Here is a 55,721-nt window from a genome sequence, read left to right as displayed (position 1 = left end):
AGTCACCCACGACACGGCGATGGTGGCGGCGAGCATGACGACGATCGCCACGGTTCCCGTCCAGCCGGCGCCAAAGCCGGTCGCGGGCTCGCCACGCAGTAGGATGTCGCCAACCAGGCCGAGGCCGAGTTTGCGCTCGACCAGCCCGGCGACATTGATCAGGCGCGCCTGAACGAAGATGTGGACCATGTAGATCGAATAGGACAGCGCGCCGAGCGTCAGCATGAACGGCGTCCTCAGCAACGCGCTGATCCAGCCGCCTTCATGGGCGAAGAGAAACAGTGCCAAGGCGAACACCAGGGGCGCGGCAATGCCGGCGTTATTGTCGCCCGCCAGCGAGACAAAGAGAGCGATGACGGCCACCATGACGATTTCGGCAACAGTCCAGCTCATCCGCGGGCGGTTCGCGGCCAGAACCTGTCGCGCCCTTGCAATGGAATCATGCTGAAACCAGGCCAGCAGGGCGCCGAGCGAGAAGCCGTAGAGGCAGCGGATGAAGCCGAAATCATAGGACACATCCATATGATGCGTGGAGAAGCCGAGCAGGAACAGCGGCGCGGTAATGGCGGCGGCGACGAACCATATCCAGGCGCGTGCGCCAGCGACGAAGACCACGCCGGCAAACAGCAGATAGGCAAAGAATTCGGCCGAGATGCTCCAGCTCGGGGCGTTCCAGGTCAACCTATCCTCGAAGCCGACACCTTGCAGCAAAAGGAGATTGGCGGCCAAGCTCTTGAGGTCGAAGCCGCCGGTGAAGGGAGCAGCCCCCGTGCCATGCAGCCGGGGCAGCACCAGCCGCAACAGCTCGAAGGCGGCAAAGGCGGCAAGCATGACCAGATGCAGCGGATAGATGCGGCCGAAACGGACCAGCGCGAAGCGGCAGACCTCCTCCGTCCGGCCGAGCCGATCGGCATAGCTGGAGGCGATGACGAAGCCGGAGAGGACGAAGAAGAAGTCGACGAAGAGATAGGACGAACCGATAAAGCTGCTCTGCGAGACCGTCGAGGCGGTCGGGAAATGAAACAGCGCGACCAGCAACGCGCAGATGCCGCGCCACGAGTCGAGAACTCGAAACCGATCGCCGGCGATCGTACCGGTGTGGGTCGACACCACGGCATCCGACGGATTAAGAAACGCGGTCTGCGTCATGATGATACAAGTCCTGTCTTGCCGTGGCACCCGGGCGGCGCGGTTTCGTCTCCCCAAGCCGTGACTGGCATCTTCCATGCCGGTTCTGTAGTTGTTGCACCCCGATGAAAACGAGGACCCGTAATGGCGACCAACACCATCGACCATGCCTTCACCGCCCGCTCCAAAACGGGTGGCGCCCTCGAGCCGACCTACTCCGGCGCGCTGTCTTTCATGCGGCGCAAATACACCAAGGACGTGAAGGGCGCCGATGCGGTGGTGTGGGGCATTCCGTTTGACGCCGCCGTCACCAACCGGCCTGGCGCCCGGTTCGGACCGCAGGCGATCCGCCGCGCCTCCGCGATCCTCGACAACGACCCGCAATACCCGTTCTCGCGCGATCTGTTCGAACACCTTGCCGTGGTCGATTATGGCGATTGCCTGCTCGATTCGGGCAACCACCAGAAGACGCCAGGCACGATCGAGCGCGAAGCGGCCAAAATCCTGAAATCGGGCGCCTTCCTGCTGACGCTCGGCGGAGACCATTTCATCACTTGGCCGCTGCTCAAGGCGCACGCCGCCATCCACGGACCGCTGGCCCTCGTGCAGTTCGACGCCCATCAGGACACATGGCCCGATGACGGCAAGCGCATCGACCATGGTTCCTTCGTCGGCCGCGCGGTCAAGGAAGGCATCGTCGATCCCGATCGCTCGATCCAGATCGGCATTCGCACCCATGCGCCCGACACGTTCGGCATCAAGATTCTCCATGGCCATGAAATCGAGGAAATGCGCGCCTCCGACATCGCCTACGCCATCGTCGATCGCACCGGTGGCAAGAAGACGTATCTGACCTTCGACATCGACTGCCTCGATCCGGCCTATGCGCCGGGAACCGGCACGCCGGTTTCGGGCGGCCCGTCGTCGGCGAAGATCCTGTCGACGCTGCGCCAGCTCAACCAGGTCGATATCGTCGGGGCCGATGTCGTGGAGGTTGCGCCGGCCTATGATCACGCCGATATAACGGCGATCGCCGGCTCGATGGTGGCCATGCAATATCTTGGCCTGCTAGCCGAGCGAAAGGCCCGGATCGAGGAGCTGAACAACGGCAACCACAATGGCGCCGCGGTCAATCATGGCAACGGCATATAGTTTTGAAATATCAGGGAATTTGATCAGGCAATGAAACCGAAAATCTTCATCGACGGCGAGCACGGCACTACCGGCCTCCAGATCCGGGCGCTGCTTGCCGAGCGCGGCGATCTTGAGATCATTTCCATCCCGGTCGAGCGCCGCAAGGAAACGGCCGCGCGCGCCGAATTCCTCAACGCCGCCGATATCGCGATCCTGTGCCTGCCCGACGATGCGGCCAAGGAAAGCGTCTCGCTGATCGCCAACGAAACCACCAAGGTCATCGATGCGTCGACCGCGCATCGAGTGGCCGAAGGCTGGGAATATGGCTTCGCCGAACTGGACAAGGAGCAGGCGAAAAAGATCGCCACGGCCAAGCGCGTCGCCAATCCCGGCTGCTGGCCGCAGGGGCCGATCGCGACGCTCAGGCCACTGGTCACCGCGGGCCTATTGCCGGCGAGTTTCCCGGTCGCGGTCAACGGCATTACGGGGTATTCGGGCGGCGGGCGCCCGATGATCGAGGACTACGTCGCCAAGGGCGAGGACGCCTCGGAATTCCTGCCCTATGGCCTGACCCTGCAGCACAAGCACGTGCCGGAATTGAAAGCCTATGCGAAGCTATCGCATGATCCGATCATGCAGCCGGCGGTGGGCAATTTCGCGCAAGGCATGATCACGGTGGTGCCGCTGCAGCTCGGTGGCCTCGACCGCGTGCCGACGGGCGCCGAACTTCACACCGCCATTTCGGACCATTTCGCCGCGATTAAGGGCGGTGTGGTCGAGGTGGCGCCCTATGCGCATCTGGAACGCGTGCCTGACATCGATCCGGAGATCTACAACGGCACCAACCGCATGAAGCTCTATGTCTTTGCCAACGACAGCAGAGCCCAGGCGCTGCTGCTGGCGGTCTATGACAATCTCGGCAAGGGCGCTTCGGGTGCGGCCGTCCAGAACATGGACCTGATGCTCGGTCTCTGATGGACGCACCAGCCTTTCCAGCGCGCTGGAAGGTCAGCGAACCGGAACTCGTGGCCGAGACCTTTTCGAGCCGCATCTGGAAGGTGCGGCTTGAGGACGGGTCACCTGCCATCGTGAAGGCACTGAAGCCGTTCGACGACGTTGCAGACGAGTTGCGCGGCGAGCATTTCCTTGCCTGGCGGCGCGGCGAAGGAGCGGTGCGGCTTCTCGGCCGCGACGGGCAGCGATACTGGACCACGCCCTCGCCTATGGCTGCCTGTCCGCGGCCTGGCACCATGAGGACGGCAATGCGATCGAGGAGAACCGCGAACTGTCGGTCGCCACGGCGATCCGGACGGTGCGGACCCGTTTCTGAATCACGGAAGACCAGGCGGCCAAGGCCGGCCAGGACAAATCGGCACCATCCGCCGCCGCCCTGCGTCAGGCCGAATTCGACGGCGAGAAGAAGACGAAGTCGAACGAATTCTGGATGTGATCGGCGGCACTCAACGTCCGACGGCAATCTCGTTGGGCAAGGGATAGGCGCCCTTGGTGCCGCGCCAATGCGCTGCGGCAAAGCCCAGCACGACGAGCGCAAAAGCCTGATGGGTCAGCGCCATGTGCAAGGGCACCTGCATCAGCAGCGTACAAATACCGATCGAAGCCTGCACCAGCACCAGAACGAACAACAGTGTCGCGCGTCGCGCGTGCGTCGAGCCGGGCAGCCGCCGACGCGTGGCGATCAGGTGCCAGAGCGCGACGGCAAACACCGTATAGGCGCCAAGCCGGTGGATGAACTGCACCGTTTTCGGGCTTTCGAAGAAATTGCGCCACGCCGGCTCGAGGATGAGCAGATCGCCGGGGATGATCCGGCCGTCCATCAGCGGCCACGTGTTGTAGCTCATGCCGGCGTCGAGACCGGCGACCAGACCGCCGAGATAGATCTGGACCAGCGCCAAAAGCACGATGAAACCGGCCAGACGCTGCGTCGAGCGATCGGCCGCGGGTTCGGAATGCGGCGCCAGGCCACGCGCGACGACCATGGTCGCGGTGAAGATCAGTGCCGCCAGCGTGAGATGCGTCGCCAGCCTGTACTGGCTCACCGAGACGCGGTCGGCCAGTCCGGATGCCACCATCCACCAGCCGATGGCCCCCTGAAGGCCGCCGAGAAGCAGAATGCCGACCAGTTTCGGCCCAAGGCCGCGCTCGATGCGACGCGTCGCCCAGAAGACCAGCAGCGGCAAGGCAAAGACCAGACCGACGCTGCGCGCCAGCAGGCGATGCGCCCATTCCCACCAGAAGATCGACTTGAACGCCTCGACGCTCATGCCCTTGTTGAGTTCGGTGTATTGCGGGATCTGTTGATAGCGCTGGAATTCCTCCTGCCACTCGGCGTCGTTGAGCGGCGGGATGACGCCGTGGATCGGCTGCCATTCGGTGATCGAAAGGCCGGATTGGGTCAACCGCGTGGCGCCGCCAACCAGCACCAGCGCGAACAGCACCAGGAGCACGACGTAAAGCCAGCCGCGCACGAGTGCCCGGTTGTGCAGATCGCGATCGCGGGCCTGATAGGGCGCGGCGGCAGTGATGGCGGCCATGGGTATGTCCCGGCAGGTTGAATGTCGCGGATTGGTGAACCATCGCACCCCGGCTGGCAAGGCCGCGCAGCGCGGCACGCCGTCGCGCCCGGTGTCGTGGGTTGCGCGTGCCCCGCGTTCGGCCTAAGCGGTAGCCATCAACGAGGCCAAGACATGCCCATTCGCCTGAAAAAACTGATCGGAATGTTCCTGCTGTTGGCGCTGGTCATCATCTACGCGCTGGTCGCCTCGATCTTCGCCGTCGCCCGCCTGTCGGAATCGGGCGCGCTGGTGCAATTCCTGTTTTTCCTCGTCAGCGGCCTGCTTTGGGTGCTGCCGGCGATGGGCATCATCAAATGGCTGATGCTGGAGCCGCGGACTAAGCGCTGAGCCCTGCCCGGCCAGGCCGTACGTCAGACGGTAACAAGCATCTTGCCGGCATTGGCGAGCGGGGTCGTCACGCCCGACAGCATGGTGCGGATGTGGGCGAGGCTCTGGTAGCGGCCATTGACCGAGATGCGCGGCAAGGCATGCAGGAAGCCGGCATGTTCGGCGCGCAGCACGCCGTGGCGGGTGGTCACCGCGGAGGCATAGCCGGCGTCGCGCGCAAAGCCCACTTCGCGGCAGCCGACGGCGCTGGCATAGCCATAGGGATAGGCAAAATGGCTCGGCTCCTCGCCAAGCCCGGTCCGCAGCATGTGCTTGACGGCGCCGATCTCGCGCCGCGCATCAGCCTCGGAAAGCCGCTTCAGATTGCTGTGGTTGATCGTGTGGGCGCCTATCGTCACCAGCGGGTGCGCGGCGACGGCGCGGATCTCATCCCAGGTCATCAGCGTGCGCAGGCGCGGGGCGTCGGCGTCGACGCCATGCGACGCGGCGAGACCGCGCAGCACGGTCCGCAGGTCTTCCTCGCGAACCTCGGTGGTGAAATAGGCATGCAGGCGGGCGATGGCCTGATGTTTCCTGGCGGGGGTCGCGCAATCGATCACCGCAGGGCCGTTCGGTGTGGCCAAGGTCAGCCGGTCGCATGCCTTGACGATGTCCTCCACCACATCCCACCAAAGGTGGGCGGAGCCATCGATCAGCCCGGGCGCCACATAGATGGTGAGCGGCGCGCCATGCTTTTCCAGCACCGGCAGGGCCTCGGTCATGTTGTCGCGATAGGCATCGTCGGCGGTGATGGTGGCGAACCGGCCGCCCTTGCCGCCCGCCTTGATACGCTCCACCGCTTCATCCATCGAAACGAAGGCATAGCCGCCCGCTTTCATGTCGGCGATCACCGCATCGAGAAAACTGGGCGCGATGTTGAGGTGCCGGTTGACGCTGTCGGGCTTTTCGGGCGTCGCCGTCACGCGATGCAGCATCAGGATGGCGCCGATGCCGCCGACAAACGGCCTGGCCAGCGGTGCGAGGCCGGTATAACGGGCGACGTTGAGCGCCAGTTTCCGGATTGCCTCCCCACCGTCGATCATTCATTCACCTTTTGCGCCTAGGCTAACCAAGCACGGAATACGCCCGAGCGCCCCCCAAATCGGGATCAATACGCCTTAAGGATTGAGGTATGGTTGACGCGACCGCGTCATTTGATGGCAAGCGGCTCGCGTCGAGCCACGCCTCGCCACGCACACTGCCCAGAAATGCCGCGGGGCCGTCGGTTTCCATTGCCGCCGCCGAGGGGCTCGCGGCATATGCGACGTTCTGTCGTTCGGCGCTCTGTGCTCCGGCGCAAACTGGGGCATGGGTGTTGAACTGGGCCGCCGAGGTCAAGCCCGATCTGCTCATTGCCACGCTGGAACTGGAGGGCAAGCCGGCCTTCGCACTGGCGCTGGAGGTGGTCAAGCGCGGCCCGTTGCGGGTCGCCCAGTTCATGGGCGGCCGCCACGCCAACGGCAATTTCTGCGCCGTCGAACCGCAATGGCTGGCCAGCGGCGACCTCACGGCCATCCGGTCGATGTTCGCGACGATCGCCAAATTCCGGCCCGACATAGATCTCATCGCGCTGGAAAGATTGCTCCCCGATCTTGACGGCATCGCCAATCCGCTGGCATCGCTCGATCACTTCGCCAGCCCCAATCTTTCGCTGGCCGTCGACCTCAGCGGCGGGTTCGATGCGCTGCTGCTGCGCGCCAGCGGCAAGCGCAAACGCAAGAAGCATCGCTCGCAAACGCGCAAGTTCGAGGCTGTCGGTAGCTACCGGCGCATCGAGGCGAGCAGCGCCGACGACGTGGAGAGGCTGCTCGACGCGTTCTTCGAGATGAAGGAACAGCGCTTCCGCAAGATGGGCATCGCCAACGTCTTCGGTGACGACCGGACACGCGCCTTCTTCCAGGGCCTGTTCAAGCAAGCACTTGCCGACGACAAGCCCTGCTTCGTGCTGCACGGGCTGGAAGTCGCCGGCAAGCTGCGCGCCGTCACCGGAACGAGCCGCTCGGGCAGCAGGCTGATCTGCGAGTTCGGAGCGATCGCCGAGGATGATCTTGCCCACACCAGCCCGGGCGACTTCCTGTTCTTCGACAACATCCAGGATGCCTGCCGGAGCGGGTTCGCGGTTTATGATTTCTCCGTCGGAGACGAACCTTACAAACGGTTATGGTGCGATATCGAAACCCGGCATTTCGAGGTCCTCGTCCCGCTGACGCTCAAGGGCCGTGCGCTGGGACAGGCACTTCGCCAAGGCGCGCGGCTGAAGGCTGTCGTCAAGAACAGCCCGACAATCTGGAAGCTCGCCAAGCTTCTGCGCCGCAAGGCAGCCGGCCAGGCGCCACTGGCCGCCGGCGACGACGACAACTAGGCCTGCCGCGGCTTGCGGCCAGGCGTGCCTTTGAACGGCGGCTCTTTCAGGCAGCCGAACGCCGCCCCGGCACCGGATTGCCTGGCGGCTCATGGCCGAGCGGCGTCACCAGCGTCAGGTCGGGATAGCCGCTCTCGATCAGCTTGACCGCGGCCTGCGTCACCTCGTCGTCGGCCTCCAGCATGGACAAGAACACCTCGGTGGCCTCGCCGCCCAGACGGCTGATGCCTTGTGCATCGGCCGGCCCGCACTCGACCACCACCAGATCGTAGGCTGTTGTCAGCGACTGCATGATGATCGGCAGCCGATCGGCGGCACGCATGGCACGGACCGGGTCGGCGGTACCGACGGGGATGACATGGCAGTCGGAATAGAGGTCGCCATGGATCACTTCGCTGAACTGCGCCTGCGAGGCCAGCAGATTGGTGATACCGGGGAAAAGCCCGCTGTCCAGCATCGGGCGCGAGGCAGCCCCCGAGGCAGTCAGGTCGAGCAGCAGGACGCGCAGTCCGGCGTCGGAAACCTCGCGCGCCACCAGGACCGCCGACGCCGCCGCTTCATCGCCCTCGGGGGAAACGAAGATGGCGCGCGCGGCCCCGCTGGCGATCAGCTTCTCGGCTGCCTTCTCGACGTCGATCTCACCGAGCACGGAGCGCGGCCGCCGAACCTCCACGGGTTCCGGCTCAGCCATGGGCTCAGGCTCTGCCACGGGTTCAGATTTGGTCAAGGGTTCGGATTTGGCCAAGGGTTCAGGCTCGGCGACAGGCTCCGCTGTGGCGACGGGCTCGAACTCGGCGGCAGGCCGCGGCCGTGCCGGTGTTTCGGTGACCGTTCCGGGCCATGATACGTCGGCGGTGCGATTGGCGCGCTCAGTGGCGACAGCCGTTTCGAGGCGGGTGGACGGCTCCTGATAAGCGGCCGGCGGCATCATCACCTCGTCGATCGGTTCAAACCGCGCGCCCCTGGCCGGGCGCATGGCACGGCCCGAGAAAAGCTCCCGCAGCAGCGTGAACACGGCCGCCAGCAGAAGGGAAGCCGCGGCGGCAGCGCCAACGATCGGCCCGACCTTGGGGAAGTACGGCTCGGCAGGGACCGAAGCCGGTGAGGCGATGCGGGCGTCGACCGGGATATAGTTGCGATCCTGACGCGACGCCGCCTCACGATAATTGGTCAGGTAAAGTTCGAGCTGCTGGCGCTTGGCGGCGGCATCGCGCTGCAGCGCGTCGAGACCGACTTGCTGTTCGCCGGCCTGCGCCGAAGCGGCCTTGAGCGTGTTGACGTCGGCGACCAGCTGGCTTTCGCGCGCCTTTGCGGCGTCGGCCTGCATCGCCAGGCCCTTCATGATCTTTTGGGCTTCGCTGCGGATCTGCGCATCGAGATCGGCCAGTTGCGATTTGGCCGCGCGAATACGCGGATGATTGTCGAGCAGCGTCGTCGACAGATCGGCGATGTTGGCGCGCAGCTCGACCTGGCGCTCCCGCAAGCGCTGGATCAGATCGGAAGACAGCACTTCCGGCAACGAATCCAGCGATCCGCCATTCTGCAGCGCCTTGCGCACGCTCTCGGCAGTGCCTTCGGCCGCGGCCCGGTTGGCCCGCACCCGCGACAACTCGGTCGACAGCTCGGCCAGTTGCTGGGTGGCCAGGGTGGAATTGTTGCCGCCCATCAGGAGGTCGGACTGGGAGCGGTAAGCCGCGACCTTGGCTTCGGCATCCCTGACCTGCTTGGACAGGTCGGCGATCTCGGGCGCCAGAAAGTCGGCGGCGGCGGTGTTCGATTCGCTCTTGGCCGCGCCCTGCCCCGCAATGTAAGCGGCGGCAATGGCATCGGGGATGGCGGCCGCGAGCTTCGGATCTTCCGAGGAGAACTCGATGGCAATGATGCGAGTCTTTTCAACGCCGTACACGTTGAGCTTCTCGCGCATCTTCTTCAGGACACGTTCATCGGCCGGAACATCCATCGGGTCGTTCTTCAGGCCAAGCAGGATCAGCACGCGGCTCAGCGACGACATGTCGATCGTCTCGTCGAACTCGGGCAGTCGCGACAGGCCGAGCTTCTGGGCGACCTGCTTGAGGATCTCGTTGGACGAAATTATCTGGACCTGGGTGGCAACGCCTTGCTCGTCGAGGATCGGCTTGTCGGTGTCCGGATTGCTGCTGGCGGGCCGCGTGTAGACCGATTCTCGCGGGGCGATCTCCACCTGCGTCTGGGCCTTGTAATGGCGGGTCGCGAACGACGCAGCTACGAATGCAAGCCCCGTCACCACCACAACGAAGACCAGAATCCGCAGCCAGTTGCGTCCCAGGCTGGCGAAGAGCTGCCTAAGATCAACGTCGACGTCTGCGGCCGCGGATTGAACGGACATGCATCCCTACTCCGAAACTGGATCAGGGTGCACCGTAAACAACTATGGTAACCCAGCCGTTAAGATCACGGTAAGCTTCCGTTAGGATTTGCTGGGGCAGACAAAAAAATCGATAAAATAGCGAAACCTTGCCTGCTAAAACGCTATTGGGGCGCTCCTTTACCGGCCATTAACCCTAACAGGATGATAACGGACCCGATCCCAGATGTTTGCTGCGACATCGCAGCGGCCAGTCGAAGGTACCTGTCCGGTCATGAAAAGCACTGCTTCCCTCTTTCGCGCACTGCTTGCCATTTCGATGCTCGCCGGCTGTTCCAGCTACCGGCCGACGCCGGCCGCCTTCCACGAGGTCCTCGAACAGCCGTATCGCCTCGGCGCAGGCGACCGGGTCCGCGTCACAGTGTTCGAACAGGACGGCCTGACCAACAGCTACAGCGTCGACCAGTCCGGTTACATCTCCTTCCCGCTCGTCGGCGCCATACCGGCACGAGGCCATACCGCGCAGCAGATGGAAAAAGAGATCGCCGACAAATTGCGGCAGGGCTATCTGCGCGACCCCGACGTCTCGGTCGAGATCGATCGTTACCGGCCGATCTTCGTCATGGGCGAAGTGGGCGCCGCCGGCCAGTATTCCTACGTGCCCGGCCTGACGGTCCAGAAAGCCATCGCCATTGCCGGGGGCTTCACGCCACGCGCCAACCAGGAGAGCGTCGACATCACCCGCGATATCAACGGCAAGGTGATAACCGGCCGTGTGGTCACCTCCGATCCCCTGCTGCCGGGAGATACCGTCTACGTCCGCGAACGCCTGTTCTGACAGACACCTCGTGGCGGACAAGCTCAGGATCGTCCACTGCTTTCGCTCACCCGTGGGAGGAATTTTCCGGCACGTGCGCGACCTGGCGGAAGCGCAGGTCGCCGCCGGCCACATGGTCGGCATCGTCTGCGACTCGACCACGGGCGGTGAATTCGAGGAGCGTCTTTTCGGGCAGATGAAGGAGATGCTGGCGCTCGGCATCCATCGTACGCCAATGCAGCGCCATGTCGGGCCGGGCGACCTCGCCTCGGCCCGGCGCACCTACAGGATCATCAGGGAATTGCGGCCGGACGTGCTGCATGGGCACGGCGCCAAGGGTGGCGCCTATGCCCGTCTGTTCGGCTCATTGTTGCGGGTATCAAGGTCTCGCGTAGCCCGCCTCTATTCGCCGCATGGCGGCTCTCTCCACTATGACGAGAGCACAGCCACCGGAAAGCTGTTCTTCGCGCTCGAGCATCTCATGGCGCGCTTCACCGATTGCCTGCTGTTCGTCTCCGACTACGAGCGGCGGACCTACCGCAGGAAGGTGGGCGAACCGCCGATTCCGAACACGCTGGTCTACAATGGACTTCGCACCACCGAATTCGAGCCGGTAGCCACCAGGGCCGATGCGGCAGATCTGCTCTATATTGGCATGATGCGGGACCTCAAGGGCCCGGATATCTTCATCGATGCCCTGGCCGCCGCCGCTCCCCGGCTCGGCCGCGCACCGAGTGCCGTAATGGTCGGCGACGGCGACGACCTGCCCCGCTACCACGCGCAGGTGAAACGCCTCGGGCTTGAAGGCAATGTCCGCTTTCTGCCGCCAATGCCGGCCCGGGAGGCCTTCGTGCTGGGGGCGGTCGTCGTCGTTCCTTCGCGCGCGGAAGCCATGCCCTATACCGTGCTGGAGGCACTTGCCGCGGCAAGACCTGTCATCGCGACCTCGGTTGGCGGCATACCGGAGATTTTCGGTTCAGGCTCCCCCGCCCTGATTAGGCCGGATCCGGCCGAGCTCGCCGACAAAATGAGCCAGGCGCTGGGCAACCTTGCCGCCTATCGCGAATTGATGCCTGACGAATCCACGCTCAGGGCCCGCTTCGGCGCCGACGTCATGGCCGCCGCAATCGAGAAGGCCTACTTCGCCGCGCTCGAAAGTTAGCTCGGGCCCGTCCAAAGCCACAGGTTGTTTCAAGGGTTTCTTAGCTCTCTTTTGCTAATCACCCTGGGGAAGCTTGCGGACTGTTCCATGAACGAGATCGACCCCGCGCACCGCTTTTCATCAGAAGCGGTGCGTCACTTCGACGGCCCTGCCGATGGCGACAAGCCCGGCGGCATGAACGATGTTGCCCGGCAGGTCGCGTCGCAATACCGGCGCGATACGATGTCGCCGATCATGGTCAGCGGCGTGCTGCGCATGGTCGAATTCGCGGTGCTGCTGGTCTCGGGGCTCGGCGTCTATTTCTACTATGTCGGGTTCTTCAATTATCTCGCCTGGCAATATCCCCTGACGATCGCCGCCGCATCGTTCCTCGCCGTGGTGCTGCTCGATGTCACCGACTGCTACCAGGTGGTGTCCCTGATGCGGCCGATCGCCAATTTTGGGCGCATCCTGCTGGTCTGGGCCGGCACCTTCGCCCTGATGGCGCTGACGGCATTCGCCATGAAGATGTCGCAAGATTATTCGCGCCTGCTGTTCGGCACCTGGTTCGTCGTCGCCTTCGTCTGCCTCTTCGGCCTCAGGCTGGTGATGTCGAGGCTGATCCGGCGCTGGGCGCGCGATGGCAGCATGGAACGGCGCGCCGTCATCGTTGGCGGCGGCAAGGCGGCGGAAGTGCTCATCCGCTCGGTGGAAAAGCAGCCTTACAACGACATCCGCATCTGCGGTATCTTCGATGATCGCAACGACAAGCGTTCGCCATCCCTCGTCGCAGGCTATCCCAAGCTCGGCACCATTTCGGAACTGATCGAATTCGCCCGCATCGCCCGCATCGACATGCTGATCGTGTCGTTGCCGCTGACCGCCGAATCGCGCGTGCTGCAGTTGCTGAAGAAACTTTGGGTGCTGCCGGTCGATATCCGGCTGTCGGCGCATTCCAATGCGCTGCAATTCCGTCCGCGCGCCTATTCCTACATCGGTTCAGTGCCGATGCTCGACATCTTCGACAAGCCGATCAACGATTGGGATTCAGTCGCCAAGCGCGCCTTCGACATCATCTTCAGCCTCATCGGCATCGTCGTGTTCTCGCCTGTGATGCTGGCCGCCGCGATCGCCATCAAGCTCGACAGCAAGGGACCGGTGCTGTTCAAGCAGAAGCGGCATGGCTTCAACAACGAGATCATCGAGGTCTACAAGTTCCGCTCCATGTACACCGACCGGTCGGATCCGACCGCCAAGCAGACGGTGACCAAGAACGATCCGCGCGTCACCCCTGTCGGCCGCTTCATCCGCAAGACCTCTATCGACGAACTGCCGCAGTTCTTCAACTCGCTGCTGGGCTCGCTGTCGCTCATCGGTCCGCGCCCGCACGCCATTGCCGCCCAGTCGCACAACCTGCTCTACAACGAGGTGGTGGACGGCTATTTCGCGCGCCATAAGGTCAAGCCGGGGGTCACCGGCTGGGCGCAGATCAATGGCTGGCGCGGCGAGATGGACACCAATGAAAAGATCCGCATGCGGACGGAATACGACCTCTACTACATCGAGAACTGGTCGCTGCTTTTCGACCTGCGCATCCTGTTCCTGACGCCGGTCCGGCTCTTGAACACGGAAAACGCCTATTGAGCGCGATCAGCCATGATCTGCCGCGCGCGGCGGTCAACGCCAAGCTGATCACGCTGATCTCCTCGAGCGCGGTCGTGCTCGGCATTCTTTTGTCGGGCTTCGTCATCAGCGAGCCGGCGCCTTACGAAATCTACATGTCCGCGCTGATCGCCATCTGGGCGCTGTTCGGCCTGAGGATATCGCGCGCGGCCATGCCGCTTCTGGTTCTTCTGGTGACGATGAACATCGGCGGCATGATTTCCATGACGCAGATGGCGGATCTCGCCAACACCCCGCTTTATCTTGCCGTGTCGCTGTTTCTCGCTTTCAGCGCGGTGTTTTTCGCATCTGTTACGGCCACGCAGCCGAACCTCTACCGGTTGATCTTCAATGCCTATGTCGTTTCGGCGGTGGCGACGTCGCTGCTTGGCATAGCGGGCTATTTCCATGCCTTCCCCGATGCCGAAATCTTCACCAAATACGACCGCGCCGCCGGCGCCTTCCAGGACCCGAATGTGTTCGGGCCGTTCCTGGTGCTGCCCGGCATCTATCTGCTCTATTTGCTGCTGACGGGCCCGGTCACGCGCATGCCGCTGCTGGCTGTGCCGCTGCTGATCATCAGCGCCGGCATTTTCTTCTCCTTCTCGCGTGGTGCCTGGGGCATGTTCGCGGTCTCGGCCATCCTGCTCACCGGCTGCCTGTTCCTGCAGAGCGCCAGCGGCATGTTCCGGCTCCGCGTGGTGATCATGACGCTCGCCGCGCTGTCGCTGCTGGCCATCGCCGTCATCGTCATCTTGCAACTGCCCGGTGTGTCGGACATGTTCTCCAACCGCGCGCATCTGGAACAGAGCTACGACACCGCACGCCTGGGCCGCTTCGCCCGCTACACGCTCGGTTTCCAGATGGCGATGGAGCACCCGTTCGGCATCGGGCCGCTGGTCTTCGGCACGATCTTCGGCGAGGACACACACGACATCTGGCTGAAGATGCTGATGGACTATGGTTGGCTCGGCTTCGTCTCGTTCCTGACGCTGGTCATCTGGACGATTTCAGCCGGATTCCGCATCCTGCTGCGCGATCGGCCGTGGCAGCCTTATCTCCTATGCGCCTACGTCGCCTTCATCGGCAATGTCGGGCTCGGCACCTTCATCGACATCGACCACTGGCGCCATGTGTATCTGCTGCTCGGCTTGATCTGGGGTGCCATAGCGCTCGAATACCGCCATCAGCGGCTATTGCGGCCGGTATTGCCGGGTCCACCAGCCATCACATCCGCACCGGCGCGATTAACGCCGAATTTCGGTTGACCCGAGCCGGGTTATCACGATACATCGCGACCGGTCCGGAGTGTAGCGCAGCCCGGTAGCGCACTTGACTGGGGGTCAAGGGGTCGTCGGTTCGAATCCGGCCACTCCGACCATTTCGAAGCTGGACTTGCCCCCAAAAGTCCGCCCTGCCGCATCACCCAATTTTCGAATCGCGCGTTCCTTTGCCCGCCGGCCTGGATCGGATCCAGCACTAGGCTTGGCACACATCGACCCACTCGGCGCCAGTCAAATCAACCATGCGCTGCGGTGGGATGCGCACAGCGGCGTTGGTGGCGCCGGCGGCGGGGACGACCTCGGCGAATTCGCGCAGCGAGACGTCGCAATAGACCGGCAGCGGCGACGGCAGGCCGAATGGGCAGACGCCGCCGACCGGATGGCTGGTGGCAGCGACAACCTCTTGCGCGTCCAGCATGCGCGGCTTGCCGCTGAACCGGTCCTTGAATTTGCGGTTGTCCAGCCTGGCGATGCCGCTGGTCACGACAAGCATGGTGCGGTCACCGACGCGAAGGCAGATCGTCTTGGCGATCTGTGCCGGCAATACACCATGCGCCTCCGCCGCCAGGGCCACCGTCGCCGAACTTGATTGTGTGACGACAACCTCGATATCAGGCGCGCGAGCCGCGAAGAAGGCACTGACGGAACCCAGGCTCATATCGAAAAACTCACGGTTCAGACCCGCTGCACGGCAGATGCGATTTGGCGCGGATTTGGGGGCCGCACGCATAAACGCGTGCGATCTCCAAATCGGCAAGCTCGGCAAATCGGCAAGCTCTGCAAATCGGCAAGCCCGGCCTGCCGGCGAGCGTCATGTGTCCACAAGAAACCCGCCAAACGAACCTTGGCGGGTTTTTGGCGCATGCCTGGCGCCATTCTATGCCTGCGGCCGGCCTTGTGCGGCCGGCGTCGGCACGGCGGAAGCAATCGGAGCGTCGTGAGGCAGACGAAGCGCGGACGCAATACGACGCAGCTTCGCCGGGTCGGCCGCCCGGCCGCTCTCGATGTCCTCGATCTCTTCGACCGAGAGACCGCAGGTCAGCGAAAGCGCTTCGAGGCTGTATCCGCGCGTTTCCCGCATTGCCCTGAGGGCGTTGTAATCCGGCCCGATCTCGTTGGCTAATGGTTCGGAGGGGGCGTGGCTTTTTGCATTGTTGGGCATTGGCAACTCCGTTGGCTGAAAGCGTTTGATCAAAATGGGATGTTGCCTGAGACGAGCAGGAAGATGCCCTCTCGTCAGCGATTTGCCAAGCGCCAATCTGGCCGTCACGGCATCGTGACCCGGATGCCCATGCATCTGCCTCGCCCTGTCCTGATCAAGTTGTTTTGAACGCGCGAAGGGGTTTTGCCCGGCAGTTTCGCCCCACCCGTTCGTTATCTCGACGTCGCTGGCGTGAAACCATTTCCTTCCAGCCAGCCTTTCCCAAAAGGATACTCCAATGAACCTCAAGACACCTCTCCTCGTGCTCGGCACGATTTCCATGCTTTCCGGCATCGGTGTGGCCAGCACGCAGGCGGCGGACACATTGCGCGTGCGCGGCACGGTGGTCAGTTTCGTGCCGTCGTTGCTGACCGTGAAAACCCGTCAAGGCGACACGGCCGCGATCAAGCTGAAAGACGGTTGGAAGCTTTCAGGCGTCGCCAACGCATCGGTGAAAGACATCAAGCAGGGCGATTTCGTCGGCATCGCCTCCGTCTCTAAGGCCGACGGCGGCAGCGGCGCGCTGGAAGTGGTGGTCTTTCCCGCGGCCTTGAAAGGCACTGGAGAGGGTGATCGCCCCTGGGACCTGGAGCCGAACAGTCGCATGACCAACGGCACCGTCGCGGACGTCACCGACATAAACGGGCGTGCCGTGACGCTGACCTATGACAATGGGCAGACGAAGAATATCTCGATCCCCGACGGCACGCCTGTCGTGACTTTTGCGCCGGCCGCCCCGACCGATCTCAAGCCAAGCGCGACGGTCTTCGTTACCGCTCAGCGCGAGACGGACGGCACGCTGAGTTCCAGCCGCGTCGTGGTCGGAAACAATGGTGTGATCCCGCCAATGTAAGCCAAAGCAGCCGGCTTTCGACCCTGGCGATCATGGGGCAGGAAGCCGGTTCCTCGGAAACAGTTCAGAAACAAGATTCTACAATCGGGAAATACTGACGAAAAAATTCAGGAGCGTAATTCCGTTCGCGGCGTCGGGGATATCGGCCCGATCGGTACCTGCCCGCGAAAAAAAGGAAACGATCCAATGAAGAAATCCCTCCTCTCGGCCCTCGGGCTTGCAGCTGCAATCGCTTTCGCGGTGCCGGTGGTCGGCGCGACAAGCGCGGACGCGGCCCCTATGGCAAAGCATCATCACCATCGTCACCACCATCATCACCGTCACCATCATCGCCACCACCATCATCATCATCATCACCACATGAAGAAGATGGGCAACAAGGCCTAAGCATTGCCAACGAGAAGACCGGCCCTGGCTTCTTGTCCAAGGCTGGTTTCTCCTGGTCACAATCCCAAGGCCGGGACTTCTGGACAAACCCGGCGATCGCCGCGGAAATCGTGCGGCTCGACACGCTTCGGCCAGATTCCGGAGCGGTATCGCAATTCGCTGACATCAATGGGAATGGCGCCCGCGCCTGGAGGGCGAGCCGCCATTTTCTCTCTGGAAATTCTTGTCCTGGGGTAGCAGTCAGCGCCGGCTGAACAGCAGGCTGGCCACCAAACCGAGTACGACAAGGCCGACCGCAGCGGCGGCCGCCGGATGGTCGCGTGCCGATTTCTCGATCACCCTGCCCTGTTTGCGGATTGCCGGCATAGCATCGCGCAGACGCTCCGCAAGATCCGAATAGGTATCAAGAGCAGCATCACGGCCGTCTTCATAGTAAGCGCCACCCCGCTTCGACACTGCCTTGCGCAACGCGGCGAGTTCCCTCGAGAGAGCCGCGACCTGCTTTTCGAGGTCGATGTCCGATAGGGTCGAAAATGATGGCATCATGCGTTTCCTTGTCTTGCAGAAGGAAACGTAACGCCTCATCCCAAAGCGAGTTCCAGTTCCGAGGCTTTAAAGCGCTTCGCGGCGGTCAGCGCACCTGGTCGAGCAGGCGCTTGCATTCCAGGAGGTCAAACAGCGCCTCCTGCAGCAGCGCGCGGTTGTCACGCGAGAGCTTCGACGCGTCCGGCGCAACCGGACCTTCCTCGTCGCCCTTGCCCAGGCCGAAAAAGCGGCGGCTGGGCTTGACCCTTGGCTGGCCAACCAGTTCGTCATCTCCGCCGCGCGGCTGGGCTGCCGGCGTCAGCGGCACCTGATCGGCCTGCTTGCGCTGCGAGATCGCCTCGACGGCGGCCATGTCGCCATTGCCGATGGCGACCAGGAAATGATTGCCGTTTTCGCGCAGCAGCTTTTGCACGCCCTTGATGGTGTAGCCCTGGTCATAGAGCATATGGCGGATGCCCTTGATCAGTTCCACATCCTGCGGCCGGTAGTAGCGGCGGCCGCCGCCACGCTTCATCGGCTTGATCTGGTTGAAGCGCGTCTCCCAGAAACGCAGCACATGCTGTGGCAGGTCGAGATCTTCAGCGACCTCGCTGATGGTGCGGAAGGCGTCAGGGCTCTTGTCCATGGGCGAAATCCTCACGCTGGCGTGTAGCCCGGAACGGCGCTCAGACGAGATCCCGCTCAACAATGAGAAGAGCTTGTTCCGCAGGTGCGGAATCGATCATAAGCCAGAACACCCATCCGGCCATGCTGCCGAATCGGGCCTTATTTCAGCGGTTTGTGAAGCAATATTCAAGTCCGCCGTTGTCGCGGAGCCGGTTTTCAACCGTGCAATGGAGGCTATTTGCCGCCCTTGGCCTTGCTGTTCTGGTGAGAACGCAGGATGCGGTTCTTCAGGACGTTGGACGATTTGAAAGTCATCACCCGGCGTGGCAAGATCGGTACTTCTTCGCCGGTCTTGGGATTGCGTCCGATCCGCTCATTCTTGGAACGGACATGGAATGTCGCGAAGGACGACAGCTTCACCGTCTCGCCGCGCACGATCGCTTCGCAGATTTCGTCCAGCACCGCCTCGACGAGTTCGGCGGATTCAGTGCGCGACAGACCGACCTTTCGGTAGACGGCCTCGGCAAGGTCGGCGCGCGTAAGTGTCTTTCCCCCCATGCGACCGCCCCATCAGCTCAAACATAAAATCGGCACAACAACGGCAGAGCCTAAGTAATTGATCCGGCAAGGTCAAGGACCGAAACCGGACCGTTCTGCACTTACCAGCGAACCAGAATGGCGCCCCAGGTGAACCCGCCGCCCATCGCCTCCAGGAGCACCAGGTCTCCCTTCTTGATGCGGCCGTCGGCGACGGCCACCGACAGCGCCAGCGGTACGGAAGCAGCCGAGGTGTTACCGTGCAAATCGACGGTCACCACCACCTTTTGCTCAGCTATCCCGAGCTTTTTGGCTGAAGCGTCAATAATGCGTTTATTGGCCTGATGAGGCACGAACCAGTCGAGATCGTCGGCGGCAATACCGGCGGCCGAGAAGGTCGCCTCGATGACATCGGTGATCATGCCGACCGCGTGTTTGAAGACCTCGCGGCCTTCCATGCGCAGATGACCGACCGTGCCGGTCGTCGATGGTCCGCCGTCGACGAAAAGCTTTTCCTTGTGCGAGCCGTCGGAACGCAGGCTGGCCGCCAGGACGCCACGGTCGGCGATCGTGCCGGCCCCATCACCCGCTTCCAGAACGACCGCACCGGCGCCATCGCCGAACAGCACGCAAGTCGAGCGATCGCTCCAGTCGAGGATGCGCGAGAACGTCTCCGAGCCGATCACCAGCACGCGCTTTGCAAGGCCACCGCGGATGTAGAGATCGGCTGTCGTCATCGCATAGACGAAGCCCGAGCATACCGCCTGCATGTCGAACGCAAAACCGTGCCGCATACCGAGCCGGTTCTGGATCTCGACCGCGGTAGCCGGGAACGTGTTGTTGGGCGTCGAGGTCGCCAGCACAACCAGATCGATATCGTCCGGAGTCAATCCGGCATCGGCAAGGGCGGCACGCGCCGCGGCCTCGCCCAGGGAAGCCGTCGTCTCGTCATCAGCCGCGATATGGCGCTGGCGGATGCCGGTGCGCTGAGCGATCCACTCATCGGAGGTCTCGACCATACCTTCAAAATCGGCATTCTTCATGATGCGGCGGGGCAGCGCGGCGCCCGTGCCGCGCACAACTGATCTGATCAAAATTCTTTCCTATTCCTTTGCGTCGGTAACGACGTCGGATTTCCTTGATGTCAGGGCATGCGGGTTGCGCGCATGAAACAGGTCGAGGTCGGCCTCGATGCGATCAAGCAGATTGTTGCGCACCATGTCATAGCCGAGTTCGATCGCCGCGGCGAAACCGTCCGAGTCGGCACCGCCATGGCTTTTGACGACGATGCCGTTCAGCCCAAGGAAGACGCCGCCATTGGAGCGGCCGACATCCATCTTTTCGCGCAGGCGGTCGAAGGCGCCCTTGGCGAAGATATAGCCGATCTTGGCCATCAGGGTGCGGCTCATCGCGGCGCGCAGATAGCCAGCTATCTGGCGCGCGGTGCCTTCCGCCGTCTTGAGAGCAATATTGCCGGCAAAGCCTTCCGTCACCACCACGTCGACCGTGCCCTTGCCAATATCGTCGCCTTCGACAAAGCCATGGTAATTCATCGAGGCCATATTGGCTTCGCGCAACATGCGTCCCGCCTCCTTGACCTCTTCCTGGCCCTTGATCTCCTCCACGCCGACGTTGAGCAGGCCTACCGTGGGTCGGGCGATGCCGAATACGGAACGCGCCATACCGGTGCCAAGAATGGCAAAATCGATGAGCTGGTGCGCGTCGGCGCCGATGGTGGCGCCGACGTCCAAAACCACGCTTTCGCCACGCAATGTCGGCCATAAGGCCGCGATCGCCGGGCGATCGATGGTCGCCATGGTGCGCAGGCAGAATTTAGACATCGCCATCAGCGCGCCGGTATTGCCGGCGGAGATGCATGCATCCGCGGCGCCCGACTTCACCGCCTCGACCGCCTTCCACATCGACGATTTCCAGCGGCCATGGCGCAGCGCCTGGCTCGGCTTGTCATCCATCCTGACCGCGATCTCGCAGTGGAAGAACTCGCTGACCTCGGCCAATTTGGGGAATTTGGTGAGTTCCGGGCGCACCAATTCCTCACGTCCGTAGATGACGAAGCGGATGTCGGGACGGCGGGTCGCGACCGTCATGAGCGCCGGAATGACCACGGCTGGTCCGTGATCGCCGCCCATGGCATCGATGGAAATCCTGATCACGCGGTATTAATCTCACGGTTAGGCGGCAAGTCGTTTTAGTGATCGCAAAGGTTCGGCGAAAATAGCGGTTTTAGGCTGTCGCACAACCGACTTTTCCGTCGCGAGCAAGGTTTTCAGGATTTTCGCAGCAAGGATCGCAGTTTTTGCTGAAATTCATTCTCGGCCGGTCCGGTGTCGTCATCGGTGCCAATCGAGGCGCCGGGTTTGCGCGGATAGGGATCGATGGCCAAGCCGAAGAACTGTTCGGCAAGTGCCCCGACATCAATGGTGTCGCCCGAAAATGTCTCGGGACTGTCGGGTCCGTCGGCATCGAGCAGGATTTCGCCGCCGCCTTCGAATCCCTGCCGTCCGAGTTTGGAGTCCTCGGGCAAGAGCAGCGCCTCGAACGGCTCTTCAACATGCGCTTCGATGGGGTCTAGCGTGACGATGCAGGCCTGCGTAATGTCCGCCTCGACACGGCCACTGACCTTCACGCCGTTGCGCTTCCATGACGCAACCAGCAGTTCGGCGCGATAGGCTTCGACCGACAGCAGCCCATGGGCCTCGGCAAGGGCCGCGCGCTGCGCGGCATCGGCCTCGATCACAACCGGCAGCCCTTTGTGCGGCAGACGCGCGACATTGGCGAAAAAGGATACCGGACTTTGCATACCCGCGTCTTTCATCGATCAGCCTCCGTTGGCTACAGGAAACGCCACAGTGCCGGCAACGATCGATTCGGTCGGCTGCGCACTCAGTTGCCGGCTGGCCTCGGCGACATACCCGGCCAAACGTGACGCTTCCGGCCAGCCGCCGGCGTCGGGACGGACATTGCGGGCAAGTGCCGCGGTCAGACCGTCATGGTCGCTTCGTTCCAGCGCATCATCATAGGCGGCGGTGCGGCCATAGAACATCTTCGCCAGCTTCTTCATGCGTTTTGGCACACCCACGTCACCAATGCCCAGTTCCCGCAGCGAATGATCGACATCGAGAAAGAATTCGTCGATCAGCACCTGCGCGATTTCTTGCGCCACGCCGTCCTCGCCACGCAAGCGGTGCTGGACCAGGAACATGTGCAACGAAAGCATCTCGAAACGGCCAAGCGGCGTGTCGGGCACATTCCAGTGGGAATAAAAAACAGTCTGCCGCGCCGCCGCCACGATTTGTGCGTAAAGCGCGTCGGTGATGGCGCGGTTGGCGTGGCGTTCGCGGCCAAAAAGGCGCTGGAACATGGGGATGGTCTCCGGGGACCGTTTGTTGAATTGGCCTTGTTGCATCGGCAAGCAAGCTGGTTTACCGGTTTTGCGGCCCAGCGCAAGTTGCGGCGATATAATGGAGAATTGTTGTTGCGCGCGCTGAATTTCAAGTCGAGTTTCAATTCCAGGGCTGCCGGCGTGATCTCGCTGCTGGCTATCGTTGCGGCGCTGTCGGCATGCCACACCAACAAGATGATCGGCGACCTCAATCCGAGCGAGACGTTCACGCAGGGCTATGTCCTCGATCAGCAGGCGATCGATTCGGTGCCGGTCGGTTCCAGCCGCGAGCAGGTGCTCCTGGCGCTCGGCACGCCGTCGACCACGGCGACTTTCGACAATGAGGCGTTTTACTATATTTCGCAGACGCGCAAGCGCTATGTCGCATTCGACAAGCCGAGGCTGGTCGACCAGAAAGTGCTGGCGGTCTATTTCGGCCCGGACAGCCGCGTCACCCAGATCGCCAATTACGGTTTGAAGGACGGCAAGATCTTCGACTTCATTTCGCGCACCACGCCGACCGGCGGCAAGGACCAGAACTTCCTCAGCCAGATCATCAACGGCGCCAGCAAGCTGGCGCCCGGCATTCCCGGCGGCGGCACCCCCTGATCGCTAGAATCCTGCTTCCCTGACTTTGGGGAACAGAAATGTCTCAGGCGACCAAAAGCCCGTGGGAGCGATCCCACGGGTTTCTGTTTAACGGGGCCCGGCTTGCCAGTGATGGGGCAAACCCATATCAAACCGCCAGGCTGGGGAACTTGGACATGAGCAGTGACGACCATGCGATGCCGGATGGCTGGATGGCGACCGGGACACCCGACCGGCAGACGGTGACATCAGACTGGCTTGCCATTGATCCGCCGTCGATCGATGGCGTCACAATCAAGGAAATCAGGCCGGTCGCTACATCCAACGGCTATCTGACCGAGGTTTTTCGGGATGAGTGGGGACTTGATCCATCGCCTGTCGGCCAGGTGTTTCAACGCACGATGTATCCAGGCGCGGTAACCGGCTGGCACGCGCACAAGGTGACGCTGGATCGGCTCTTCTGTTGTGCCGGCAGCGTCCGCATATCGCTCTATGACGGCCGAAAGGCTTCGCCCAGTTTCGGCACGGTGTGGCACAAGATACTCGGCGCGTTGCGGCCGGCGATCGTCATAATCCCGCCAGGCGTGTGGCACGGCGTGACGGCGCTCGGGCCGGAGATCGCCCTGCTGCTCAATCTCGTCGACAAGGCCTATGCCTACGACGCGCCCGACCATTGGCGCCTGCCACCGGACACCGAACAAATCCCTTACAAGCTGGTGTAGCGTGGAAGGATCGCGCCGGTCGCATGCAGCAGGGCAGCGCGTGCCGCTCGTCTCGGTGGTGATTGCCACCCACAATCGTCCCGCGGCCTTGCGGCAAACCCTGTTCAGCGTCTTGCGCCAGACGCTGCAGGATTTTGAAATTCTGGTGATCGGCGACGACTGTCGCCCTGAGACACCGGCGATCATCGCCGAATTCGCCGATCCGCGCATCTTCTATATAGACCTGCCCGTCAATTTCGGCGAGCAATCCGGCCCCAACAATATCGGTTTTGCCAGGGCGCGCGGCCGGCTTGTCGCCGTGCTCAATCACGACGACCTTTGGTTTCCGGATCATCTGGCGGCAACCACGGGATGGATCGATGCGACCGGTGCGGATGTCGTCATCGCTCGCGGCGCCATCATCGAACCGGTGCGGACGAGGGGCGATGCTCTCAAGACCTCGATTTACGGAATGGGCAAAGACGGTTTTTACGATCCCGTCGTCACGGCCGGATACGGATCGGCACAGGTGGTCAGGCGGGCGTCGTTGGACTGGCTCGGCACCTGGCGGCCTGCCGGCAAATGCTCTTGCGAAAGTTCGCAGGACTGGCTCTTCCGGGCTTGGCGAAAGGGAGCCGTGATCGCGACCATGCCGCATCTGACGGTGCTGAGCATCTTCTCCGGCCAGCGGAGCGGCAGTTATCTCGAAGACACGGCGATGGAGCAGGAGGAACTCATCGATCGCATGCGCATACCGGACGACCTGCGTGTCAAGGTTCTTGCCGCGGCGGTGGTGCCGTCTCGCCTGAAGAAATCCAGCTATCTGAAACGCAGGGTTTGGGCTGTATGCGGCATTCATCCGAGATCCGTCGAGTTTCGCCGCAAATACCAACGCGGTGCTTTTGTCTCCATGCTGCGAAAGGTACGCGGCCTGCCGCCCATGCCTGAACGGGAGCCGAGCGTGGATGATCTGTTGGCTAAGTACCGCAGAGGCAGCAAGCGGGAAGAAACCGGAGAATAGCGGCGTCGCGCACGCGGCGTCCAAATGCCGGACCAAGCGACCAGTCAGCTGACATGAAAAACCCGCGGGGATCGCTCCCCGCGGGTTTTTTTCAACCGCTTCCGCTCAGCCGTGCGCGAGCACGGCCAGCAACAGGAGCGCCACGATGTTGGTGATCTTGATCGCCGGGTTGACCGCCGGGCCGGCGGTGTCCTTGTAGGGATCGCCCACGGTGTCGCCGGTCACCGAAGCCTTGTGTGCTTCGGAGCCCTTGAGGTGCTTGACGCCGTCCTTGTCGGTGAACCCGTCCTCGAACGACTTCTTGGCGTTGTCCCAGGCGCCGCCGCCCGAGGTCATCGAGATGGCGACGAACAGGCCATTGACGATGACGCCGAGCAGCGAGGCGCCAAGCGCGGCGAAGGCGGACGCCTTCGAGCCCGAGATCAGCAGCACGCCGAAATAGACGACGAGCGGCGCCAGCACAGGCAGCAGCGACGGGATGATCATTTCCCGGATCGCCGCCTTGGTCAGAAGGTCGACCGCACGCGCATAGTTCGGCTTCGAGGTGCCGGCCATGATGCCCGGATCCTCGCGGAACTGCTTGCGCACCTCCTCGACGATGGCGCCCGCGGCGCGGCCGACCGCCGTCATGGCGATGCCGCCGAACAGGTACGGGATCAGGCCACCGAAGATCAGGCCCGCGACGACGTAAGGGTTGGAGAGATCGAAGGAGATTTCGCCCATGCCCTGGAAGTAGGGATATTTGTCGCCATTGGCGGCGAAGAACTTCAGGTCGTTCGAGTAGGCCGCGAACAGCACCAGCGCGCCGAGGCCAGCCGAACCGATGGCGTAGCCCTTGGTCACCGCCTTCGTGGTGTTGCCGACCGCGTCGAGCGCGTCGGTGGAGTGGCGCACTTCCTTGGGAAGGCCCGCCATTTCGGCAATGCCGCCGGCATTGTCGGTGACCGGGCCGAAGGCGTCGAGCGCCACGATCATGCCGGCGAGGCCGAGCATGGTGGTGACGGCGATCGCCGTGCCGAACAAGCCGCCGAGCTGGTAGGTGGCGATGATGCCGCCGACGATGACGATTGCCGGCAGTGCCGTCGATTCCAACGAGACCGCCAGGCCCTGGATGACGTTGGTGCCGTGGCCGGTCACCGACGCCTGGGCGATGGAGTTGACCGGGCGCTTGTTGGTGCCGGTGTAGTACTCGGTTATCACCACGATCAACCCGGTCACCACCAGGCCGATCAGGCCGCAGATGAACAGGTTCTTGCCGGTGATCGTCATGCCGGCGACGGTGCCGACCTCGCCCCAGCCGAGGGTGGCCGAGGTGGCGACGCCGAGGCCGACGATCGACAGCAGGCCGGTCACGATCAGGCCCTTGTAGAGCGCGCCCATGATCGAGCCGTTGGAGCCGAGCTTGACGAAGAAGGTGCCGACGATCGAGGTCAGGATGCAGGCGCCGCAGATGGCGAGCGGGTACAGCATCGCCGCACCGAGGACAGCGGTGCCGCCGAAGAAAATGGCGGCGAGAACCATGGTGGCGACAACCGTCACCGCATAGGTTTCGAACAGGTCGGCGGCCATGCCGGCGCAGTCGCCGACATTATCGCCGACATTGTCGGCGATGGTGGCCGGGTTGCGCGGATCATCCTCCGGGATACCGGCTTCGACCTTGCCGACCAGATCGCCGCCGACATCGGCGCCCTTGGTGAAGATGCCGCCGCCGAGACGGGCGAAGATCGAGATCAGCGAGGCGCCGAAGCCGAGCGAGACCAACGAGTCGATGACGATACGATCGTTGGGCTGAAGACCCATGAAATGGGTCAGGATGAGATAATAGATGGAAACGCCCAGCAGAGCGAGGCCGGCCACCAGCATGCCGGTGATGGCGCCCGACTTGAAAGCGATGTCGAGGCCGGCGGCGAGGCTGTTGGAAGCCGCTTGCGCGGTGCGTACATTGGCCCGCACCGAAACATGCATGCCGATGAAGCCGGCGGCACCCGAGAGAACGGCGCCGATCAGGAAGCCGATGGCGGCGGTGATCGACAGCAGCCACCAGGCGAGCACGAGCACGACCGCTCCGACGATGGCGATGGTGGTGTATTGGCGCGCCAGATAGGCCTGGGCGCCTTCGCGGATGGCGGCGGAGATTTCCTGCATGCGTGCATTGCCCTGATCGGCCGCGAGGACCGAACGTGTCGCCCAGATGGCGTATAGGATTGAAAGCAGGCCGCAGGCGATGACGGCGGAAATAATGGTCATTGCCGAATTTTCCTCGATTGTTGGCCCAAAAGAACCCCTCCCTGGGCCGTTGAGACAAAGAACGGATTCCGCGCGCGGAATCCGCCTCTTCGCATCGGTGTATGCGAAACAGGGCCGCGAACGTCAAGATATTGTTCGGTTTTTGCCCGGCTTTCGCCCAAAAGACAAAAACCGGGACGACAGAGCCGACAAGGCCTTCGATTTAGATCGATTGAATCAGACATCCGGGGCAGACCGCCGGTCTCCCCGAGGTCATTCCGCTTCGCGGCCCATCCGGCGCGCCGTGTATCGCTCGACCGCCGACAGTCCGTCATAGATCAGCACGGCAAGCGCCGCCACGATCAGGCCCCCCTGCAGGATAAAGGCGAGATTATTGGATAGCAGGCCGGCGATGATCACTTCGCCGAGCGTCTTGGCGGCCACCGTCGAGCCGATTGTGGCCGTGGCCAGGCTGATCACCACGGAGAGCCTTATGCCGCCAAGGATGATCGGTGCACTGAGCGGCAACTCGACCTTGGTGAGCCTTTGCCAGCCGGTCATGCCGGCGCCACGTGCCGCCTCGACGACATTGGCCGGCAAGGTCGTCAACCCGGTGAGTGCGTTCTCGAAGATTGGCAACAGTCCGTAGAGAAACAGCGCGATCAGCGTCGGCTTCTCGCCGAAGCCGACAGCCGGCACGGCGAGCGCCAGCACCGCCACCGGCGGGAAGGTCTGGCCGATGTTGACCAGGCTGCGCGACAACGGCAGAAATTCGACGCCAGCCGGCCGGGTGACGAGGATGGCGAGCGCCACCGCGACGATGGTGGCGGCGACGGTCGCGATCAACACGGTGCGCAGATGCAGCAGCGTCAGCGTCAGCAGGCTACCCTGGTTGTAGATTACGGGTGCGTTGTTTTCGGTCAGCGGCTTCAACAACGGCTCGAACCAAGCCGGACTGGTGATGAAGGCAACAAGCAACACCACCAAGGCAAGCCTGAGCAGCAGCGGCAGCCAGGCCTTCATGCCGGCCTCGCCGCGCGCTTGACCAGTCCGTCCACGGTGACGCGGCCGATCGGCTTGCCGTCGGCACCCTTCACCGGCAGCGCGGGCTTGCCGGACCAGAGAAGTTCCGCGAGCGCGTCACGCTGGCTGGCGTCGCCGGGGATCGCCTCGCCTTCGGCACCGCCCTGCTCCACCGCATCGCGTACCCGCCCCAGCGACAGCAGCCTGAACGGCCTTTCGCTGGCGCCGACCAGGGTCTCGACAAAGCTGCTAGCCGGGTTCGCCAGGATCTCCGCCGGCCTTGCATATTGCACGAGCTTGCCGGCATCCATCACCGCGATCTTGTCACCCATATGCACGGCCTCCTCCATGTCATGAGTGACGAGGATGATGGTGGTGCCGAAGCGCTTCTGGATTGCCAGCAGATCCTCTTGCGCCTTGGTGCGGATGATCGGGTCGAGTGCGCCGAACGGCTCGTCCATCAACAGCACGTTGGGTTCGGCGGCGAGCGCGCGGGCAACGCCGACGCGCTGCTGCTGGCCCCCGGACAGTTCGTGCGGGTAGCGCGGGCCAAATTCCTGCGGGTCGAGTTGGTAGAGCGTCATCAGCTCGTCGACGCGGGACTTGATGCGCGCCTTGTCCCAGCCAAGCAGCACCGGGACGGTGGCGATGTTCTGCGCCACCGTGCGATGCGGAAACAGGCCGTGGCCCTGGATGGCGTAGCCGATGCTGCGGCGCAGTCCGTAACCGGGTACCGATCGATTGTCGGCACCGTCGAGCTTGATGACGCCGGCGGTTGGTTCGACCAGCCGGTTGATCATGCGCAGCAGCGTCGTCTTGCCGGAGCCCGAAGTACCGACAATGACGCAGACCGTGCGCGGCTCGATGACCATCGAGACGTCGTCCACGACAGTGGTCGCGTCATAGCGCTTGGTGATGCCTTCGATTTCGATCATGCCGTTTCAACCCTGCGCTTGGTGGCGGTCATTTCGATCAGAGCGTCGAGGATGATGGCGGCGGCAAAAGCGAGTGCCACGGTCGGCACGGCGCCAAGCAGCACCAGGTCCATCGCCGTCTGGCCGACACCCTGGAAGACGAACACGCCGAAACCGCCGCCGCCGATCAGCGCGGCGATGGTGGCAAGACCGATATTCTGCACCAGGACAATGCGAATGCCGGTGAGGATCACCGGAAAGGCCAGCGGAAACTCCACACCGAACAGGCGCTGGCGGTCCGTCATACCCATGCCCCGCGCCGCGTCATTTGCGGCGCGCGGCACGCCGGCAAGGCCGACCACGGTGTTGGCCACCACCGGCAGAAGCGAATAGAGGAACAGGGCGACGAAGGCGGGCGCCGTGCCGATGCCCCTGATGCCTAGCGCGGCGGCCCCCGGGACCTGGGCCGCGACCCAGCCAAGCGGCGCGATGAGCAGCCCGAACAGCGCGATCGAGGGAATGGTCTGGATGATGTTGAGCACGTTAGATCGGAAGAGCACACGTCTGAACTCCAGTCACCTTGTAATATCGTATGCNTGGGCCGCGACCCAGCCAAGCGGCGCGATGAGCAGCCCGAACAGCGCGATCGAGGGAATGGTCTGGATGATGTTCAAGACGTTGAGGACGCCGGCCCGCAGGCTCTCGACGCGGTGGCATAGGATGCCGAGCGGCAGACCGACGATCACGGCGGCAAGCAACGAGCCGAGAGCAAGGGTGACATGCTTGGAGCCTTCGGCCCAAAAGCTGTCGGCGCGGTTGGAGTATTCCTTGAGGATCGAGAGGCTGTCCCAGCGTCCCGAAATCAGCAGCAAGCCGATGGCCAGTGCCGCGACGACAAGCACGCCGACGCGCGCCGAGGGCGACAGGTTGAGCCGGGTCAGCACGTCGGCGAGCAAAAGCGTAAAGGCGAAGATAAGAATCCAGAAGCCGGATGCCGGCGAGACCCGGGCAAAGGTATTGCCGGCCGGAGTGAGAAATGTGCCGGCGACGCCGATGAGCAGCGCCAGCGCGACAAGCGCCACGACGCTCGCTGCAAGGCGCAAGACGAGCGGCGTTTTGAGGAGCGCGATGATTGCCACCACGACAATGATCGCGAGCAGCAACGGCCCTATCGCCTGCGGCAGCGCCTCGAGGATAGAGCGTGCCTGGCCGGGAACGATGCGGTTGGCGCGGAAGGTGGCGAATGGCGCGAGAAACGCGGCGTAAGCCGCGAGTGCAGCGATGACCACGCCGAGCTTATCGAAACGCGGGGTCATGAGGCGCCTCGCACTGACGTCACTTATCGACGCGTAGCTATTTCAAAAACCCGTTCTTCTTCAAAAAGTCCTCGGCGACGCCCTTGACCGGCTCGCCGCCGACCTGCACGCGGCCGTTCAGTTCCTGCAGCGTGACGAGATCGAGCTTGGCGAAGACCGGCTTCAGCAGCGTTTCGATCTCCGGGTGCTCCTTCAGCACGGATTCGCGGATGATCGGCGCCGGCTGATAGACAGGCTGCACGCCCTTGTCGTCAGTCAACACCACGAGGCCCGATGGCGCGATGCCCCCATCGGTGCCGTAGACCATGGCAGCATTGGCGCCGCTGGTCTGGTTGGCGGCGGCCGCGATGGTCGCTGCTGTATCGCCGCCCGATAGCGTGATCAGCTGGTCCGGCTTCAACGTGAAGCCATAGGTAGTCTGGAAGGCCGGAAGGGCTGCCGCCGAATTGACGAACTCGGCGGAGGCCGCCAGGACCACCTTGCCGCCGCCGGCAACATATTTGCCGAAGTCCGACAGCGTGACGAGCTTGTTCTCATCCGTCACTTCCTTGCGCAGGGCGATCGCCCAGGTGTTGTTGGCCGGCGCCGGTGACAGCCAGACGATCTTGTTGGCGTCGTAGTCAAGCTTCTTGGCCGTCTCATAGGCCTTGGCGGCATCCTTCCACACGGGGTCATCGGCCTTTTCGAAAAAGAAGGCGGCGTTGCCGGTGTATTCGGGATAGATGTCGATCTCGCCGGCGGTGATCGCCTTGCGCACCACAGGCGTGCCGCCGAGTTGGATGCGGTCCGTGGTCTTGATGTTGTTGGCGTTGAGGACGAGCTGGATAATGTTGCCGAGCACGCCACCCTCGGTGTCGATCTTCGAGGAGACGACGACCTGAGCGCTAGCGGAAGCCGTTGTGATGGCGAACGCCATCGCCGCGCTGGCCAGAACCTTGACTGAAAACATCGTGAAAACCCCTTGCTATGAACCGTAATGCGGTGGCCGCATATGAGCATGGCTTCAACGGCCAGTCGGGGCACACGGTTTCATATGAAGGGGGACCCGCGCAATATTTTTGTTCCGGACGCGCCGATTTGGGCTTCGCCGCAAGAGCGGGCTGGCGATTGGCCTCTATCGGGTGGATAATGCCGTGCGGGTGGCGGCAAACACGGAGAGCGTGTCATGGCCATACACAAGGTCGGTTATCTCATCGGCAGCCTTGCCCAGGCATCCATCAACCGCAAGCTCGCGAAGGCGCTCGTTCAACTTGCCCCTCCCGAGCTCGAAATGACGGAAATCGGCTTCAAGGATCTGCCTCTCTACAGCTACGACTACGACGCCAATTTCCCGCCGGCCGCCCAGGCTTTCAAAAAGGCGATCGCCTCCGTTCAGGCCGTGCTTTTCGTCACCCCGGAGTATAACCGCTCGATTCCCGGCGGACTTAAGAACGCGATCGACTGGGCCAGCCGCCCCTACGGCAAAAATTCATTCGCGCGCAAACCGTCGGCCGTCATTGGAACATCGCCGGGCGCCATCGCGACCGCTGTCGCCCAACAAAGCCTGCGCAGCGTGCTGAGTTTCTGCAACTCACCGCAGATGAATGCACCCGAAGCCTATATCCAGTTCACGCCGGGACTGATCACGGATGACGGCGAGGTGACGGTTGAATCCACTGAGGATTTCCTGCGCAATTACATGGCTGAGTTCCACATGTTTATAGCGCGGGTGCTTCAGGTTCTGCCGCCGGACGCATAGCTTCAAATTCGCGTCAAGCCGGTCGCAAGCTTGTGATCTTAAGCGCGCCGAGTGCCACGAAGCAAAGTGCGGCGACCGGAAAGATCATCCAGTTGAGCATCATCCAGCCCCAGGCATTATAGACCATGCCCGACATCAGCGACGCACAGGCGACGGAGCCGAACAGGACGAAGTCGTGGAAGCCCTGCACCTTACCTTTTTCGGAAGGGTGGTAGCTGGCCGCCACCATGGCGGTGGCGCCGATGAAGCTGAAATTCCAGCCGAGGCCGAGCAGGATCAGCGCCGTCCAGAACTGCCACAGCGCCAGGCCCGACAAGGCAACGACGGCACAGCCGATCAGCAACAGCAGGCCAATGGCGACAATGCGCTCGGCACCGAAGCGATGGATCAGCGAGCCAGTGAAGAAACTTGGCCCGAACATCGCCATGACGTGCCAGGAGATGCCCAGCGTCGCATCGTTCTCCGACAGGCCGCAGCCCACCATGGCGAGCGGCGCGCCGGTCATGACGAAACTCATCAGCGCGTAGCTGCCGACGGCGCAGAAGAGCGCCGCGACGAAACGCGGCTTGGTGACGATTTCGGAAAGGGGTCGGGCATCGCCGTCGACAACGTCCACCTTGCTCGCGGTCCTCGACGGCAAACGAAGGAACGACAGGATGACGGCGCCGACAGCCGCCAGCGGCAGGATCGAGGCGAATGAACCGGCAAACATGACGGGTGCGAACAATTCGCGCGTGAAGATGACGATCTGCGGCCCGAGGATGGCGGTGATGATGCCACCGGCGAGCACGAAGGAGATGGCGCGGGCCTTGAACGCCGGCGGCGCGTTGTCGGCCGCGGCAAAACGGAACTGCTGGACGAAGGCCCCGCCGACACCGATGACGAGCAGCGCGAACGCGAACAGCCAGAAGCTGCCGTGGAACAAAGCCAGGGTGGCGACCAGCCCGCCGAGCGCGGTGATCACCGTTCCGGTCATGAAACCGCCACGCTGCCCCAGCCAGCGGATAATGGCGGCCGCGGGCAAGGCGCCGAGCGCCACACCGAGATTGAAGCCGGTGATAGGCGCGGTCGCCAGAGATTTGTCGGCGCCGAGCAGATATTGCCCGGCTAGCGCGCCCATGGAAATGGCGATGGGAGCCGCCGAGCCGATGATCGCCTGCGAGGCGGCGAGGATCAGTGCGGTGCGCCGCGCCTCCTTGCCCGCCTCGACCGCGATGGCGGTCACGAAGCGTCCTTGCCGCGTCCCTCGCCACGCACCCGGCGTGACACGCGGTCGAGCACGGCATTGACCAGCTTCGGCTCGTCTTCCTCGTAGAAGGCCTTGGCGATGTCGACATATTCGGTGACGATGACCGCGACAGGAACGTCCTCGCGCTTCATCAGTTCGTAGACGCCCGCGCGAAGGATGGCACGCAGCGTCGAATCGAGGCGCGACAGCGGCCAGTCGTCGGTCAGCGCCTGGCGAATATTCGGGTCGATGGTCTTCTGGTTCTCGACGACGCCGCTCAGGATGGCGCGAAACCACTGCGCGTCCGCCTCGCGATAGAGCGCGCCGTCGACTTCCTTGCCGAGACGGAACGCCTCGTACTCGGCGGTGATCTCGAACACGCCGCTGCCGGCGACATCCATTTGGTAGAGCGCCTGCACGGCGGCCAGACGGGCAGCGCCGCGCTTGTTGGCGTGGCGCACCGCGGGCTGTCCGGGCGAAGCGGGTTCGCTCACGATTGCGCTCCCAATTGTTCCTTCAGCGCGATCATGGTCAGCGCCGCACGCGCGGCAAAACCACCCTTGTCGCCTTCGGAGCGCTTGGCCCGCGTCCACGCCTGCGCATCGTTCTCGGTGGTCAGGATACCATTGCCGATGCATACAGAGTCCTGCACGGACAGGTCCATGAGCGCACGGCTGGATTCATTGGCGACGATATCGAAATGATAGGTATCGCCACGGATAATCGTGCCGAGGGCGACGAAACCGTCATAGCCCGTCCCGCCTTCGGCCATGCCGTCGAGCGCGAAGGTGATCACCGCGGGAATTTCAAGCGAACCGGGAACAGTGACGACGTCAAAAGTCGCGCCCGCTTCGTCGAGCGCACTTGTCGCCCCATCGAGCAGTGCGTCGGCGAGATCGTCGTGAAAGCGCGCCTCGATGACGAGAAGGTGAGCCTTCTTCTTGGGACGAATGAACGCCTTGCCGTGTTGAGATGTGCCAGCCATAGATGTCTCCGGGGTCGCCGGTGACTTAGGCCGAAGCCGGTTTGATCGCAAGCGGAAGATTGGCTGGGGGCGAAGTCCGCTTATCGGTCTTCTCGGGTGTGCCACGGACGGAGCAGTGAAATCGTAGTGTTCTCTATCTCGTAGCGGACCTCGCAGTTGCCGACCAAAATGCGGCGGACTTCACGCGGCTCGAACTCTTCCAGCTTCTTCCCGATACGCGGATCTTCGTTTAGCCGTGCTGCAGCGGCAACCAGCGACCGCACCACACTGGCGGCGGCCTGATTGTTTGCTGATGCAAGAAAGTCATGAAGCCCGACCAGGTCGGCCAAAGCCCTACTGGTCCACTTAGCTCCACCAGCGTGGCGCAGGGAGCGGCTTTTCACTACCAAGGCTCTCTGCCCGGCCTGAACGGCCTGGTGGTCTATAACCCGACCAGCGTCGACATCGGCCAGCGCTTCAAGCGTGAGCCGTGGACGTTCCTCCTCCAAAACAACCCAAGCGGAAAGTGCCTGTTTAACGATCCACCCGCGCGGACGCTCAGTCGAGCAGCCAGTTGGTCCACTTTCCTCGCAAGCGGCAGTGGAACATGAGCAGTGATAACCTTTGTTTCCGTCAGGGCCTCGCAATCAAGTTTAATAATGCCGATTAAGACCGAGGCTATGCCTGTCCCTCTTTCGCCGCCTCCGCCAGCCGGGCGGCGTAGCGGGCCATGGTATCGATCTCAAGATTGACGCGGTCGCCTGCCTTGCGCTCGCCCCAGGTGGTGACGGTCAGCGAATGATGGATCAACAGCACGTCGAAGCGGGTGCCCGTAACGCTGTTGACGGTGAGCGAGGTGCCATCGAGCGCAACGGAGCCTTTCGGCGCAATGAATTTCGCCAGATCGCGCGGCGCTTCCAGTGTGAAGCGCACCGCATCGCCCTCATCCCTGCGTTCAACGATCTCGGCGGTGCCGTCGACATGGCCCGAAACGATGTGGCCGCCAAGCTCGTCGCCGAGCTTCAGCGCCCGTTCCAGATTGATCCTGGTGCCGGCCTTCCAACCCGCCGCCGTGGTCAGCCTGAGCGCCTCCTCCCAGGCCTCGACCTCGAACCAGCGCGCGTTCGAGCCGCTGTCGGGCAAAGCCGTGACCGTCAGGCAGACGCCACCACAGGAAATCGAGGCGCCGATGGCGATGGTCTCGGGATCATAGGCGGTGTCGATGCGCAGTCCCACCCCTTCCCGCAGCGGCTTGATGGCGGCCACGGTGCCGATATCGGTGACAATCCCGGTAAACATCGATCGCTATCCCTGAAAATCCCTGATCCATTCGGCGTAACCGTCTTCGCCGAACCGCATCTCGCGCAGCTTGCGAAAACCCACCGGGATATGGTCAGCGTCGACAGGCGATGCAATGCCGTCTTGGCCAATCGCTTCCGGTCCCTGGAACAGCACGATGCGGTCGACCAGCCCGTCGGCCAGAAAGGCGCTCGCCACCTTGGCGCCGCCCTCGACCAGCACGCTTGCCATGCCAAGCGCCGCCAAATCCTCAAGCAACTCCGGCAAGGCGACGCCGCCCTCGTGCGTCTCCGTACCGATGAAGCGCACGCCGGCGCGCTCGAGCGCGGCCCGCCGCCGCGGATCGGCCTCAAGGCAAGCCGCCAGATAAAGAGGTACTCGATCGACGCCCGACACCAGCTTCGAGCCCTCCGGCAGCCTGATCTGGCGGTCGAGCACGATGCGTGCCGGCGAGCGGTTCTCCAGTCCGGGCAAACGCACCGTAAGCGCCGGATCATCTTCCAGCGCCGTGCCGATGCCGACCAGGATGGCGTCCGCCTCGGCGCGCATGAGGTAGACTTCGCGGCGCGCCATGTCGCCTGTTATCGCGACCTGGCCGGCGCCTTCCCTGCCAATCTTGCCGTCGCTGGAAAGCGCAAGCTTCAGAATTACTTCCGGGCGCTTTCTCAAAGAGCGAATCAAGTAGCCCGCCATCTGTTCGGCAGCTTCCGTGGCGAGGACCTTTTCGACCACTTCTACACCGGCCTCGCGCAGGATGGCGTAACCCTTGCCAGAGACCCGCGGATCGGGATCGCTGGCCGCACCCACGACACGCGCAATGCCGGCACTGACCAGTGCGTTGGCGCAAGGCGGCGTGCGGCCGTGATGGGCGCAAGGCTCCAAAGTGACATAGGCGGTGGCTCCACGCGCGAGTTCGCCGGCCTCGGCAAGCGCCTCGGTCTCGGCGTGCGGCCGGCCGCCGACGGCGGTGACGCCGGTACCGACGATCATCGGCCCGGTCCCACCATCGCGCACGATCAGCGTGCCGACGGACGGGTTGGTCGAGGTGCGTCCGGCATTCTTGCGCGACAGCCGCAAGGCCGCGGCCACGAAACGGCGGTCAAAGGTCGCTTGTTCGGCCTCGCTGAGTTGCGGTGCTGCCATGCTCAGCCGGCGTCCTCTTCGCTCTTTTCCTCGTCCCCCTTCAGTTCGCCGAGCAACTCGTGGAAATCCTTGGCCTCACGGAAATTGCGATAGACCGAGGCGAAGCGCACATAGGCGACATCGTCGAGCGATTTCAGCGCATCCATGACCAGCCGGCCGACCTCGCCCGAGGCCACTTCCGTTTCGCCGGAGCTTTCCAGTTGGCGCACGATCCCGGTCACCGCGCGATCGATGCGCTCGGGATCGACATTGCGCTTGCGCACCGCGATCTCGACCGAGCGCAACAGCTTGTCGCGGTCGAACGGCACTTTTCGTCCCGATTTCTTGACCACGACGAGGTCGCGCAACTGCACGCGCTCGAACGTCGTGAAACGGCCGCCGCAATCGGGGCAGACACGCCGCCGGCGGATCGCCGCGCCATCCTCGGCGGGGCGCGAATCCTTCACCTGCGTATCTTCGGACTGGCAATAGGGACAGCGCATGGAGAGCCTTGGGTTCGCGAATCTGGTGGGGTGAAAGGCTTAGAGCCTTTCCGGTGCGGATTGAAGCAGTTCCGCTTTTTCCACGGCCTGCCGCACCTCAGAGATAGCGAGGCGCGAGGAAGATTGCCAGCGCGGCAAGCTTGCTCCGGCCAGGCCGTTAAGGTGCCACGTCCTTGGTTGGGAAGCCACAAGATGTGCCGAGGGTGCGATAGGCCTTTGTGAAACCGTCCATCGGAATGCTGGCGACAGCCTGCTTGCCGAAGGTGACGTCGAGCGATGTGACTTTTCGCATGGCCCGCAGCAGCGCGAGACTTGTCTTGGCCTGATTGTCGATCGTCCAGCTCGGACGGCCATTGACGGCATCGCTGGAGTAAACCGTCGCGGAAACCTTGATGCCGGGATCGCCGAAAATGGCAGAGATCTTCTTGTCGGTCGGCAGGGTCCGGTTGTCGATGGTGAGCATGACGGCCGGATAGGCGTCAGGCGGCAGCGCGTCGCCGGTCGAGATCGACAATGTCAGCGTGCCCGAATTGCCACTCGCATCGAAGAACGCCGTCGAGGCCGCGCAGGTCTTGTGTGCGTCCTGGCCGGTGTCGAGCGTATCGACCATGGTCGTCCACCGGCCGAAAGTGCTGGTGGCAGGCATGTCCGCAGCGGGCTGCGTCTGGGCCAAAACGGGGCCGCAGGCGGCCAGCCAACCTAAAGCGCCGAGAGAAGCAAGACAAAAATTTCGCATCATCAATTCTCCGGGTCGATGCGTCACCCAATCAGGGTGACGCGATGCCGGTGGATAAAAGATGACGCTTCGCGCCCGGTCAACCGCGATAAGGGATCGCCCGAGATAAGGGATCAACCGAGATAGGGATAGAGGGGGAATCGACCGGTCAATGCGACAACCTTGGCCTTGACAGCCGCCTCGACCGCGGCATTGCCTTCGTCGGAATTGGCAACCTTGAGCCCATCCAGCACCTCGGCGATCAGTTTGCCGATCTCGCGGAACTCGGCCTGGCCGAAACCGCGCGTGGTGCCGGCGGGCGTGCCGAGCCGCACGCCAGAGGTAACGAAGGGCTTTTCCGGGTCGAAGGGGATGCCGTTCTTGTTGCAGGTGATGTTGGCGCGGCCAAGGGCCGCCTCGGCGCGCTTGCCGGTGGCGTTCTTGGGCCTGAGGTCAACCAGCATCAGGTGGTTGTCGGTGCCGCCGGAGACGATATCGAGGCCTGTTTCCTTGAGGCTGGAGGCAAGCGCCTTGGCGTTGGCTGCGACGCTTTCGGCATAGACCTTGAAGCTCGGCTTCAACGCTTCGCCGAAGGCCACCGCCTTGGCGGCGATGACATGCATCAGCGGTCCGCCCTGCAGGCCAGGGAACACCGCCGAGTTCATCTTCTTGGCAATATCCTCGTCATTGCACAGGATCATGCCGCCGCGCGGGCCGCGCAGCGATTTGTGCGTGGTGGTCGTCACCACATGGGCGTGCGGCAAGGGCGAGGGATGCACACCGCCGGCAACGAGGCCCGCGATGTGGGCCATGTCGACCATCAGATAGGCGCCGACGGCGTCGGCGATCTCGCGAAAACGCTTCCAGTCCCAGATCCGCGAATAGGCTGTGCCGCCGGCCAGGATCAGCTTCGGCTTGGTCTCGTGCGCGGTCTTCTCGATGGCGTCCATGTCGAGCAGGTGGTCGTCCTTGCGCACGCCGTAGGAGACAACCTTGAACCACTTGCCGCTCATGTTGACCGGCGAGCCATGGGTGAGATGGCCGCCGGAATTGAGGTCGAGCCCCATGAAAGTGTCGCCGGGCTGCAGCAGCGCCAGGAACACCGCCTGGTTCATCTGGCTGCCGGAATTCGGCTGGACATTGGCGAAGTTGCAGCCGAACAGTTTTTTGGCCCGCTCGATGGCCAGTTCCTCGGCCACGTCGACGAACTGGCAGCCGCCATAGTAGCGCTTGCCCGGATAGCCCTCGGCATATTTGTTCGTCATGATCGACCCCTGGGCCTCGAGCACGGCGCGCGAGACGATGTTTTCGGAGGCGATCAGTTCGATCTCGTGGCGCTGGCGACCGAGCTCGTTGCGGATGGAGCCGAAGATCTCCGGATCGGCATCTTCCAAAGTGGTTTCGAAGAAAGATTCGAATTTGTTGGACGCCGCCGCTGCTGTTGCCATGGCCTGAGTTCCCCTAGGGTTGGAAGGGCAAATTCGTGCACGCCGTCGTCCCGAACCACTCAACGGCCTTGGACGACATGCATTGCGTTCGCCGGGCCATTAACACAGTTGTTTTGGGCTCGCCACGTTTGCAGCGCGAAATTTGCTGGCCGGTTTGCGCCAACGGATCGCGGCGGTTCGCTATTTCCTGTCCCGCCGCTGCTTCAATAAGGCCTCGGTCAAGGTGATTTCAGAAAACAGCGCGCGCATCGTGTGATCGTTGATCTCCTGGCTGCGGAACATGGCGCGCAGCGCTGCACGCTCCGCCTCGATGCCGGCCGCCCTGAGTTCCAGTTCCAACCTGCCGGCTTCGCGGGCTTCGGCGCGGGCCTCGTCGGCTTCGTCCGAAGCCGCGATGCGTCTACGGTAACCTGCCACGATGCTGTCGGCGACGGCCAGGCGGGCCTGGACCGCCTCGCCCTCGCCCGCCTCGTTGGCGATGCTCTCGATCCTAGCGATCGCCGCATTGGCGGCGCCGACGCGCGCCCGGCGCTCTTCCGCCGCTGCCGGATCCTTGCCCGGCTCGACCAGCCCCCGCGCTATCCTGGGCAAGGCAAGGCTGGCGATCAGAAGCGAGCAGATGATGACGCCAGCGGCAAGGAAGATCACCACATCACGTTCCGGAAAGGGAGAGCCGTCCTGCAAAGCGAGCGGCAATGACAGGATGCCCGCCAATGTGATTGCGCCGCGCACGCCGGCCACGGAGCCGGCAAGCCGGACGCGAAATCCGAACGGCTCGGCCTCGCGTTTGCCGATGCGCGCCGCGATCGCCTGGGCGATGTCCCCGACCCAGGTCCACAGGAAGCGCAGCCCGATCAGGCAGAGCGTCAGGATCAGCACCGTCGCCACCGGCTCGATCAGCCAATGACGGCTGGACAGTTCCGGTGGGACCTTGCGGATGATGTCGGGAAGCTGCAGGCCGAGCAGAATGAACAGAGCGCCATTGAAGACGAAGGTGAGCGTCGCCCAAAGCGACAGGGTCTGCATGCGCGCCGACACGCCAAGGAAGCGGTACATGCCGGAAGCCCCGGTCAGCAGGCCGGCGGTGACGGCCGCCAGGATACCCGAGGCACCGACATGCTCGGCGCCGAGATAGGCGACGAAAGGCAGCAGGATCATGACGAGAACCTGCGCTTCGGCGGGCACGCCGCCGATGCGGTTGAGCAGTTGCAGCGCCTTGGCGGCGATGAACAGCGCCGCGATACCGGCCAGGATGCCAGCGGCGACGGCGTAGAGGAAGCTGAGCGAGGCTCCCGCGAAGGAGAAGCTGCCGGTCAATGCCGCCGCCACCGCAAAGCGGAACATGACCAGGCCCGACGCGTCGTTGAGCAGCGACTCGCCCTCCAATATGTGCATCAACCGGGACGGAACCACATTCCTGTCGACGATGGCGGATACAGCCACGGCGTCGGTCGGCGACAGAACGGCGGCCAGCGCGAATGCGACGACGAGCGGAATNAGACGTGTGCTCTTCCGATCTCGAACAGAAGCGGCGGGATGAACACCAGCAGGAAAAGTTCCGGATCTATCTCGACATGGAGGCCCTTGGCGGGCCAAGCAAGGGCCGCGCCGATGGCGATCTGCAGCACCGGCAGCGGCACTCGAACCAGGCGGACGAGCGCGCCCGACAGCGCCACGAAGACCAGCACGACGAGAATGAAGATGGCGACGTCCATGGCACGATCCCGGCTGTTTGCCGACCATCGCCAATCGCCTGAGCTTCGTCCAACCGGTCGAATGAGTGGATCTGACGACATCCGCAACAAAAAGCCGCCCTGAGAGCGGCTTTTTAAAAAAAATATCAGGTCGTTACAGTGAAGACGTGATCTGCAGCTCGCTGTTGCCGTCGAGCGCATAGACGTCGTCGCGGAACTGGACGACGCCGGGTCCTGTCGACCAGGCAGAGAGATAGAGGAAATGCACCGGCACCGGGTTGGTGACCTGGATCGGCGTGTTCTGGCCGGTCTTGATGGCCGCCTCGAAATGCTGGCGATCCCAGCCGGGCGTGTCGCGCAGGATCCAGGTGACGAGATCGCGCACGTTCTGGACACGCACGCAGCCCGAGGAATCGAAGCGCATCATCTTGCCGAACAGGCTCTGCTGCGGCGTGTCGTGCATGTAGACGCCGTCCGGGCTCGGGAAATTGATTTTGACCGACGCCATGGCGTTTTCCGAACCGGGATCCTGACGAAAACGGTACTTGGCGGCATCGTCGGTCGACCAGTCCACATTCATCGGATCGACTTCGCTGCCATCAGGCGCGAACAGGCGGATATGGCTGTTCTTGAGATAGTCGGGATTCTTCCGCATCAACGGAATGATGTCCTTGCGCACGATCGAGACCGGTGCGTTCCAGTACGGATTGACGATGATCTCGTTGATCTTGGAATTGACGATCGGCGTCTGGCGATCGATCTTGCCGACGATCGCGGTATGGCGAAGCACTACGCGGTCGTTCTCGACCGCTTCGACCTGCGCCGCCGGAATGTCGACCAGAACATAACGGCTGCCCAACGTACCGGCCTTTTCCTTCAGCCGCTGCAGATTGGTCTGCAACTGGCCGAGCCGGATCTGTGCCGAAACGTTCATCGCGGCATAGGTGTATTTGCCCATCGAGCCGTCAGCCGGCAGGCCGTGGCGCAACTGGAAGCGCTTGACCGCCGAGTCGACATAGGAATCGAAAGCCGTCGAAATGCCGGCGCTCTGCGACAGGTCGCCCGCAACCATCAGGCGCTTGCGCAGCGGCACCACGTCCGGATCGTCGACGCCGAGTTGCAGCCTCTTCGTCGCGGGAACGTCTGTCCAACCGCCCTGCCCGACAATGTTCTGATACTGCGCGACCGCCTGCTCGGTGAAGGCGACAGTCTGGGGACTGAAGATGGGCAGCGTCGAGGCCACCTTGCCGCCTTCGCTGGCGCGTGCATCGAACTGATCGTCCCAGTTGCCGCGGGCCGAGGATTTCAGGATATCTCCGATCACGTCCTGCGCATTCGCACGCCCAGCCACCACGGCGGCAGCGAGCGCGGAGGCTCCGGAAAGGAAAAAGCGGCGGCTGGTTCTCATGGACGTTCCAGACATTCTTGTAGCGGTTCGATCACTTGCTGCATCGACCATCGCGCGATCTCGCCCGCACTCTAAAATCGGCAATCTTAACAATTAGCCAACCATGGTCCGTATCACATTGGCGACCAAGGCAAGGGGCGCGACACGGTTGCGGGTGGACGCATGGTCTTCACCACAGCATCACTTCCGCTCTCGGTTCCACTGGAATATGGCGGCAACGTGGCCTTGGCCGGTAATTTGCTTCGGCCGGACGCAAGAAAGAAAAGACCGGTGCTTTTCGGCACCGGCCCTGACTGGAGGTCGCTGTTTCGGCCACGCTTCTGCGGCGCGGCTCCGTTTCCTGGATGGTCTTACATCCGGTAGGCAATCGTGTCGTTCCAGAAGCGGTCGAGCCGCTGCAGAGCGCGGTTCATCTGCTTGAACTCGTCGGTGTTGATGCCGCCGACCTGTTCGATCGAGCCGACATGGCGCTCATAGAGACCGGCAACCACGTCCGCCACTTCATTGCCTTTCGGCGTCAGCGAGACACGGACCGAACGGCGGTCGATGCGCGAGCGCTGGTGGTTGATGAAGCCGAGATCGACCAGCTTCTTCAGATTGTAGGAGACGTTCGAGCCGAGATAATAGCCACGCGAGCGCAGTTCGCCGGCGGTCAGCTCGGAATTGCCGATGTTGAAGAGCAGCAGCGCCTGGATGGCGTTGATGTCGGAGCGGCCGTTGCGGTCAAATTCGTCCTTGATGACATCAAGCAGACGGCGGTGCAAACGCTCGACCAGCTGCAGCGATTCCATGTACAGGGAACGGATAGCCTCGCGGCGATCGTCGGAAACGTTGGCGGTCTTCGCCGCCGGACGCGAATTGATCATTGTCTTTGCCTCTCGTTTGTCGCCTTGGTGATTTTTTGTTTTTCACCTTGATCGCGACACTATCGAATACTCATAAAATTCGACTTAAACGCTAGGGCTAACAAGAGCTTACCGGTAAGAGGTTTCGCAAGACGCTTAACGAACGGTCACCCGGGCAAGGATGATTAACCTAAAGATTTAGGCAATGATCGCCGCGCCGGATTGAGGCAGTCGACAGGTCGTCAATGGGTATAAAGGCTTACAGCACGTCGCCTCTGATTTTATGCATGTCGTTATCCCGGAACCGAGGACACTTCCGGGCGACATGCATTAGTGCCGTGCCGGCCGTTTCTGCAGGTAGATGACGACGCGAAAGACGATATAGAGCAGCGCCACGCAGGCATGCGAGACGATGATCAGGGGACGATGGCCGAAAAGCTCGGGAAAGCCGGCATACATGACCGTCTCCGTGACCGCGCAGATGAACCAGATCACCGGGCCCCAGGACGCCAGCATCCACAACCCTGCCGCGGCGAAGGGAAAGAACACCGCGAGCATCACCGCCGCGACCTGCCAATGCACCGGCATAAGGTCGAACCGCCACAGCGAGCCCGGATAGAAGCCGATCAGCTTGATCCAGTAGAGGATGCCGAACAGCAGGCAGTAGCCCGCGATAACACGCTGGAACCAGGCGAAGATCACCTCGACGGTCGAGGGCTGCAGGACGACGCGTCTCGATGTCACCTCGCTCACAACTCGAGTTCCCGATCGCCGAGCGAGGCAAAATAGGCCTCGACATCCGCCTCGCCGACCGCATCGATCGCTGCCGGCCGCCATTGCGGCTTCGAGCCCTTGTCGATGATGGCGGCGCGGATGCCTTCGTAGAAGTCGTGGCCGGCCAGCATCCGGTTCAGGATGCGGAACTCCATCCTCATGCAGTCGTCCATCGACAAGGTCTGCCCGGCGCTGATCTGTCGCCAGGCGACGCGAAGACTGGTCGGCGAGCGCGTGCGGATCGTTGCCAGCGTCCCGGCGGCGAATTCGTCCATGCCCGCGCGGTCCAGGGTGTCGATGAGATCCGGCAGCGACGGTTGGGCAAAATGGCGGGAGATCGCCTCCAGGATCGGCCTGTCGGTCTCCCGCTTGGCCGGAACAAAGAAACCGCGCAGCACCGATTCCGGATCGCCCGTCAGCGCCAGCCGATCGAGGAAGCTTAGCTGGTCTTCGGCCTTGATGGTGTGGGTGGCCAGCCCCGACCACAGCGCATCGCCATAACGAATGCGGTTCCCGGTCAGCGCCAGGTACATGCCGAAGGAACCGCCAAGGTCGGGCAGCAGATGACTGGCGCCGACATCCGGGAAAAAGCCGATGCCGACCTCCGGCATGGCGAACTGGGCATTCTCGGTCATCACCCGGTGCGAACCGTGGAAGGAAATGCCGACCCCGCCGCCCATGACCATACCGTCGATGAGCGCCACATAGGGCTTCTTGAAACGCGCGATGTAGGCGTTGAGGCGATACTCGTCTGCGAAAAACTCTACCGGTGGGTTTCCAGCCCGACCGGCTTCGTAGATGTGCAGGATATCGCCCCCGGCCGAAAACGCCCTGCCCTCGGCCTTGACCACGACGACATCCACACCCTCGTCGCGCTCCCAAGACCGCAGGGCCTTGCCTAGCGCCTTGATCATGCGATGGGTGACGGCGTTGAGCGCCTGCGGCCGCGTCAGCGTGACGACCCCCGCCCTGCCCAACCTTTCGAAGCGAATTTCGTCGCCTCCACCAAAATCCATCGCCAGAGAATCCTTGTTCCCACGCCTGCGGGACTGAAGTGCTAAAGGCGGCACATGGGTGCGTCAATGGCTGCAGCCTGGCCGCCTCGATCTTGGCGGCTAGCGGTGGCCGATGCTATTGGTGGACGTTACGAGAGGCCGAGAGCAGGATAGTTAGCCATGCCGCCGTTTTTGCGCCTTGCCTTTGTTCTGAGTTGCCTATCGGTGTTGATGGCAACCAATGTCGCCGCGGGGGCAACCGACCTCGGCGACCTTTACCACTCGCAGACCATTGTCACCGGCCAGGGTGAAGAAAACCGTCAACTCGGCTTTAGGACTTGCCTCGACAAGGTGCTCGTCCGTGTTTCGGGCGATCAGCGGCTGCTTGCCAGACGCGAAATGGACGCGCTGCGCGACAAGGCCGGCAGCTTTGTCGACTCGTTCCGCTACCATGACCGGATGGAGGGCATTCCGATCCATGACGAGCAAGGCACGCATGACCGGCCGCATGATCTCACCTGCTTCTACAAACCTGATGTGATCGACAGGCTGCTGGCGTCGCTCGGCAGCAGGCCCTGGCTGGGCGAGCGGCCGACACTCACCGTCTTCCTCACGACCGAACAAGGCGCGCGGCATTTCGTTCTGAGCGCCGAGGAAGGGCGCGGCGAGACGATGCGCGAATCCTTCGTCAATGCCACCGGGCCGATGCTGATGCATGTCGCGTTTCCGAAAGCCGCGCAACTTGCCGGCTTGGGTGAAGGAGCGCTACGCGCGACGGACATGGCAAGGCTGGATCGGATGGCCAAGCAAACCGGCGGCGACCGAGCGCTCGCCGGCAGCATCGTATGGAGCGACGAGGAACTGGGCTGGATCGCCGATTGGCGACTGGCCGATCACGGCAAGACCTATCGCTGGCAGGTGCGCGGTGTCAGCTTCGACGAGGCGTTCCGTGTGGCAATAGGAGGCGCGGCACAGGTCCTTTCGGGCAATGGGCAGCCCTGACCCAATAGGCGTGGTGGGACAGCGTTGTGGCAGCTTTCGGCACTGGCACAAACGTGTCGCATTGGTCAGCACCAAGGGCTCGTGGTAAAAGCAGCGGATCCGGAGTTTTGGCCATGAACAAATTCACCCCAGCAAAAGCTGCCGGCGCGCGCAGCGTCGATGACGTCACCGGTAGCCGCCGCCTGCGCCGCATGCGCAAGGCCGACTGGTCGCGCCGGCTCGTGCAGGAGAACAGGCTTTCGGTGGACGACCTGATCTGGCCGATATTCGTTGTCGAGGGCAGGAATGTCCGAGAGCCGATTGCCGCCATGCCCGGCGTCTTCCGGCTTTCGGTCGACCTTGCCGTCAAGGAGGCCGAACGGGCGGCCAAGCTCGGCATCCCGGCTCTTGCCACCTTTCCCAACGTCGATCTCGGCCTGCGAGACCAGACGGGGTCCCACATCCTCGACCCGGAAAACATCATCAACCGCGCCACGCGTGCCATCAAGGACGCGGTACCCGAGATCGGCATCATCACCGACGCCGCACTCGACCCGTTCACCAGCCATGGCCATGACGGCATCCTGCGCGATGGCATCATCGTCAATGACGAGACCGTCGAACAGGTCGCGGCGGCGGCCGTCATCCAGGCGGCGGCCGGCGCCGACATCATCGCGCCGTCCGACATGATGGACGGCCGTATCGGCGGCATCCGCGACGCGCTCGACGCCAACGGTTTCCAGGACGTGGCGATCATGTCCTACGCCACCAAATTCGCCTCGGCCTTCTACGGCCCCTATCGCGAGGCGGTCGGCACCGCCGGCCTGCTCAAGGGCGACAAGAAGACCTATTATATCGACCACGCCAATTCGGACGAGGCGGTGCGCGAGGCCGAGCAGGACATCGCCGAGGGCGCCGACATGCTGATGGTCAAGCCCGGCCTGCCCTATCTCGATATCATTCGCCGGCTGAAGGACGAATTCCAGATGCCGACCTTCGCCTACCAGGTCTCGGGCGAATATTCGATGATCAAGGCGGCTGATTCCAATGGCTGGATCGATGGCGAGAAGGCGATGCTGGAATCGTTGCTCGCCTTCAAGCGCGCCGGCTGTGACGGCATCCTGACCTATTTCGCACCCGAAGTGGCTGTGATGCTGAAGGGGTAGCCCGACTTCCCGGGCAAGGCACTTCAGTAGATGTCACCACTTCCTTCGATTGGTCGGCTGTTCCATCGAAAACCCGCTGACAAAAACTGGCAGCTGCAGCTATGATCGAAGCACGGCCGGAGGCGGCCCGCACCTCGGCCAAGCGGTATGGCGAACGCCTCCTGAGGATGCTTCTTGACCCGTTTCACCGTCGGGCGACGGTGTCGGCAAGGCGGGCACTGACGAAGGCTTCGCCGCAACCCGAGGAAACGGTCATGCTTGCCTATTGCCATGCCAAGACGATGGCGAAAGCCATGCGGCAGGCGCTGGCCGCCCGCGACCTGACGATCAGCCACAGCGAGGACCTTGGAATCGTCGCGCGCCAACTGACCGGGCAATGAGGCGGTGGCCGTAGCTTGGCGGCAAGATTCGGAAACACCTTTCCCGCCTCGAAAAACCGCTTGCAATTCAAAATCAGTTTGCTAGAAAACCGCTTGCAAAATACAACTGGCTCTCAAGAAGGAGGTCCTCATGTCCAAACTTCGCGTCAACGCTTTCAGCCTGTCGCTTGACGGCTATGGCGCCGGTCCCGATCAGAGCCTTGAAAATCCGCTCGGAGTCGGCGGACCGGCCCTGCACAAATGGGCTTTCAGCACCCGCACCTTCCGCAAGATGTTTGGCGAGGAAGGCGGCGAGACAGGCGTCGACGAAGACTTTGCGGCGCGCAGCTTCGAGAATGTCGGCGCCTGGATCCTCGGCCGCAACATGTTCGGGCCGATCCGCGGCGAATGGCCTGACGACAGCTGGAAGGGCTGGTGGGGCGACAACCCGCCCTATCACGTCCCGACCTTCGTGCTGACGCATTACAAGCGCGATCCCATCGTGATGGAAGGCGGCACGACCTTTTATTTCGCAACCGACGGCATTCATTCGGCTCTCGAACAGGCCAAAGCGGCCGCGTCAGGCAAGGACGTGCGAGTCGGCGGCGGCGTCTCCACCGTCCGGCAGTATCTGCAGGAAAAGCTGATCGACGAGATGCACCTGGCGATCTCGCCGGTGCTGCTTGGCAGAGGCGAGAACCTTTTTGCGGGGCTGGATATGGTGAAGCTTGGCTATCAATGCACCGAGCAAGTGGCGACGGCGCTTGCCACGCATGTGGTGATCAAGCGGGCGTAAGGTGGCGAAACCCTCGACGAACGCCCGTTTCTCCCTGTCACTATACGGGGAGAAATGTCCGGCAGGACAATGAGGGGCGGCGCTAGCGCTAGAAGATTGCGCTGTCGAGCATGTCAGATGGCAATGTGTCAGCAGAAGAACATAGCGCGCGCGGGGTTGATCCGGGCTCAATTATCAAAGCCAGCGCCGCCCCTCATCCGCCTGCCGGCACCTTCTCCCCGTAGTGACGGGGAGAAGGACAAAACTCTCGCTCAATACTTCTCCGGCACGTAAAGTTCGCGCGGCAGCACCTGGCGCTCGTATTCCGGGTTGAAGACGCGCTCCGGCAGCGTGATCTCCTCGTGTGGCACCTCTTCATACGGCAGCTGCTTGAGCAAATGGTCGATGCAGTTCAGCCGCGCGCGCTTCTTGTCGTTACCCTCGACGATGAACCAGGGCGCCTCGGGAATGTTGGTGCGGGCGAAGGTCTCCTCCTTGGCCTTGGTGTACTGTTCCCAGCGCACCCGCGACTGCAGGTCCATCGGCGACAGCTTCCACTGTTTCATCGGGTCGTGGATACGCATCAGGAAGCGCATTTGTTGTTCCTCGTCGGTGATCGAGAACCAGTATTTGACCACGGTGATGCCCGAGCGCACCAGCATGCGCTCGAACTCCGGCACGTCATGGAAGAACTCCTCGACCTGCTCGGGGTTGGCAAAACCCATTACCCGTTCGACGCCGGAGCGGTTGTACCAGGAGCGGTCGAGCAAAACGATCTCGCCGCCTGCGGGCAAATGCGGGACATAGCGCTGGAAATACCATTGCGACTTCTCGCGTTCGGTCGGAGCCGGAAGCGCCACGACGCGGCAGATACGCGGATTGAGCCGCTGTGTGATGCGCTTGATGACGCCGCCCTTGCCGGCGGAGTCGCGGCCCTCGAATATCACCACCAGTTTCTTCTTGTGGTAGGCGACCCAGGATTGCAGCTTGATCAATTCGGACTGGAGGCTGATCAGGTCGCGAAAATACCGCATGCGATCGATCGAAGGCGGATGCGAGTTCTTGTAGATCTTGGCGATCTCCATAGAGAGGGCCGGCTCCGACATTTCGAGCTCATAGTCCTCGTCGAGCGTGTCGGCGAGCTCGGCCTCAAGCCAGTCCTTGGCAGGGGAATTCTGTTTCAGCTCGGTCATATCAACTGCTCCGCTTGCAAGCCCTCTCGGTTACCACTGGCGCCCCAATTGCTGGCCAGCGGCCTGAATGGAAACACCTGAGCCGACTTCAATATAGGCCGGCGGTGACGGTTTTATTGCAGCCCGAGCGCAATTTCCGACGTTGCAAATTCCGCAATGTACGATCGATCGACCGTAGTCGCATGGCGACAAGCCGGCCGAATTGTCCTACAAATGCGGTCGCATTCCAGGCCTGCCTTGGCGGCACGCCTCTTCAATAAAATCGTGAGGATCTGACATGGAATACCGCACCCTTGGCCGTTCCGGCCTGAAGGTTTCGACACTGACGCTTGGCACCATGACATTCGGCGGCGCCGGGCCCTTCGCGGCGGTCGGCAACAGCGATCTCGCCGAAGCCAAGCGGATGATCGACATGTGCATCGATGCCGGCATCAACCTCATCGACACCGCCAACGTCTATTCCAACGGCCTCTCCGAAGAGATCATTGGCGAAGCGCTCGGCGGCAAGCGCAAGAACGATGTGCTGATCGCGTCAAAGGCGCGGATGCGGATCGGCAAGGGCCCGAACGACGAGGGCCTGTCGCGCCACCATCTGATCCGTGAATGCGAGAGCAGTCTGAAGCGCTTGAAGACCGATGTCATCGACATCTATTTCGTCCACCAATGGGACGGCCTCACCCCGCTCGAGGAGACCGTTGCCGCGCTCGACAGTTTGGTCAGCCAGGGCAAGGTGCGCTACATCGGCTGCTCCAACTATTCCGGCTGGCAGGTGATGAAGGCGCTTTCCATCAGCGACGGCCGTCACCAGCAACGCTTCGTCACCCAGCAGATCCACTATACGCTGGAAGCACGCGAGGCCGAGTACGAGCTCTTGCCGATCTCGGTCGATCAGGGGCTGGGCGTTCTGGTCTGGAGCCCGCTCGCCGGCGGCCTGCTGTCGGGCAAATACCGCCGTGACAGCCCGACCGCTCGCCAGCTTGCCGGCTGGTCCGAGCCGCCGATCCGCGACGAGGACCGGCTGTGGCGGATTGTCGATGTGCTGGTCGACATCGGCAAGGATCGTGGTGTCTCGGCGGCGCAGGTGGCGCTCGCCTGGCTGCTCGGCCGCCCTGCCGTCTCCTCGCTGGTGATCGGCGCCCGCAATGACGTTCAGCTCAAGGACAACCTTGCGGCGGCGGCCCTGAAGCTCGGCACCGAAGAACGCCAGCGCCTCGACGCGGTCAGCCGGCCGCCCCTGCTCTACCCCTACTGGCACCAGCAACTAACAGCGAAGGATCGCTTCGGCCCCGCCGATCTGGTTCTCGACCGCAGCGATATCTGATCGGCATCAGGCCGAGAGCAAGAGCTAGCCGCCGATAAACCGCCAGAGTTCGGGATCGGGTTCGATCTGGCCGCCGAGCACGAAATATTTGTAGAGGACGAGCAAGGAGATCGAATGCTCGTCCCGTTCATTGGAGAATTTGCGGCAATAGGCATTGGCTGCGGCTATGATGCGCTCCGCCGCGGCCGGGTGCGCTTCGAAATAGCGCACTTTTGCGCCGAGATCGGCAAAATCGGGGTCGAGCGGCGCATAGTGGACACCGGACTCGAGCTGGCTCTCGCCGAACCATGTTTCGTAGGTCGGCGGCGGCATCAGACAGAGCGAGTTGGAATTCATGATCCATTTGAGGTTGGTCGCCACGTCATTGCCCTCCAGCGAGACGATGTAGCGATAGCGCAGGTGCTGGCTGATGCTGAGGAAGGGCTTGCTGTACTTAGCCGGTGCGCTGCGCTTGTGCGAACCGGCATCGCAGAACGGCAGGTCGCGCGCGACATCCAGGAACCGTGTTCTGATCGGATTGTTGAGGTCGCCGCGCCAGACCACGGCAGGGCGCTTGTCGGCGAAGGCGACGGTATCGACGGGCATGTGGAAGTGGCGGAATTTGTTGAACTTCATGACGACGGCATTGCTGTTGTCGGCGCGGATCGGCCGGTCCTTGACGAGGGTCGGCAGCTTGGGCACGCCGATGACATCGCCGAACTTCAGGTCGATGAGCAATGATGGATCGAAATAGCGGGCAAATTCCTTCAGGTCGTAATAGTACATGCTCGGTTCAAACGGTATCTTGTCGATGCGCACCGCATCCGGGCCCGGCGTAAAAGCGTCCTGCAGCTTGTTGTAGTGATTCAGACGCCGGCGCACGGCCTCGTCCGAGAGTCTGGCCTGCTGCAGGCGGCTGGCCAATCGCCGCCGGAAGATCGCCTGCGGCGCGATATCGCGCATGACGTTCCGCGCATAGTAGAAGACCTTTGCCGTCGTTCGTTGGAGGGTGGCCATGGGTTCTTTTGATCAAAGATAAACGCGTTCAAACAAATGACGGTCGGGATGGTTCCCGCAGCATGATTGCCGTATCATCCAGCCACGCATTCCGATAGCACCCCAATGCATGGCTAGCTGCCTCGACCGTCGCCGCAACTAGCCCGTTATGTAGCGCCACACCTCGGCATCCGGTTTGATCTGGCCCGACAGAACGAAGTATTTGTAGAGCACCAGCAGGGAGATCGCCTGCTCGGTCTGTTCGTCGTCGAATGTCCGGCAATAGGCGTTCGCGGCCGCGATGATGCGCTCCGCCTCCGCCGGTTTCCGCTCGAAATAGGCGACGTGGTCCTCAAGGTTCGAGAAATCCGCCGCGAGCGGCACATAGTGGACGTTGGCTTCGAGCTGCCGCTCCGCAAACCATGTCTCATAGGTCGGCGGCGGCATCATGCAGAGCGACTTCGAATTCATGATCCATTTGAGATTGGTCGCCACGTCGTTGCCCTCGAGCGAGACGATGTAGCGATAGCGCTGGTGCTGGCTGATGCTGAGAAAAGGCCTGGCGTATTCGGGCGGTGCGTTCGGCTTGTGCGAACCGGCATCGCAGAACGGCAAGTCGTGCACGGCGTTCAGAAATCTTGTCCTGATCGGATTGTTGAGATCACCACGCCAGACAACGGACGGCAGCTTGTTGGCGAACGAGATGGCGTCAGCCGGCATCTGGAAATGACGAAACTTGTCGAGTTTCATGATGATCGCGTTCTCGTCGTCAGCACAGATTGGCCGGTCCTTAACGATCGAAGGCACCTTAGGGACATTCCTGACGTCGCCGAATTCCAGGTCGATGAGCAGGCCGGGATCGAAGTAGCGGGCGAATTCCTTCAGGTCGTAATAGTACATGGTTGGCGTGAAGGGCAGTTTGCCGATGCGCACGGCATGGGCGCTTGGCGCGAAACCATCCTGCAACTTGTTGTAGTAATTCAGCCTGCGGCGTGCCGCCTCACCGGAAAGCCTGGCCCTTTCGAGACGGCCAGCCAGCCTGGCACGAAACAGCGCTTGCGGAGCGATATCGCGCGCGACGTTTCTCGAATAATAGAAAACTCTTGCTGCGGTCCGTGAAATTGTGGCCATCGGTCACTTGATCAAAACAAACGGGCTTCTCAATTCATTGGCGCCCGCATGTCCTACATCATTGTGGCGCCGATCTGGCAAGTGCCCGCATCTCTTGGATGCCAGCAGCCACGCATTGTCGCTTCGGCTGTTGTGTTTGACGGCTAATGCTCCTAGGCAGGCTCAGGGCCGCAAGGCAGTCACAAAAGGAGCCGACATGGCGCGAGCACCAAACTACGATCAGGAACGCAAGGAGCGCGACCGCCAGAAAGCGGCCAAGAAGGCTGAAAAGCTGGCGGCCAAGGTTGCCGCGCGCGAACGTACGAAGCCGGAAACCGAGACTGAGACCGAAACGAAGGATTAACGGCATCCGGCCCGCTAATGCGGGCCGAGCCTCAATCCAAATTGTCAGCCCAAACCGCGAGCTAATATCAGGCTGGCGCCTTGTCGCTGATGAAGACATCCACTTCCCGCGCCGCGGCGATGAAAGCGCGCCTGGCATTCATCGCCGGCTTGTCGCCGGCGAGCGCGTCGTGACAGGCCTGCAGCGCCGCACGATGCTTGGGGCTGCGCTTGCCGGGCCAGTTGTTGAGGAGGTAATCGGAAGCCTCCCTTGCCGAACGCAAGAGTTGAGTGCTTCCCGCCGTGACGGATTTGACGGTCACGGGTGTTTCAAACCGGTTGTTTTCCATCGCCGCTCTTACGCCATCGGCTTCCTTGAAGCGAGGCCGAAAGTGCGCTTCACGTCAGACCCGTCTGTTTTTCCGGCCAGTGTGCCGCAGCGCATGGACCGCACTAAGCGGCGACAACGGCAAATCCCCTGGCGCGAAGGCCACGTCGGTCGTTCGCAAGCGACCTCACCAGCCGGTCACGGCTGCCGACGATGTGGGCCGACAGCAGCCGCGCGGCTTCATCGGCCTGACCGAGGCGTGTCGCGGCAAGGATGGCGCGATGTTCGACCCAGGCACGGCCAAGGGCCGTTTCGTCACGCACTTCCAGCCAGCGGGCGCGTGACAGGCGCGTCATCGCGTCACGAACCGCCCGGAACAGGAATTCGTTGCCGGAGAGCCGCGCCAGCTCGATGTGAAAATCCATGCCGACACGGTGCCACTCCTCGCGCGGCGTATCTTCGTCGCAGGAATCGAGCATCGCCTCTATGACATCGATGGCGCTCTTGTCGGCTTGCCCGCACGTCAGCCGCAATGCCGCGATCTCGACCGCCTCGCGATAGACCGCGACCTGCTCGAGTTCGGCCAGGTTGATGGGCGAAACGGTCCAGCCGCGCCCGTCCCTGCCGACCAGCCCCTCGGTTTCCAGCCGCAGCAGCGCCGCCCTGACAGGTGTGCGCGAGGCGCCGAATTGGCTTTCGATCCAGCGCTCGGTCAGTCGCTCTCCCGGCCCGATCTCGAGCGCCAGGATCATCTCGCGAAGCTGCCGTTCGACATTCTGCATCTGCGACATCGCGCGTCCTTTCCGAAGCCGCATTGACAGCGGCCGGCGTGAAGTTCATGACGGAGACCAGTTTGGTATCCCAAAATGGTATCCGCAACAAGCGCTGATACCGGGCAGGCAGGGCATGACGCAGGAAGACACGCAGCAAAGCGGCTACAACTTCCACTGGCGGCGCAATCTCGCCGTCTGTTTCGCGGGCTCGTTCAGCACGCTCATCGCCATGACCCTGCTGCTGCCATTCCTGCCGCTTTATGTCGAACAACTCGGCGCACAGGGCCACGCGGCAATCGTGCAGTGGTCCGGCATCGCCTATGGCGCCACCTTCTTCGCCGCGGCCACAGTCGCGCCGCTATGGGGGCGCCTGGGCGACCGCTACGGGCGCAAGGTGATGCTGGTGCGCGCCTCCTTCGGCATGGCGATCTGCATGTCGCTGACGGGCATGGTCGAGACGGTCTGGCAACTGGTTCTGTTGCGCCTGCTGATCGGCTTCGCGGGCGGCTATTCCTCCGGTTCAACCATACTGGTGGCCATGCAGACGCCGAAGGAGCGTTCCGGCTGGGCGCTTGGTGTGCTGTCGGCGGGCATTACAGCGGGCTCGCTGGTCGGTCCCCTGTTGGGCGGCGTGCTGCCGCCGGTGATCGGCATTCGCGCCACCTTCCTCTTGTCAGGCGGCGTGATCTTCCTCGCCTTCCTGGCAACGACCTTCCTCATCAAGGAGAGTCCGCGCCCGAAGCCAGCCAAACCCGCGTCGGCGGCAAAGCCGAAAAGCGGCTGGTCGCAGATCCCGGACAAGCGCCCGGTCGTGGCCATGCTGACCACCGGTATGCTGCTCGCCTTCGCCACAATGTCGATCGAGCCGATCATCACCGTCTATGTGCAACAGCTCGTCGAGGACCAGAGCAGGGTGACGCTCGTCGCCGGCGTTGTGATGTCGGCCGCCGCGCTGGGCACGATCCTCTCGGCGTCCTGGCTCGGCAAGCTCGCGGACCGGATCGGGCACTGGAACGTTGTCGTGGGAGCGCTGGCGGTTTCGGCGCTGCTGCTTATCCCGCAGGCTTTTGTCACCAACAGCTTGCAGCTCATCGGCCTGCGTTTCCTGATGGGCCTGGCGCTGGGCGGGCTCCTGCCCTGCATCACCAGTGTCATCAGGCACAACATCCCCGACGGCGTTGGCGGCAACGTGCTTGGCCTGGCGATCTCGGCGCAGTATGTCGGACAGGTCGCGGGGCCGTTGGCCGGCGGTTTTGTGGGCGGCCATTTCGCCATGCCGGCGGTGTTTCTCGGCACGTCGGTGCTGATGGCGCTCGGGGCCGCCTACAACTGGATCGTCCAGTCGCGGCGGACGCGGCATATGGCACTGGAAGCGCGCAAGCCCTGACGCTTGCTTAAGATAGAAGGAGCACGCCGGCCATGAACCGCGATCCAAATGGCAGTCGCCTTCTCGTGCTTGCCGGCGGCCTCGTCGGCGCGGCGGGGGTGGCGCTTTCGGCGGCCGCCGCCCAC

The 55,721-nt window shown here is 62.8% G+C and carries 58 protein-coding genes, 1 tRNA gene and 5 pseudogenes (1 of these 64 running past the window's edge); 24 read left to right on the top strand and 40 right to left on the bottom strand.

The window, feature by feature from the left end:
* Nucleotides 1–1,149, bottom strand: the 5' portion of a protein-coding gene (locus tag X739_RS147595) for an acyltransferase (RefSeq protein WP_023795081.1). Its footprint begins 60 nt before the window's first position; the window shows 1,149 of its 1,209 coding nt (coding positions 1–1,149); it begins with the start codon at nt 1,147–1,149; the stop codon falls past the left edge of the window.
* Between the two features lie 123 nt (nt 1,150–1,272).
* On the opposite strand from X739_RS147595, the gene speB reads away from it, so the two are divergent.
* The 3 genes and pseudogenes from speB to X739_RS1000000168190 all read left to right on the top strand — a co-directional run.
* The gene (speB, locus tag X739_RS147600) at nt 1,273–2,280 is read left to right on the top strand and encodes an agmatinase (RefSeq protein WP_023795080.1); all 1,008 of its coding nucleotides are present in this window, start codon (nt 1,273–1,275) and stop codon (nt 2,278–2,280) included.
* Between the two features lie 30 nt (nt 2,281–2,310).
* Nucleotides 2,311–3,237, top strand: a complete 927-nt coding sequence (argC, locus tag X739_RS147605) for an N-acetyl-gamma-glutamyl-phosphate reductase (protein ID WP_023773238.1) — start codon at nt 2,311–2,313, stop codon at nt 3,235–3,237.
* Nucleotides 3,234–3,478, top strand: a pseudogene (locus X739_RS1000000168190) (aminoglycoside phosphotransferase family protein); the annotation flags it as partial. The gene argC and the pseudogene X739_RS1000000168190, both read left to right, overlap by 4 nt.
* A gap of 244 nt (nt 3,479–3,722) precedes the next feature.
* Here the strand turns inward: X739_RS1000000168190 and X739_RS147610 are convergent.
* Nucleotides 3,723–4,814: a COX15/CtaA family protein gene (locus tag X739_RS147610; RefSeq protein WP_023795079.1), complete on the bottom strand. Its 1,092-nt coding sequence runs from the start codon at nt 4,812–4,814 to the stop codon at nt 3,723–3,725.
* A gap of 153 nt (nt 4,815–4,967) precedes the next feature.
* On the opposite strand from X739_RS147610, the gene X739_RS147615 reads away from it, so the two are divergent.
* Complete coding sequence (locus tag X739_RS147615) at nt 4,968–5,183, top strand: DUF2842 domain-containing protein (RefSeq protein ID WP_015318215.1); 216 nt, start codon at nt 4,968–4,970, stop codon at nt 5,181–5,183.
* A 23-nt stretch (nt 5,184–5,206) separates the two neighbouring features.
* On the opposite strand, the gene X739_RS147620 is transcribed toward X739_RS147615, so the two are convergent.
* A complete protein-coding gene (locus X739_RS147620; RefSeq protein WP_023795078.1) occupies nt 5,207–6,265 on the bottom strand; it encodes a polysaccharide deacetylase family protein in 1,059 nt (352 codons plus the stop codon).
* A gap of 89 nt (nt 6,266–6,354) precedes the next feature.
* On the opposite strand from X739_RS147620, the gene X739_RS147625 reads away from it, so the two are divergent.
* Nucleotides 6,355–7,584: a GNAT family N-acetyltransferase gene (locus X739_RS147625; protein WP_023795077.1), complete on the top strand. Its 1,230-nt coding sequence runs from the start codon at nt 6,355–6,357 to the stop codon at nt 7,582–7,584.
* Between the two features lie 46 nt (nt 7,585–7,630).
* On the opposite strand, the gene X739_RS147630 is transcribed toward X739_RS147625, so the two are convergent.
* Nucleotides 7,631–9,949 (bottom strand): exopolysaccharide transport family protein, encoded by a 2,319-nt coding sequence (locus X739_RS147630; protein WP_023795076.1) that lies wholly within the window; start codon nt 9,947–9,949, stop codon nt 7,631–7,633.
* Nucleotides 9,950–10,202: 253 nt separating this feature from the next.
* On the opposite strand from X739_RS147630, the gene X739_RS147635 reads away from it, so the two are divergent.
* The 5 genes from X739_RS147635 (at nt 10,203) to X739_RS147655 (ending at nt 14,929) form a co-directional block, all read left to right on the top strand.
* Nucleotides 10,203–10,766 carry a polysaccharide biosynthesis/export family protein gene (locus X739_RS147635; RefSeq protein WP_023773244.1) on the top strand — a complete coding sequence of 188 codons (564 nt, stop codon included), beginning with the start codon at nt 10,203–10,205 and terminating at the stop codon, nt 10,764–10,766.
* Between the two features lie 10 nt (nt 10,767–10,776).
* A complete protein-coding gene (locus X739_RS147640; protein WP_023795075.1) occupies nt 10,777–11,907 on the top strand; it encodes a glycosyltransferase in 1,131 nt (376 codons plus the stop codon).
* An 87-nt stretch (nt 11,908–11,994) separates the two neighbouring features.
* On the top strand, nt 11,995–13,530 hold the full coding sequence (locus X739_RS147645; RefSeq protein ID WP_023773246.1) for an undecaprenyl-phosphate glucose phosphotransferase: 1,536 nt from the start codon (nt 11,995–11,997) through the stop codon (nt 13,528–13,530).
* Complete coding sequence (locus X739_RS147650) at nt 13,527–14,816, top strand: O-antigen ligase family protein (RefSeq protein WP_023795074.1); 1,290 nt, start codon at nt 13,527–13,529, stop codon at nt 14,814–14,816. The genes X739_RS147645 and X739_RS147650 overlap by 4 nt, the downstream gene beginning before the upstream one ends.
* A gap of 36 nt (nt 14,817–14,852) precedes the next feature.
* Nucleotides 14,853–14,929: transfer RNA gene (locus X739_RS147655), tRNA-Pro, on the top strand.
* Between the two features lie 98 nt (nt 14,930–15,027).
* On the opposite strand, the gene X739_RS147660 is transcribed toward X739_RS147655, so the two are convergent.
* Both X739_RS147660 and X739_RS147665 read right to left on the bottom strand, forming a co-directional pair.
* A complete protein-coding gene (locus X739_RS147660; protein WP_023795073.1) occupies nt 15,028–15,489 on the bottom strand; it encodes a YbaK/EbsC family protein in 462 nt (153 codons plus the stop codon).
* Nucleotides 15,490–15,708: 219 nt separating this feature from the next.
* Nucleotides 15,709–15,993 carry a helix-turn-helix transcriptional regulator gene (locus tag X739_RS147665; protein WP_023783058.1) on the bottom strand — a complete coding sequence of 95 codons (285 nt, stop codon included), beginning with the start codon at nt 15,991–15,993 and terminating at the stop codon, nt 15,709–15,711.
* Between the two features lie 277 nt (nt 15,994–16,270).
* Between X739_RS147665 and X739_RS147670 the strand changes: the two genes are divergently transcribed.
* Together X739_RS147670 and X739_RS1000000168185 are read left to right on the top strand one after the other, a co-directional pair.
* Nucleotides 16,271–16,885 (top strand): hypothetical protein, encoded by a 615-nt coding sequence (locus X739_RS147670; RefSeq protein WP_023795072.1) that lies wholly within the window; start codon nt 16,271–16,273, stop codon nt 16,883–16,885.
* 217 nt (nt 16,886–17,102) lie between these two features.
* On the top strand, nt 17,103–17,249 hold the full coding sequence (locus tag X739_RS1000000168185; protein WP_156939881.1) for a hypothetical protein: 147 nt from the start codon (nt 17,103–17,105) through the stop codon (nt 17,247–17,249).
* Between the two features lie 263 nt (nt 17,250–17,512).
* Here the strand turns inward: X739_RS1000000168185 and X739_RS147680 are convergent, their stop codons facing one another.
* The 7 genes from X739_RS147680 to X739_RS147710 form a co-directional block, all read right to left on the bottom strand.
* Nucleotides 17,513–17,815, bottom strand: coding sequence for a hypothetical protein (locus tag X739_RS147680; RefSeq protein WP_023773252.1), 303 nt, complete (start codon nt 17,813–17,815; stop codon nt 17,513–17,515).
* Nucleotides 17,816–17,903: 88 nt separating this feature from the next.
* Nucleotides 17,904–18,443, bottom strand: a complete 540-nt coding sequence (locus tag X739_RS147685) for a MerR family transcriptional regulator (protein ID WP_015318228.1) — start codon at nt 18,441–18,443, stop codon at nt 17,904–17,906.
* A 215-nt stretch (nt 18,444–18,658) separates the two neighbouring features.
* Nucleotides 18,659–18,982 carry an integration host factor subunit alpha gene (locus X739_RS147690; protein ID WP_010915609.1) on the bottom strand — a complete coding sequence of 108 codons (324 nt, stop codon included), beginning with the start codon at nt 18,980–18,982 and terminating at the stop codon, nt 18,659–18,661.
* Between the two features lie 101 nt (nt 18,983–19,083).
* Nucleotides 19,084–20,055, bottom strand: a complete 972-nt coding sequence (locus X739_RS147695) for a beta-ketoacyl-ACP synthase III (protein WP_023773253.1) — start codon at nt 20,053–20,055, stop codon at nt 19,084–19,086.
* A 9-nt stretch (nt 20,056–20,064) separates the two neighbouring features.
* Nucleotides 20,065–21,135: a phosphate acyltransferase PlsX gene (gene plsX / locus X739_RS147700; RefSeq protein WP_023773254.1), complete on the bottom strand. Its 1,071-nt coding sequence runs from the start codon at nt 21,133–21,135 to the stop codon at nt 20,065–20,067.
* Nucleotides 21,136–21,248: 113 nt separating this feature from the next.
* Nucleotides 21,249–21,797, bottom strand: a complete 549-nt coding sequence (locus tag X739_RS147705) for a DUF177 domain-containing protein (protein ID WP_023773255.1) — start codon at nt 21,795–21,797, stop codon at nt 21,249–21,251.
* Nucleotides 21,798–21,800: 3 nt separating this feature from the next.
* Entirely contained in the window at nt 21,801–22,343 is a 543-nt protein-coding gene (locus X739_RS147710) for a ubiquinol-cytochrome C chaperone family protein (RefSeq protein WP_023773256.1), read from the bottom strand.
* A gap of 114 nt (nt 22,344–22,457) precedes the next feature.
* On the opposite strand from X739_RS147710, the gene X739_RS147715 reads away from it, so the two are divergent.
* The 3 genes from X739_RS147715 (at nt 22,458) to X739_RS147725 (ending at nt 24,674) form a co-directional block, all read left to right on the top strand.
* On the top strand, nt 22,458–22,973 hold the full coding sequence (locus X739_RS147715; RefSeq protein ID WP_023773257.1) for an outer membrane protein assembly factor BamE: 516 nt from the start codon (nt 22,458–22,460) through the stop codon (nt 22,971–22,973).
* 155 nt (nt 22,974–23,128) lie between these two features.
* Entirely contained in the window at nt 23,129–23,674 is a 546-nt protein-coding gene (locus X739_RS147720; protein WP_051407651.1) for a dTDP-4-dehydrorhamnose 3,5-epimerase family protein, read from the top strand.
* Nucleotides 23,675–23,714: 40 nt separating this feature from the next.
* Nucleotides 23,715–24,674: a glycosyltransferase family 2 protein gene (locus tag X739_RS147725; RefSeq protein WP_245273891.1), complete on the top strand. Its 960-nt coding sequence runs from the start codon at nt 23,715–23,717 to the stop codon at nt 24,672–24,674.
* A 105-nt stretch (nt 24,675–24,779) separates the two neighbouring features.
* On the opposite strand, the gene X739_RS147730 is transcribed toward X739_RS147725, so the two are convergent.
* The 6 genes and pseudogenes from X739_RS147730 to X739_RS147745 form a co-directional block, all read right to left on the bottom strand.
* Nucleotides 24,780–26,921, bottom strand: a complete 2,142-nt coding sequence (locus X739_RS147730) for a sodium-translocating pyrophosphatase (protein WP_023783053.1) — start codon at nt 26,919–26,921, stop codon at nt 24,780–24,782.
* A 252-nt stretch (nt 26,922–27,173) separates the two neighbouring features.
* Nucleotides 27,174–27,923 carry an ABC transporter permease gene (locus X739_RS147735; protein ID WP_023773260.1) on the bottom strand — a complete coding sequence of 250 codons (750 nt, stop codon included), beginning with the start codon at nt 27,921–27,923 and terminating at the stop codon, nt 27,174–27,176.
* On the bottom strand, nt 27,920–28,858 hold the full coding sequence (locus X739_RS147740; RefSeq protein WP_023795069.1) for an ABC transporter ATP-binding protein: 939 nt from the start codon (nt 28,856–28,858) through the stop codon (nt 27,920–27,922). Before X739_RS147740 ends, X739_RS147735 begins: the two co-directional genes overlap by 4 nt.
* A pseudogene (locus X739_RS1000000168180) lies at nt 28,855–29,382 on the bottom strand (ABC transporter permease); the annotation flags it as partial. The gene X739_RS147740 and the pseudogene X739_RS1000000168180, both read right to left, overlap by 4 nt.
* Nucleotides 29,383–29,436: 54 nt before the next feature.
* Nucleotides 29,437–30,153: pseudogene (locus X739_RS1000000168175) on the bottom strand (ABC transporter permease); the annotation flags it as partial.
* Nucleotides 30,154–30,190: 37 nt separating this feature from the next.
* Nucleotides 30,191–31,069 carry an ABC transporter substrate-binding protein gene (locus tag X739_RS147745; protein WP_245273902.1) on the bottom strand — a complete coding sequence of 293 codons (879 nt, stop codon included), beginning with the start codon at nt 31,067–31,069 and terminating at the stop codon, nt 30,191–30,193.
* 249 nt (nt 31,070–31,318) lie between these two features.
* Between X739_RS147745 and X739_RS147750 the strand changes: the two genes are divergently transcribed.
* Nucleotides 31,319–31,891: an NADPH-dependent FMN reductase gene (locus X739_RS147750; RefSeq protein ID WP_023773263.1), complete on the top strand. Its 573-nt coding sequence runs from the start codon at nt 31,319–31,321 to the stop codon at nt 31,889–31,891.
* 13 nt (nt 31,892–31,904) lie between these two features.
* Here the strand turns inward: X739_RS147750 and X739_RS147755 are convergent, their stop codons facing one another.
* From X739_RS147755 to X739_RS147810, 16 genes and pseudogenes are all read right to left on the bottom strand, one after another.
* Nucleotides 31,905–33,116 (bottom strand): MFS transporter, encoded by a 1,212-nt coding sequence (locus X739_RS147755; RefSeq protein ID WP_023773264.1) that lies wholly within the window; start codon nt 33,114–33,116, stop codon nt 31,905–31,907.
* Nucleotides 33,113–33,613, bottom strand: coding sequence for a transcription antitermination factor NusB (nusB, locus tag X739_RS147760; protein WP_023795068.1), 501 nt, complete (start codon nt 33,611–33,613; stop codon nt 33,113–33,115). Before nusB ends, X739_RS147755 begins: the two co-directional genes overlap by 4 nt.
* Nucleotides 33,610–34,104 carry a 6,7-dimethyl-8-ribityllumazine synthase gene (gene ribH, locus X739_RS147765; protein WP_023773266.1) on the bottom strand — a complete coding sequence of 165 codons (495 nt, stop codon included), beginning with the start codon at nt 34,102–34,104 and terminating at the stop codon, nt 33,610–33,612. Before ribH ends, nusB begins: the two co-directional genes overlap by 4 nt.
* An 80-nt stretch (nt 34,105–34,184) precedes the next feature.
* Entirely contained in the window at nt 34,185–34,472 is a 288-nt protein-coding gene (locus X739_RS0134640) for a type II toxin-antitoxin system RelE/ParE family toxin (protein ID WP_031252120.1), read from the bottom strand.
* Nucleotides 34,450–34,720: pseudogene (locus tag X739_RS1000000168170) on the bottom strand (ribbon-helix-helix domain-containing protein). The gene X739_RS0134640 and the pseudogene X739_RS1000000168170 overlap by 23 nt, the downstream one beginning before the upstream one ends.
* Nucleotides 34,721–34,761: 41 nt before the next feature.
* Nucleotides 34,762–35,382 (bottom strand): riboflavin synthase, encoded by a 621-nt coding sequence (locus X739_RS147770; protein WP_023773268.1) that lies wholly within the window; start codon nt 35,380–35,382, stop codon nt 34,762–34,764.
* Nucleotides 35,383–35,388: 6 nt separating this feature from the next.
* Nucleotides 35,389–36,525 (bottom strand): bifunctional diaminohydroxyphosphoribosylaminopyrimidine deaminase/5-amino-6-(5-phosphoribosylamino)uracil reductase RibD, encoded by a 1,137-nt coding sequence (gene ribD / locus X739_RS147775; RefSeq protein WP_023773269.1) that lies wholly within the window; start codon nt 36,523–36,525, stop codon nt 35,389–35,391.
* Between the two features lie 2 nt (nt 36,526–36,527).
* Nucleotides 36,528–37,007, bottom strand: coding sequence for a transcriptional regulator NrdR (gene nrdR, locus X739_RS147780; RefSeq protein ID WP_015318247.1), 480 nt, complete (start codon nt 37,005–37,007; stop codon nt 36,528–36,530).
* 157 nt (nt 37,008–37,164) lie between these two features.
* Nucleotides 37,165–37,743, bottom strand: coding sequence for a hypothetical protein (locus X739_RS147785; RefSeq protein WP_023773271.1), 579 nt, complete (start codon nt 37,741–37,743; stop codon nt 37,165–37,167).
* Between the two features lie 113 nt (nt 37,744–37,856).
* Nucleotides 37,857–39,170, bottom strand: coding sequence for a serine hydroxymethyltransferase (glyA, locus tag X739_RS147790; protein WP_023773272.1), 1,314 nt, complete (start codon nt 39,168–39,170; stop codon nt 37,857–37,859).
* Nucleotides 39,171–39,350: 180 nt separating this feature from the next.
* Nucleotides 39,351–40,613 carry a cation:proton antiporter gene (locus X739_RS01000000166270; protein ID WP_280790477.1) on the bottom strand — a complete coding sequence of 421 codons (1,263 nt, stop codon included), beginning with the start codon at nt 40,611–40,613 and terminating at the stop codon, nt 39,351–39,353.
* The gene (locus X739_RS1000000171200) at nt 40,565–40,885 is read right to left on the bottom strand and encodes a cation:proton antiporter (protein ID WP_280940062.1); all 321 of its coding nucleotides are present in this window, start codon (nt 40,883–40,885) and stop codon (nt 40,565–40,567) included. Before X739_RS1000000171200 ends, X739_RS01000000166270 begins: the two co-directional genes overlap by 49 nt.
* A gap of 133 nt (nt 40,886–41,018) precedes the next feature.
* Nucleotides 41,019–42,272, bottom strand: a complete 1,254-nt coding sequence (locus X739_RS147795) for a L,D-transpeptidase family protein (protein WP_023773274.1) — start codon at nt 42,270–42,272, stop codon at nt 41,019–41,021.
* A gap of 350 nt (nt 42,273–42,622) precedes the next feature.
* Complete coding sequence (locus X739_RS147800) at nt 42,623–43,138, bottom strand: winged helix DNA-binding protein (protein ID WP_013896002.1); 516 nt, start codon at nt 43,136–43,138, stop codon at nt 42,623–42,625.
* Nucleotides 43,139–43,447: 309 nt separating this feature from the next.
* A complete protein-coding gene (locus tag X739_RS147805; RefSeq protein WP_023773275.1) occupies nt 43,448–43,870 on the bottom strand; it encodes a DUF6163 family protein in 423 nt (140 codons plus the stop codon).
* On the bottom strand, nt 43,867–44,907 hold the full coding sequence (locus tag X739_RS147810; RefSeq protein WP_023773276.1) for an enoyl-CoA hydratase/isomerase family protein: 1,041 nt from the start codon (nt 44,905–44,907) through the stop codon (nt 43,867–43,869). The genes X739_RS147805 and X739_RS147810 overlap by 4 nt, the downstream gene beginning before the upstream one ends.
* A gap of 159 nt (nt 44,908–45,066) precedes the next feature.
* On the opposite strand from X739_RS147810, the gene X739_RS147815 reads away from it, so the two are divergent.
* From X739_RS147815 to X739_RS147830, 4 genes are all read left to right on the top strand, one after another.
* Entirely contained in the window at nt 45,067–45,888 is an 822-nt protein-coding gene (locus X739_RS147815; RefSeq protein WP_023773277.1) for a DUF2066 domain-containing protein, read from the top strand.
* Nucleotides 45,889–46,001: 113 nt separating this feature from the next.
* Nucleotides 46,002–47,033, top strand: coding sequence for a porphobilinogen synthase (hemB, locus tag X739_RS147820; RefSeq protein WP_023773278.1), 1,032 nt, complete (start codon nt 46,002–46,004; stop codon nt 47,031–47,033).
* A 101-nt stretch (nt 47,034–47,134) separates the two neighbouring features.
* On the top strand, nt 47,135–47,413 hold the full coding sequence (locus X739_RS147825) for a hypothetical protein (RefSeq protein ID WP_023773279.1): 279 nt from the start codon (nt 47,135–47,137) through the stop codon (nt 47,411–47,413).
* 130 nt (nt 47,414–47,543) lie between these two features.
* On the top strand, nt 47,544–48,188 hold the full coding sequence (locus X739_RS147830; RefSeq protein WP_023773280.1) for a dihydrofolate reductase family protein: 645 nt from the start codon (nt 47,544–47,546) through the stop codon (nt 48,186–48,188).
* A gap of 251 nt (nt 48,189–48,439) precedes the next feature.
* Here the strand turns inward: X739_RS147830 and ppk2 are convergent, their stop codons facing one another.
* Nucleotides 48,440–49,360 (bottom strand): polyphosphate kinase 2, encoded by a 921-nt coding sequence (gene ppk2 / locus X739_RS147835; RefSeq protein WP_023773281.1) that lies wholly within the window; start codon nt 49,358–49,360, stop codon nt 48,440–48,442.
* Between the two features lie 277 nt (nt 49,361–49,637).
* Between ppk2 and X739_RS147840 the strand changes: the two genes are divergently transcribed.
* Entirely contained in the window at nt 49,638–50,681 is a 1,044-nt protein-coding gene (locus X739_RS147840; protein WP_023773282.1) for an aldo/keto reductase, read from the top strand.
* 24 nt (nt 50,682–50,705) lie between these two features.
* Here the strand turns inward: X739_RS147840 and X739_RS147845 are convergent, their stop codons facing one another.
* Nucleotides 50,706–51,677 carry a glycosyl transferase family 90 gene (locus X739_RS147845; RefSeq protein ID WP_023773283.1) on the bottom strand — a complete coding sequence of 324 codons (972 nt, stop codon included), beginning with the start codon at nt 51,675–51,677 and terminating at the stop codon, nt 50,706–50,708.
* 138 nt (nt 51,678–51,815) lie between these two features.
* Nucleotides 51,816–52,787 (bottom strand): glycosyl transferase family 90, encoded by a 972-nt coding sequence (locus X739_RS147850; RefSeq protein ID WP_023773284.1) that lies wholly within the window; start codon nt 52,785–52,787, stop codon nt 51,816–51,818.
* A gap of 196 nt (nt 52,788–52,983) precedes the next feature.
* Here X739_RS147850 and X739_RS1000000168165 point away from each other — a divergent pair, with 196 nt between their 5' ends.
* On the top strand, nt 52,984–53,130 hold the full coding sequence (locus X739_RS1000000168165; RefSeq protein WP_015318263.1) for a hypothetical protein: 147 nt from the start codon (nt 52,984–52,986) through the stop codon (nt 53,128–53,130).
* A 67-nt stretch (nt 53,131–53,197) separates the two neighbouring features.
* On the opposite strand, the gene X739_RS147855 is transcribed toward X739_RS1000000168165, so the two are convergent.
* Nucleotides 53,198–53,458 (bottom strand): DUF982 domain-containing protein, encoded by a 261-nt coding sequence (locus X739_RS147855; RefSeq protein ID WP_015318264.1) that lies wholly within the window; start codon nt 53,456–53,458, stop codon nt 53,198–53,200.
* 103 nt (nt 53,459–53,561) lie between these two features.
* Entirely contained in the window at nt 53,562–54,227 is a 666-nt protein-coding gene (locus X739_RS147860; RefSeq protein ID WP_023773285.1) for a GntR family transcriptional regulator, read from the bottom strand.
* A gap of 115 nt (nt 54,228–54,342) precedes the next feature.
* Between X739_RS147860 and X739_RS147865 the strand changes: the two genes are divergently transcribed.
* A complete protein-coding gene (locus tag X739_RS147865; RefSeq protein ID WP_023773286.1) occupies nt 54,343–55,596 on the top strand; it encodes an MFS transporter in 1,254 nt (417 codons plus the stop codon).
* A gap of 32 nt (nt 55,597–55,628) precedes the next feature.
* Nucleotides 55,629–55,721, top strand: a pseudogene (locus X739_RS1000000170610) (DUF423 domain-containing protein); the annotation flags it as partial.

The sequence above is a fragment of the Mesorhizobium sp. LNHC209A00 genome (assembly GCF_000502915.1).
Classification (GTDB): domain Bacteria; phylum Pseudomonadota; class Alphaproteobacteria; order Rhizobiales; family Rhizobiaceae; genus Mesorhizobium.
Note: the sequence above shows the minus strand (reverse complement) of the source record. Positions and strands in the feature narration are given on the sequence as shown.

Bases quoted from the DNA above. Each gene is read 5' to 3' on its own strand.
- X739_RS1000000168165 (WP_015318263.1), top strand. From the start codon at position 52,984: ATGGCGCGAGCACCAAACTACGATCAGGAACGCAAGGAGCGCGACCGC.
- X739_RS147770 (WP_023773268.1), bottom strand. From the start codon at position 35,382: ATGTTTACCGGGATTGTCACCGATATCGGCACCGTGGCCGCCATCAAG.
- X739_RS147735 (WP_023773260.1), bottom strand. From the start codon at position 27,923: ATGAAGGCCTGGCTGCCGCTGCTGCTCAGGCTTGCCTTGGTGGTGTTG.
- X739_RS147810 (WP_023773276.1), bottom strand. From the start codon at position 44,907: ATGGATTTTGGTGGAGGCGACGAAATTCGCTTCGAAAGGTTGGGCAGG.
- X739_RS147690 (WP_010915609.1), bottom strand. From the start codon at position 18,982: ATGGGGGGAAAGACACTTACGCGCGCCGACCTTGCCGAGGCCGTCTAC.
- ppk2 (WP_023773281.1), bottom strand. From the start codon at position 49,360: ATGACCGAGCTGAAACAGAATTCCCCTGCCAAGGACTGGCTTGAGGCC.
- X739_RS147785 (WP_023773271.1), bottom strand. From the start codon at position 37,743: ATGCGAAATTTTTGTCTTGCTTCTCTCGGCGCTTTAGGTTGGCTGGCC.
- X739_RS147665 (WP_023783058.1), bottom strand. From the start codon at position 15,993: ATGCCCAACAATGCAAAAAGCCACGCCCCCTCCGAACCATTAGCCAAC.
- X739_RS147850 (WP_023773284.1), bottom strand. From the start codon at position 52,787: ATGGCCACAATTTCACGGACCGCAGCAAGAGTTTTCTATTATTCGAGA.
- nrdR (WP_015318247.1), bottom strand. From the start codon at position 37,007: ATGCGCTGTCCCTATTGCCAGTCCGAAGATACGCAGGTGAAGGATTCG.
- X739_RS147800 (WP_013896002.1), bottom strand. From the start codon at position 43,138: ATGATCAATTCGCGTCCGGCGGCGAAGACCGCCAACGTTTCCGACGAT.
- hemB (WP_023773278.1), top strand. From the start codon at position 46,002: ATGAACAAATTCACCCCAGCAAAAGCTGCCGGCGCGCGCAGCGTCGAT.
- speB (WP_023795080.1), top strand. From the start codon at position 1,273: ATGGCGACCAACACCATCGACCATGCCTTCACCGCCCGCTCCAAAACG.
- X739_RS147635 (WP_023773244.1), top strand. From the start codon at position 10,203: ATGAAAAGCACTGCTTCCCTCTTTCGCGCACTGCTTGCCATTTCGATG.
- X739_RS147795 (WP_023773274.1), bottom strand. From the start codon at position 42,272: ATGAGAACCAGCCGCCGCTTTTTCCTTTCCGGAGCCTCCGCGCTCGCT.
- X739_RS147710 (WP_023773256.1), bottom strand. From the start codon at position 22,343: ATGTTCCAGCGCCTTTTTGGCCGCGAACGCCACGCCAACCGCGCCATC.
- X739_RS147625 (WP_023795077.1), top strand. From the start codon at position 6,355: ATGGTTGACGCGACCGCGTCATTTGATGGCAAGCGGCTCGCGTCGAGC.
- X739_RS147840 (WP_023773282.1), top strand. From the start codon at position 49,638: ATGGAATACCGCACCCTTGGCCGTTCCGGCCTGAAGGTTTCGACACTG.
- X739_RS147630 (WP_023795076.1), bottom strand. From the start codon at position 9,949: ATGTCCGTTCAATCCGCGGCCGCAGACGTCGACGTTGATCTTAGGCAG.
- X739_RS147610 (WP_023795079.1), bottom strand. From the start codon at position 4,814: ATGGCCGCCATCACTGCCGCCGCGCCCTATCAGGCCCGCGATCGCGAT.
- X739_RS147865 (WP_023773286.1), top strand. From the start codon at position 54,343: ATGACGCAGGAAGACACGCAGCAAAGCGGCTACAACTTCCACTGGCGG.
- X739_RS147855 (WP_015318264.1), bottom strand. From the start codon at position 53,458: ATGGAAAACAACCGGTTTGAAACACCCGTGACCGTCAAATCCGTCACG.
- X739_RS147745 (WP_245273902.1), bottom strand. From the start codon at position 31,069: ATGGCGTTCGCCATCACAACGGCTTCCGCTAGCGCTCAGGTCGTCGTC.
- glyA (WP_023773272.1), bottom strand. From the start codon at position 39,170: ATGGCAACAGCAGCGGCGGCGTCCAACAAATTCGAATCTTTCTTCGAA.
- X739_RS147815 (WP_023773277.1), top strand. From the start codon at position 45,067: ATGCCGCCGTTTTTGCGCCTTGCCTTTGTTCTGAGTTGCCTATCGGTG.
- X739_RS147615 (WP_015318215.1), top strand. From the start codon at position 4,968: ATGCCCATTCGCCTGAAAAAACTGATCGGAATGTTCCTGCTGTTGGCG.
- X739_RS147660 (WP_023795073.1), bottom strand. From the start codon at position 15,489: ATGAGCCTGGGTTCCGTCAGTGCCTTCTTCGCGGCTCGCGCGCCTGAT.
- X739_RS147825 (WP_023773279.1), top strand. From the start codon at position 47,135: ATGATCGAAGCACGGCCGGAGGCGGCCCGCACCTCGGCCAAGCGGTAT.
- argC (WP_023773238.1), top strand. From the start codon at position 2,311: ATGAAACCGAAAATCTTCATCGACGGCGAGCACGGCACTACCGGCCTC.
- X739_RS147740 (WP_023795069.1), bottom strand. From the start codon at position 28,858: ATGATCGAAATCGAAGGCATCACCAAGCGCTATGACGCGACCACTGTC.
- X739_RS147680 (WP_023773252.1), bottom strand. From the start codon at position 17,815: ATGCCATCATTTTCGACCCTATCGGACATCGACCTCGAAAAGCAGGTC.
- X739_RS147705 (WP_023773255.1), bottom strand. From the start codon at position 21,797: ATGAAAGACGCGGGTATGCAAAGTCCGGTATCCTTTTTCGCCAATGTC.
- X739_RS147685 (WP_015318228.1), bottom strand. From the start codon at position 18,443: ATGGACAAGAGCCCTGACGCCTTCCGCACCATCAGCGAGGTCGCTGAA.
- X739_RS147750 (WP_023773263.1), top strand. From the start codon at position 31,319: ATGGCCATACACAAGGTCGGTTATCTCATCGGCAGCCTTGCCCAGGCA.
- X739_RS147730 (WP_023783053.1), bottom strand. From the start codon at position 26,921: ATGACCATTATTTCCGCCGTCATCGCCTGCGGCCTGCTTTCAATCCTA.
- ribD (WP_023773269.1), bottom strand. From the start codon at position 36,525: ATGGCAGCACCGCAACTCAGCGAGGCCGAACAAGCGACCTTTGACCGC.
- X739_RS147645 (WP_023773246.1), top strand. From the start codon at position 11,995: ATGAACGAGATCGACCCCGCGCACCGCTTTTCATCAGAAGCGGTGCGT.
- X739_RS147620 (WP_023795078.1), bottom strand. From the start codon at position 6,265: ATGATCGACGGTGGGGAGGCAATCCGGAAACTGGCGCTCAACGTCGCC.
- ribH (WP_023773266.1), bottom strand. From the start codon at position 34,104: ATGGCTGGCACATCTCAACACGGCAAGGCGTTCATTCGTCCCAAGAAG.
- X739_RS147720 (WP_051407651.1), top strand. From the start codon at position 23,129: ATGAGCAGTGACGACCATGCGATGCCGGATGGCTGGATGGCGACCGGG.
- X739_RS147845 (WP_023773283.1), bottom strand. From the start codon at position 51,677: ATGGCCACCCTCCAACGAACGACGGCAAAGGTCTTCTACTATGCGCGG.
- X739_RS147860 (WP_023773285.1), bottom strand. From the start codon at position 54,227: ATGTCGCAGATGCAGAATGTCGAACGGCAGCTTCGCGAGATGATCCTG.
- X739_RS147670 (WP_023795072.1), top strand. From the start codon at position 16,271: ATGAACCTCAAGACACCTCTCCTCGTGCTCGGCACGATTTCCATGCTT.
- X739_RS147830 (WP_023773280.1), top strand. From the start codon at position 47,544: ATGTCCAAACTTCGCGTCAACGCTTTCAGCCTGTCGCTTGACGGCTAT.